Source organism: Devosia limi DSM 17137, from assembly GCF_900128975.1.
Lineage (GTDB): Bacteria > Pseudomonadota > Alphaproteobacteria > Rhizobiales > Devosiaceae > Devosia > Devosia limi.
This window is the reverse complement of record NZ_FQVC01000004.1, coordinates 1-56,705: the sequence shown is the minus strand read 5'-3', so window position 1 is coordinate 56,705 and position 56,705 is coordinate 1. Positions and strand designations below refer to the sequence as shown.

The following is a 56,705-nucleotide window of genomic DNA, read 5'->3' as shown; positions in this document are numbered from 1 at the left end:
AGCGTAAGATTTTCAGCGAGAACAACCGGCTGCGCCTCGCCGATGGCTGCCTCGTGCTCGGTCGCCAGTTCGATCAGGATGAACTGGCCCGGCTGGTGGGCGGCGATTATCCGTTCGTCGCCGTCGGCCGCCGTGATGACGCGGGTGGCCCCGTCCCCTATGTCGGCGGCGATTACGCCACCGCCACCGCCGCGCTGGTGCAGCGCGCGCGCGAACTCGGCCATCACCGCATTGCCTATGTGGGCCCCGCGCAGGGCGCTGAATCCACCGTCGACCGCTGGGTCGGCTTCAGCAGCGCCATTGCCGGCATGGACTTCGTTGCCCATGTGCCCGCGGCGGCCCAACCGGCGGCGCAGACCCTCGATACGCTCATCGCCAGCAAGGCCAGCGTCGTATTCTTCATCGAACTCGCCGACGCCATCCAGGTCGAGCAACTGGCGCTGCAGCGCGGCATCTCCATCCCCGGCGACCTGTCGATCGTGGTGCTGGGCAATCACATCCGGGCTGAACAGACCATCACCCGTTTCACCTCCTTCTCCATCCCCCGCGAAGCCATGGGGCACAGCGCTGCCCGCATGCTGGTGCGGCGCGTGGAGAGCCAGGAACCCACCCAGCAAGTGCTGCTCCCCTGTGAACCCGTCGAAGGGGAAACCCTCGGCGCCATGACCCATCGGACCAAATGAAAACTAAAGAACTCAGCGCAGACATCCTGATCATTGGCGGCGGCCTCGGTGGCGTTGCCGCGGCTCTGGGGGCCTTGCGCAATGGCCGCTCGGTCATCATGACCGAGGAATTTGACTGGATCGGCGGCCAGCTGACCAGCCAGGCCGTGCCGCCCGATGAGCATTCATGGGTCGAGCAGTTCGGCATCACCCGCTCCTATCGCAAGCTGCGCAATGGCATCCGCCAGTATTACCGCGACAATTATCCGCTGACCGAGGCCAGCCGTGCCTGGGGCGATCTCAATCCCGGTGCTGGCTGGGTCAGCCGACTTTGCGCCGAGCCGCGGGCCGGCGTTGCCGTGCTCGAAGCCATGCTGGCGCCCTACCGTGGTGGCGGCAAGCTGACGGTCCTGCAGCCCTATCGCCCCGTTGCCGCCGATGTGCAGGGCGATATCGTCCGCTCGATCACCGTCCGTCATCGCGATACCGGCGCCGAAATCACCTGCTGGGCCCCCTATGTGATCGACGCCACCGAGCTCGGCGACCTGCTGCCGATGACCGGGACCGAATATGTCACCGGCTTCGAGAGCCGCCACGACACCGGCGAGCCCAGCGCCCCCGATGTGGCGCAGCCCGATAACGTCCAGGCCGTGTCGGTCTGCTTTGCCATCGACCATGTCGACGGCGACCAGACCATCGACAAGCCGGACAATTACGACTTCTGGAAAGCCTACCAGCCCAGCTTCTGGGGTGGCCCGCTGCTCGGCTTCAAGGCGCCGCATCCACGCACGCTGGAAATCGTCGAACGCTCGTTCACGCCCAATCCCGATGATGATCCGCTGCTGGTCGACGCCGACCAGCGCCGCAATCCCGGCGATGGCAATCTGTGGACCTTCCGCCGCATCGCCGCCCGCCGCAACTTCGTGCCTGGCGCCTACAATTCGGACATCTGCCTCGTGAACTGGCCGATGATCGATTACATGGAAGGCTCGATCATCGACGTATCCGAAGAGGAAAAGGCCCGCCATCTCAAGGCCGCCGCCGACCTCTCCTATTCGGTATTCTATTGGCTGCAGACCGAGGCACCGCGCGTCGATGGCGGCCAGGGGTTTCCGGGCCTGCGCCTGCGCGGCGACGCCACCGGCACCGATCATGGCCTGGCCATGGCGCCCTATATCCGCGAGAGCCGCCGCATCAAGGCGGTGACCACCATTGTCGAGCAGGACGTCTCGATGGCCATTCACGGCAATGCCCTGTCACGCCAGTATCGCGACAGCGTCGGTATCGGCATGTACCGCATCGATCTGCACCCTTCCACGGGCGGCGACAATTACGTCGACGTCGACTCCTCGCCGTTTGAAATTCCGCTGGGCGCGCTCTTGCCCCAGCGCGTGCGCAACCTGCTGCCAGCCGGCAAGAATATCGGCACCACGCACATCACCAATGGCTGCTACCGGCTGCATCCGGTCGAGTGGAATGTCGGCGAAGTCGCCGGTCTGCTCGCCGCTCACTGCCTCGAAACCGGGCTCACACCGCATGCGGTGCAGGAAAACGACGCCCAGCTCGAGGCCTTCCAGACCCGGCTCTATGGCGAGGGGATCGAAATCCGCTGGCCGGACGTGCGCGGCTACTAAACGTTCAACAGGAGGAACCCGAAATGTCCAAGATCACGCATCTCAAGTCAGCAGCGGCTGCGGCCGGCATCCTGCTGCCACTCGCCTGGAGCGGCGTCGCCTGGGCCCAGGACGCCGTCAACCTGCGCATGACCATCTGGAGCGCCAACGAGGCGCATCTGGCCATGTTCAACGAGATCGCCGAGGGCTTCAAGGCAACCCATCCCAATGTCTCTATCACCTTTGAGCCGCTGCCCTTCGACAGTTACACCACGACCCTGACCACCCAGATTGCCGGCGGCAACCCGCCGGACCTGGCCTGGATCCTGGAGACCACCGCCGCCGACTTCGTCAATTCGGGCGCCCTCGCCCCGCTGACCGACGCATTCGCCGCCACCGCGGGCTATGAGCTGGACGACGTGAACCCGAGCGCCACCGCGCTCTGGACCAAGGACGGCCAGCTCTTCGCCTACCCGTTCTCGACCTCCCCTTTCGCTATTTTCGCCAACAATGACGTGATCAAGGCCACTGGTGCAAAGACCCCGGCCGAGTTGATCGCAGCGGGCGAATGGAACTGGGACAATGCCTTCGCCACCGCCGCCACCGTCGGCCAGTCGGGCAAGGCGGGCCTGGTCGTGCGCGACTTCAAGTACCAGAGCTGGCAGAATCTCGCCTCGATCTGGAGGGGCTGGGGCGCGGCCCCGTGGAGCGCCGATGGCAAGACCTGCGGCTTCACCGAACCGGCCATGGTCGGGGCCATGACGGCCATCCACAAGGCCATCTTCACCGACAAGGCCATGCCTGGACCGGGCGAAGACATCGACTTCTTCGCTGGCGAGACCGGCATGACCATCACCCAGATCAGCCGCGCTTCGCTGCTGCCCAAGGAAAACCCATTCGACTGGGACCTGGTGCCGCTGCCTGCCGGCCCTGCCGGTGAATATGCCGTGGTCGGCCAGGCCGGCGTCGGCGCTTTCGCCGCCGGTGCCAACGCCCCCGTGGCGGTGGAATTCCTTGCCTATATGACCAACCCGGAAAACAGCCAGAAGCTGGCCCAGTTCTTCCCGCCGGCGCGTGCGAGCCTCTTGAACGCCCAGACCTTGGCCTCGACCAATCCGCTGCTCTCCGCCGAGCAGATCGAGAACGTCGTGATCGCCGGTATTTCGTCGGGCACCGTGCTGCCGGGCCACACCAACTTCGCCCAGATCCAGCAGACCGTCCGCGCCAGCCTCGACAGCCTCTGGGTTGCCGATGCCGACGTCCCGGCCGTGCTGCAGTCGGTCTGCGACAGCGTCGCGCCGCTGCTCGCCCGCTAAAGTCGATTTCGCTGTCGACACCCTCCCCCTTGCGGGGACTGCTTTTTCGCCGCGAGCGAAAAAGCTGGGATCAAGGGTGGGGGATGGTTGGCCCCGACACCGGGGCTCTCAACACCCCCACCCAACCTCCCCCGTCACGGGGGAGGTGCCGTCCGGTGGTTGTGACATGAGCCTGCCACGCCCCGCCCGAATGACAGATGCAATGTCCCTCCCAAATCGGGGGGAGAAGGACCAAGCATGACTGCCGCGGCAGACTCTCCTCCAAGAAAACGTCCGTTCTGGACCATCGAACGCCGCGATGCTGCTGCCGGCTATGTTTTCATCGCGCCGCAGCTGATCGGCATCGTTACCTTCGTGCTGATCCCGCTTGGCCTGGTGTTCTGGTACTCGCTGCACGAGTGGAACGTGCTGGCCAATACCTTCAATTTCGTCGGCAGCGCCAATTACCAGATGCTGCTCAACGACAAGGCCCTACCCCAGGTGCTGCTGTCATCTGCCATCTTCTCGGCTGGGCTCGTCGTGCTCAACATGTCGCTGGCGCTGCTGCTGGCCGTGCTGCTCGACCAGAAGCTCAAGGGCATCGTGGTCTTCCGCACCCTGTTTTTCTCGCCGGTGGTCGTCTCGCTGGTGGCCTGGACCATCGTCTGGAGCTTCCTGTTGCAGAACAATGGCGGCATCAATGGCATGCTGCAGATGATCGGCGTCGAAGGCCCCAACTGGCTGCGCCATCCCTCTACCGCGATGCTTTCGGTCGTGGTCGTGCAGGTGTTCAAGAATGTCGGGCTGAACATGATCCTGTTCCTTGCCGCCCTGCAGGGCGTGCCCAAGGAGCTCTATGAGGCGGCGCGCGTCGATGGCGCCGGGCGCTTCAAGCAGTTCCGCCGCATCACCCTGCCGCTGATCTCGCCAACGATCCTTTTGACCTCGATCATCACCATTGTCGGCTCGCTCCAGGTCTTCGCCCAGATCGCCGTGCTGACCCAGGGTGGTCCGGGCATGAGCACCACCGTGCTGGTCTATTATCTCTACCAGCAGGCCTTCCAGTTCCATTTCTTCGGCTATGGCTCGACCCTGTCGATCCTGCTGTTCGTCATCGTTGCAGTGCTCACATTCGCCCAGTGGCAGTTGCGCAAGCGGATCGTCTTCTATGAAAACTGATCTCTCACCCCGCATGAAGATCGGCCTTTATGGCCTGATGTGCGTGCTGCTCATCCCCTTCGTCTTTCCGACCTGGTGGATGGTCACCTCATCGGTCAAGCCGATCAGCGATATCTTCGCCTTCCCGCCGGACCTGTGGCCGCGCCGCTTCGATTTCACCACCTATCAGAAGGTGTTCGAGCTGCAGCCCTTTGCCCGGCAATACTGGAATTCGGCCTATATCGCCGCGCTCGTCACCATTGGCACCATGATCATCTCATCGATGGCGGGCTATGCCTTTGCGCGCATCAAGTTTCCCTTCGCCAACACCATCTTCATGATCGTGCTGCTGGGGCTGCTGATCCCGTCCGAAGTCACCATCGTGCCGCTGTTCCAGATGTTCCTCAAATGGGGGATGATCAACACGCACTGGCCGCTGATCCTGGTGCCGATCTTTGGTGCGCCATCGGTCTTCGCTACCTTCGTCATGCGCCAGTTCTTCATCGCCCTGCCGGGCGAGCTGGAAGAAGCCGCGCGGGTCGATGGCCTTGGCCGGTTCAAGATCTTCTGGATCATCGCCCTGCCGCTGGCCAAGCCGGCGCTGGGTGCGGTCGCGATTTTCACGTTCCTCCACAGCTGGAACCTCTATCTCGAACCCATCGTCTTCCTGTCCTCGACCAATATGTTCACCCTGCCCCAGGCACTGACCCAGTTTACCGACGCCTATGGTGGCGCCATGTGGAACATCCAGCTTGCCGCCGCGACCATGACCGCGATCCCGGTGCTGCTGGTGTTCATCTTCGCGCAGAAGCAGTTCGTCGAGGGCCTCGCCCATTCTGGCCTCAAGGGCTGACAAGGATATCCAAATGGCTCCCGTAACCCTGAAATCCGTCAAGAAGTCCTATGGCGAAGTCGCCACCATCCACGGCATCGATGTCGATATCGCCGATGGTGAATTCGTCGTGCTGGTCGGCCCCTCCGGCTGCGGCAAGTCCACCCTGCTGCGCATGATCGCAGGCCTGGAAACCGTGACCGGCGGCGAAATCTCGATCGGCCCCCGCGTGGTCAATGATCTGGAGCCCAAGGACCGCGACATCGCCATGGTGTTCCAGAATTATGCGCTCTATCCGCATATGAGCGTGGCGCAGAATATGGGCTTTTCGCTGGAGCACCGCGGCGCCAGCAAGGCCGAGATCGCCGAACGCGTGAACTGGGCCGCCGATATTCTGGGCCTCAAGCCCTATCTCGACCGCTTCCCGCGCCAGCTCTCGGGCGGCCAGCGCCAGCGCGTCGCCATGGGGCGCGCCATCGTGCGCAATCCGCAGGTTTTCCTGTTCGATGAACCGCTCAGCAATCTCGATGCCAAGCTGCGTGTCGTCATGCGCGGCGAGATCAAGAGCCTGCACCAGCGGCTGGGCGTCACCACCGTCTACGTCACCCACGATCAGGTCGAGGCCATGACCATGGCCGACAAGATCGTGGTGATGAATGCCGGCCGGGTCGAGCAGATCGGCGCGCCGCTCGATCTCTACGATCGTCCGGCCAACCAGTTCGTCGCCGGCTTCATCGGCTCCCCCGCGATGAACTTTATCGCCGGCACCATCACTGCCGAGGGCTTTGCCGCCGCCGGGGCAACTCTGCCGCTGCCCCCCGGCACCGGCAATACCGGCGCCCAGGCGGTCTATGGCATCCGCCCCGAACACCTGGCGCTGGACGATTCCGGCATTGCAGCCAGGGTCTCGCTGGTCGAGCCGATGGGCTCGGAAACCCAGGTTACCATGGCGATTGGCGAGCACACCATTATCGGCGTGTTCCGCGAGCGCGTGCAGGCCCGCCCCGGCGAAACCATCCATGTCCGCCCCGACCTCGCCCAATTGCATCTGTTCGACGCCGCCACGGGCGCGCGGTTGAACTGACAACGTCCTACGAAGCCACCGGCTTGTGTCTCCCCTCCCCCTTGAGGGGAGGGGTTGGGGGGGGGGGTCCCTTCGGTGGATCACCGCACCACCCCTCCCTCGATCCCTCCCCTCAAGGGGGAGGGAAGCCAGACCCCGGCGCTTGCCCGCCAAAGGATCACCATGACCAAGACCTATCCCGAAACCCCACTGCACCGCGCCATTACATCAGGCGAATTCCCCGTCATCGTCTCGCTGGCCCGCCACGATATCGATCTGGCCAAGGCGGCGCTCGATGCCGGTGCCACCGCGCTCAAGACCCACCTCAATGCCTATCACCGCGCCACCGGCACCACCTTCGGCAGCTTCGCCGAGGAGCGCCCTTTCTATGAAGCGCTGAGCAAGCTCGGCGCGCCCCTATTGCTGATGGCCGGGCAGGAAACCGTGCCATCCGCCGAGGAAATGGAGGCGCTGGCCGATCTCGGCTTTGAAGGCTTCAACGTCTACTTCGCCCACCTGCAGCCGCACTTGCTGCAGTCGCGGCTGCGGCCGATGCCGGCGCTGTCCTCGGACAGCACGCCGGAAGATCTCGAACGCATTATCGCCCTGCCCGGCGCCATGGTCGAAGCCTCGATCATCGAATTTTCCGGCTACGGCCAGCCGATGACCGATGCTGACGTGACCCGCTATGGCGAAATCGTCAAAGCGGCGGCGGGCATTCCGGTGATCGCCCCCAGCCAGCGCAAGTTCACGCCTGCCGACATGCCCCGCCTGCGCGCCGCCGGCATTGCCGCGCCCCTGCTCGGCGCCATTGTCACCGGCGACACAACTGCCTCGATGCAGGCGGCAGTCGCACCCATCGCCGCCGCGATTGCAGCCGACCGCTGAACCGAAAATGGACCCGCTCGGTCGCCACCTTTCCTTTGCCATCAATCTGCAGAACAATGCTTCCATTGCCGCCCGCTATCGTTCGTGGAGTTCTGCCGATGTGCCGCAACATTCGCACGCTGTTCAATTTCGAACCGCCCGCCACCAATGACGAAATCCGCGCCTCGGCGCTGCAGTTTGTCCGCAAGCTCAGTGGCTTCACCCATCCCTCGCAGAAGAACCAGGCGGCCTTCGACCATGCGGTCGATGACATCACCGCCATCGCCCGGCAATTGCTGAAAGACCTCGAAACCAGTGCCCCGCCGCGCGACCGCGACGTGGAAGCTGCCAAGGCGCGCGAACGCTCCCGCCAGCGCTACGCTTAGGTGGGGATCACCGATGCCGTTGCCTCGGGTGCCGATAGCAGCCGGCTCTCGCTGAGTTCACCCGAGGTTTCCAGCACCGCATAGGCCACCGAGGCCAGGTGGCCATTGATGCGCTTGAGATCGGCGAGGATATCGAGATGCAGTGAGCTGGTCTCGACCGCCTCGACATTGCGCTGACGCACGCGGGCCAGATGCGTGGCCGTCGACCCCGCCTCCAGCCGCCGCACCGTCGCCTTGGCGGCCACCAATTGCCGCGCCAGACTGGGATCGCGCGTCAGGAACACCGACTGCGCCAACTGCATATTGGCGATGGTGGTCTCGTAGAGCTTGGTGATCTCCGCCAACCCTTCGGGCGAGAATTTGACCTGTCGCTTGGCCTGTTTGGAGGCGCACTCGGAGAGACCCCCATCGATGATGTCCCCCACATGCTCGAGATTGATCGCATAGCCCATGATTTCGGCAGAGCGGCCGGCATCGTCGGCGTCCAGATCAGTGCAATCGAGGCGCGACAGGTAGAACTTGATCGAGCGCTGGATGGTGTCGACATCGTCATCGAGCTGCGACACCAATCCCTTCGAACTGACAGTCGGCTGGCGGAGCGCATCGAGACTGCTCTGCAGCATCTTGAGCACCAGATCACCCACCCGCAGCGTTTCGCGCGCTGCGCCCGCCAGCGCGACCACCGGCGTATCAAGCGCTGACTCGTCGAGATAGCTGGCAGCGGCTTCCGCCTGTGGCGGCGGCGGCAGGATGATGCGCGCGATTTTCGCAATCGGCCCCAGAAGCGGCAGGAACACGATCAGCAGCGCCAGATTGAAGGCGATATGCGCTGCGATGGTCAGGCTATTGGCATTGGGCAAGATGGCGAGCAGCAGATTGGCCGCCGGCATCGCAAAGATCATCAAGGCCAGCGCGCCCAGCGCCCGCACGATCAGATTGGCCAGCGTCAGCCGCCGCGCCTCGACACCTTCGCTCGATACCGCGACCAGGGGCGGAATGGCGCCCCCGAGATTGGCCCCGGCAACGAGAATGATAGCCAGGCTCGGCGCCACGATCCCAGCCTGTGCCAGCAAGGCGACGAACAGCACCACCGCCAGACTTGACGACGCGACAAAGGCCAGCCCCGCCGAGAACATCAGCGCAAACACCGGTGCATCGCCGAGCCCTTTGAGAATGGCGATCACCACGCTGGATTCGCGCAGCGGCCCGGTGACAGTCCCGACCAATTGCAGCGCCAGCAGCATCAGGCCCAGCCCGAGAATGGCCCGGCCAATACCCTTGCCGCGCGCATATTTGCTCATCTGGAAAGTGGCCACGCCGATCAGCATGAAGGCCGAGGCGAACCAGTGCACATCCATCGACAGGATGACTGCCGCGATCGAGGTGCCGACATTGGCCCCCAGCATAACCGCCTGCCCCATCTTGGGATCAACGACACCGCGCCCGGCAAACGAGGCGGTGATGACGGCCGTGGCCGTGCTCGACTGCAGCGCCAGCGTGGCGAAGAAGCCCGACAGCGCCGCCATGAAGCGATTTCCGGTGCCTTTGGCAATCCACTGCCGCAGCGAGGCGCCAAATGCGCGCATCACCCCCGACTTGATCAGCCGCAGCCCCCAGAGCAGCAAAGCTCCGGCCCCCAATAGATTGATCAGCTGAATAGTTGAGTTCAATGCATTTGCCGCCTTCCTCGATGCGTCCGGCAGCCCCTCAGCTCGACGACGCACTTGCACAGCTGTGCAAAAGATACATCTGCGCGCAGCCCCGTCAACGAAAATCCGCTATACTGGTTGCCATCGATCCCGGGAGGGCACAATTGCATTGTGCTGCCCGGCACACTATCTCAAAGGCAGGCAGCACGCGGACTTTGCACCCGCCTGCGGGGCCGGCAAATGGACTGTCCATGACCGAACCGATGCGAGAAAGCCGTACATTCGTCAGCGCCCAGAAGGTCGCGCAACGGGCTGGCGTATCGCGGTCTGCGGTATCGCGCACCTTTACCGACGGCGCCAGCGTTTCCGAGGAAACCCGCCGCAAGGTCATGCAGGCGGCCGAGGAACTCGGCTATCACGTCAACCACCTGGCCCGTGGCCTGATCAATGACCGCAGCAATATCGTCTGCCTTGTCGCCGCCGACATGGCCTCCCCGTTCCAGGCGCGCATGCTCGAGGTGCTGTCGCGACGCCTGCAGGAGGTCAACAAGGTCACCATGGTAATCAATACCTCGGGTGATAATGACAGCGTGGCGCAGGCACTGCGCCAGACCATCAATTATCGCGCCGATGCCACCGTGGTGCTTTCGGGCACCCCCGCCGCGTCGCTGATCGATACCTGCATTGCCAATGGCCAGCATGTCATCCTGATCAACCGCGATGACCATCCAGACGGCCCCGACAATCTGATGCTCGACAGCGTCGCCGCCGTGCATGAAGCCTTTTTCCTGCTGCAGCGGGCCGGCTGTCGCAAGATCGCCGTCATCTCGTCTCAGGCGGGCACCCCCAGCATTCGGGGTCGCGAAGTCGCCTTCACCGCTGCGGCCAAGGCTGCCGGCATGGACGTGACCATCACCCGCGCCGGCCCCACCGCCTATCAGTCCGGCGTGGAAGCCGCCCGTCAATTGTTTGCCCGCCAGGACCAGCCGGACGGCGCCTTCTGCGTCACCGACCTGCTGGCCTGCGGCTTCATGGATGCGGCGCGCTACGAATTCGGCATGCGCATTCCCGAGGATCTTTGCGTCGTGGGCCATGACGATATCGAGCAGGCCGGCTGGGAATCGTTCAACCTGACGACATTCCGCCAGCCCATAGATCAGATGGCCGAGCAGATCAGCGCCCTGCTGCTGCGCGAAACGATCCCGCTGCGCCCGCAGCCGATTACATTTCAGCCAGTTCCCGTCTGGCGGAAATCGGTACGGCCGCGCTGAGTGAGACAGCTCCACCGGGCTGCGCAATGTGGAAGGCCAGCGACGGTTCACGCTGCAAATAGCGTTCCATGATCGACAGCAGCAGCCCCAATTGCCGCTGCAGGCTGCCCTCGGGCCATTGCCGTCGGCCATATGACCCGATCAGGCTGCGATAGTGTGCCATCCGCTCTGCAGGGATGGCGGACTTGGCGATATCGGCACCCTTGCGCAGCGCGTACCAATCGACCACGAGATCGAAAAGGCTCGGTGCACCGGCCAAAGGCAGGGGATTGAGCGCGGTGCTGCTGATAGGCTCGGCATCGGCCAGCTGCGCCACTGCGTCGAGGCTGAGCAAGGGCACCAGCCGCGCCAGATCGGCGGGCCATTCCTTGGGCAGGTAGCGGTGCTGCACCAACGCGTGCAGATGCGCGTCGATGAAGGCGCCATGTGAGGCAGCTTGGAACAGCGCCTCAGCAGCAAGCCCGTCGCGCTGGGCTTCGGCCGCATAGCCGTCAAAGGCCACGTCATATCCCGGCGCCTCCCGGACCGACACGGTCTCGATCTGCAAGCCGTTGGGGTCGATATCGACCAGTTTGTAGCCGGGCGGATAGGCCACCAGCGACGGCACCGCCACATTGACGATGCTGCCTGTTGCGCCACGATAGCTGGCAGTATTGTTGATGTGCCAATGCCCGCTGAAATGCACCCCGATGCCAGCAGCGGCCAGCGCCGCAGCCACTGCAGGTTCGGGCATGCGGCGGACAAAGCCGGTATCGCCCAGAAGGCTGCGCTCATCCTCAGCACTGCCATTGAGCGGATCGACGACTGGATAATGCGAAAAGGCGACCAGCCGCTTGCCCTGCTGACGGGCCCGCTGCGCGACATCGGCAGCCCAGGTGAGCAGATGCGGCTTGTCGGTGAGAACAGCATTCCAGCCCACATCGGTGCAATCGCGGAAGGCCGGCGCACCGGCCTCCACCGCGCTCCTGTCATTGGGACGGTAGACATTGGCGTCGAGCGAAAGCAGCCATAGCCCCTCGATCGGCTCGACCAGATAGGATGCGTCGAGCATTGTCTCGATCGTGCCGCCATCGGGCGAGCGCACCTGATAACTGCGGGCATCCCAGTCGGATTTGGTCCCGAACGGGCTTTCCCAGTGGAGATCGCCCGGCCCCGGCACATAGCCGAGATCGGCCATCATCGGCATGACGTCTGGATAGCCGGGGCAATACATCTCTGCCGCGATCACCTCGGCGCCGCTTGACGCATTGCTGGACACCAGGCGGTTCGACCCATCGGGCAGCAGAAAGCGCTTGTCGTGGTTGCGGCCGGCCATGGCGAAGAGATCGTGATTACCCGGCGTTGCGTAAAAGCGCAGGCCCCTGGCGCGGTATTCGTCCAGCAGCGCATTGACGGTGCGCCAGTTGAACACCTGCCCGTCATCGGTCAGATCGCCGGCGATGACCACCAGCGAAATGCCACGGGCAACGACATCATCGAGAGCGGCGCGGAAGGCGGGGCCGCTCTCGTTGAAAATACGAGTCGATTCAGTGGTGTCCACCAAGGTGCGCAGCCCATTGGGCCCGCCCCCCTCGCCAGCCGGATCGAAATCGACATCGTGAAAATGCGGATCGGCGAGGATGGCGATGCGAACCATGATGCGTACCGATCAGCCGTTCGAGGCCAGACGCTTGGCAGGCGCCTGGGCCCCGCCGATCTGATCGATCCAGTCCGAGGCCTTGCGGGCAGCAGCAACCAGCATCGGCTTGGGTGCTTCATGCCATTCATCCGGGCGCAGCTCACGGCGAGTGCGCACATGGTCGAGCGCCGCATCGAGCGTCGGGAATTCGTCGGGAACCAGTTCATGCAGCAGCAGCCCGGTCAGCACCACCGACCGGCTGCGGCCGCCGCGGCAATTGATCAGCACATTGCCGCGCTCACGCAGCGGATAGGATGCCCGTTCCGGCAACACCTGTTCCAATGCGCCGCGCAGCAGGTAATAGCCCGCCAGCATCATGGTCTCGGGATTGCCGTCGCCATCGACAAGGCCGATCTTGTAATAGCGGATCGCTGCCGGACCGTAGGCGGCCTTGCCGTCTTCCGCCGGCATGGTCGGGGCCACGACGTAGTTGAGATCGAGATTGACCGCGCAATTGACCACGGTGGTAATACCCAGCTCGCGCAGCAGCGTCAGGTCGCGCGCGCCTTCCATGCCGCCGATGAAGATATTGACCCCATAGGGCTGCAGGTTCTCATAGATCGGGCTGATCTTGGGCCGCTCATAATGCGGGGTCGGCTTTTCCATTGGTCTACCTTCCGTAAGTCATAAGGACCGGGACAACCACCCCGGCAAATTCAGTCAGACAGCCTGCGCCCAGGCCTTGGCCGGAGCCGCAAGCTCTATCCCGGTTGCCCGGCTCATCAGCCCGCCAATGCCCGGCGCTGCGGCAAGCACGCCGCCCCCCGATGCCAGGCCATCCTTGTCGAGGAACGGCCCGACGACACCACCGGCCTCCTCCACCAGCAGCAGGCCGGCCAGGCAATCCCAGGCATGCATGTGCAGTTCGGCATAGGCATCCGAACGCCCTTCGGCCACATAGGCCAGGCCCAGCGCGCCCGATGCACCCCGGCGCACATTGGCGCCCTGCTCCAGCAACTCGGTTAGCGCCGCCAGATACTGCGCCATTGGCACGCGGTTGGACCAGCCGAGTTCGACGCAGGCAGCGCTGTAATCCCTGGTGTCGGCGACCCGAATGGGCTGGCCGTTTTTCTCGGCACCCCGGCCACGGCGGGCGAAATAGAATTCATTGATGCTGGGATTGTAGATGGCGCCCAGCTCGACCCGACCATTGGAAACGAAGGCGATCGAAATGCAGTAATGTGGAATCTGGCGGGCAAAGTTGGCGGTGCCATCGATGGGATCGACCACCCAGATATCGGTACCGATAGCCCCGCCCGACTCTTCCCCCAGAAAGGCATCGTCCGGAAATGCTGCGGCGATGCGCGACTTCAGATGCTGTTCGACAGCGCCGTCGGTCTCGGTCAGGAAATCCTGCGGCCCCTTCATCCCGATCTGCGCGCCCTCTCGCCTGGTATAACCAGCAAGGGCAACCCTGCCCGCACTGATAGCCATATCGCGGCAGAGCGCCTCACGCGCATCGAGACCGGCCTGGTCGATAGTCTGTGCCAGCCGAGTTGTCATAGTCACGCTCCAAAAATCGCAAGCAGGGTTTTGCACAGCTGTGCATTTTATTCAAGGAATCTGATTGCATGCCTGCCATCAGCGTCTGTGATTGTTTGTTTTTTTGTGGCTGCGCAGCCGTGCAGTCATGGCCGCTTCAATGTGCGGTTGCGATGGCCATCGATCGAGTTGGCTACGCTGTCCAGTGTCGGATAGTCGGCACCCTCCCCGGTGGCGACATAGCCGGGGCAGAAGAAGTCCGGGGTGTCTGGCGCCACCTTTCCCAGGGTCAGCGCCCGATAACTGCCGCCGGCCTGCCGCAAGATCAGGACGCCGGCGGTGACGTCCCACGGATTGACCCCGAAGCCAGCCGCCGCGTCGGTCCAGCCGGCCGCCACATGCGCCAGACTCAGCGCAGCGCTGCCGGGGCGGCGAAGGGTGGAAAATGTTTCAGCCAGGACGCCGAAATGCTCCAGCGCTTCCGCCTTGCCGTCGAGCCGGAAATCGCGCGCCACCGGATAACCGGTAATCAGCGTCGCCCTGGTTTCCTCGGCAATGGCGCGAGAGCGCAGCGGAGCGCCATTCAGCCAGACGCCCGTTATATCGGCGGCAAACATGTTGTCGGCAACCGGGTCATAGATGACGCCGGCGACGATCTCGCCGTCGATGACCGCGGCGATAGAAACGCACCAGAAGGCAATGCCCCGGGCGAAATTGGAGGTGCCGTCGATCGGATCGACATACCAGCACACTGGCCCATCGCCGACACTGCCGCCCTCTTCCCCCATGAAGGTGGAGTCCGGCACACGCGCGAAGATCAGGTCGCGGATCGTCTGCTCGCTCTGCTTGTCATGGACGGTAACGAGATCATGCAGGTCGACCTTGTAGTCGATGTCCATAGCCGAGCGGAACGCAGCCAGCAGCGGCGCTTGCACCTTGCGGGCGGCCTCCTCGGCGACGGCACGCAGGGCAGCGGAGCGGGCGGGATCAACGTTTTCGGCGTGACGAAGTGCGGATGCCATGGGAGGTCCAATACCGTGTGGGAAGGGGTGCCCCTGCGCGACTGCTGTGGAGTACCAGCGCGCAGGGGACGATCGGCCGGCTCGCACCGGCGCGAATGCTAACGCTTGTAGTGGATGCGCCAGAAGTCCTGCCAATCCTGCCGCGAATCCCAGTCATCGAGGCCGGTCGAGGCGTCATAGGCGAACAGCTTGTCAACCACGTTGGCCAGCCCCGATGGTTCGTCGCCGGGCAGCTCGATTTCGGTGTTGGTCGGCATCTTGCCGTCGCGCATCTGGGGCATGATGCCCTCTTCGCTGAGCACGTAATGGATGAACAGGCGCGCCGCGCTCGGGCTGTCCGACTTGGTGGCGATCAGGCCGAGCTTGGTATAGGTCCAGCCTGGCCACGGTCCCAGATCGGCGCAAAGGCCCAGCTTGTAGCCCTTGTCGGCGTTGTCGCGGAACTTGGCCGAACTCATCAGTCCGAAAAACGGCTCGGTCTGGCCGGGTGCACCGACAGCTTCGGAAATCGGATCGTCGCCATCGGTTATCAGCGGGCCATTGGCCGCAAACGCCTTGACCCACGCCGCGGCGGCGCTGGCCTCGTCGGTCACCAGATCGGTGCCGAAGTGATCCTTGTAGGCGGCTGCGAGCGCGTCTTCGCCATGGGTCGCCATCTGGCTGAACCAGTCGGTATAAGTGCCCTTGGTCAGCGGATCGACAAAGGCCACCTTGCCCTTCCATGCCGGCTCGGTCAGCTCCCAGATGTTGGAAACCGGGCAGCTGTCATGGACCTCGGTATTGTAGGTCCACACATTGGCATTGGTGGAGATCGCCAGCGGATTCTGGAACCCGGTGGGGATTTTATCCGCCATATCGGGCGGCAGCCAGCTTTCCACAAAGCCCTGGGGCAGCAATTGCGCCAGGCCAGCCGGTGTATCGGTGATCAACGCCACGTCGCCCTGCACATTGCCGGCCTGCGATTCACGGATGATCATTTCCAGCTGGCTATTGGCCGAAACCTTCTGGCCGGTGGCCTGAACGCCGTATTTTGCCGAGAAGTTCTCGGCCATTTCGACGATCTTGCCGGTGCTGTCATAGATGGTGATCGGCGGCTCGGCCTTGGCGGCCGTGATCAACGCCTCCAGATCGAAATTCTGGGCGGCCGCGGGAGCTACCAGCGCGGCCAGGACCGCCATGGAGACCGGGGCCCGTTTCATCCACGTCATGAGGTCAGTCGACAACATATTGCTTCCTTCCGGAAATGATGATGGGCGGTGCGCCGCGGGAGCCCCGGCGCACCATTGGCGTCACTTGCTATAGTTGAGGCGCCACAGATCCTGCCAATCCTGGCGGGCATCCCAGTCGTCCATGCCGGTGGCGGTGTTGTACGGCAGCAGGTTGGCGAGTTCGGCGCCCACGCCTGACGGCTCATCCGCCGGCAAGGCAACGTCCGAATTGGTCGACATCTTGCCATCGGCCGATTGCGGCGCGATGCCTTCCTCGGTCATCAGGTAGTGCACGAACAGCTTGGCGGCGTTCGGGCTGGTGGTGCCGGTGGCAATCAGGCCAATGCCCGGATAGAGCCAGCCAACGGTTGGTGCCATGCCCGAGCAGAGGCCAAGCTTGTAGCCGCTATCGGTATTGTCGCGGTACTTGGCCGAGCTAAGCAGACCCATGAAGCCTTCCTTCTGGCCGGGCGCGCCGACAGCGTCGGATGCGCCCTGGTCAGCATCGGTCAGCAAGGGCGCATTGGCGGCCAGTGCCTTGACCCAGGCGGCGGTTGCCGTTTCGGTTGAGGTATCGAGGTCCTTGCCGTATTGCGCCTTATAGGCTGCGGCCATGCCCTCATCGCCATGCAGGGCCATCTGGTTGAACCAGTCGGTATAGGACGACTTGCCCAGCGGATCCTGCATCGCCACCTTGCCGCGCCATTCCGGCTCGGTCAGCTGCCAGATATTGGTGATCGGGCAGGCGTCGTACAGCTCGGTATTATAGGTCCAGACGCTGGCGCTGGTGATGATCTGCAGCGGGTCCTGCACTGCCGGGTCGATCTTGTCCGCCATGTCGGGCGGCACCCAGCTGGCGGCAAAGCCCTGCGGAATGATCTGGGCAATCGCAGCTGGCGCGTCGTGGACGACGAACACGTCCCCCTGAACATTATTGGCCTGCGCTTCGCGGATCAGCATTTCAAGCTGCGCCGCCGCCTTGACCTTGGTGCCGGTCGCCGTCACGCCATATTTGGCGGTGAAGGCATCAGCCATCTCAACGATCTTGCCGGTGGTGTCATAGACATTGATCGGCTCTTCGGCCTTGGCCGCTTCGATCAGCGCGTCGAGGTCGAACGCCTCCTGGCCAATCGCCGGAGCTGCCAGTGCCAGCACGGTGGTGCCGGTGAGCAGCATCTTGGTCCAGGTTCCGATATAGTCTCGCATTACCTTCTCCTCCCAGTATTTGTTGCCGTACGCCCTCCCCGAGCGCCGGTAGTGCAGCCGGCCACCTCCATGGCCGGTAGACGGGTGCCAGGCAGAGCCTGCCACCGAAATCGCTTCTAGCGGCTGTAGTGGATGCGCCAGAAGTCCTGCCAGTCCTGCCGCATATCGAAATCGGCTGCGGCCGAAGCGGTGCGATAGGTCATCAATTGGTCGAGCATGGCGGTGACGCCCGACGCTTCTTCGGCGTACGGTGGAATGGCGCTGTTGGATGAAATCTTGCCATCGACCGCCTGTGGGGCGATGCCCTCCTCGGTTAGCAGGTAGCGGATGAACAGCCGCGCTGCGTTAGGGCTCTTGGTGCCTGCCGCGATCATCCCGTAGCCGGGAAACAGCACGCCACTGAACGGCGCCATGTCCTGGCAGATGCCAAGCTTGAAGCCCTTGGCCGCATTGTCGCGGAACTTGGCGGTCGAGGTGATGCCGAAATAGGGTTCAGCCTGGCCCGGCGCGCCGATGGCCTCGGCCACCGCCGAGGAGTCCCCCAGCAGCGGCTGGTTGGCGGCATAGGCTTTCACCCAGGCAGCCGTGGCGCTCTGCTCATCGCTCACCAGCGGCTTGCCAAAAAGCGCTTCGTAGGCCGCAGCCATTTCAGCGTCGTGATGGGTCTCCATCTGGTTGAACCAGTCGGCATAGGCAGGCTTGGCCAGCGGGTCGAGCATCGCCACCTTGCGGCTCCATTCCGGCTGCGTCAGCTGCCAGATATTGCTCACCGGGCAGGTATCGTAGACCTCGCTATTGTAGGTCCACACATGCGGATCGTTGACCAGCACCAGCGGATCGCGCGCGCCTTCGGCAATGCCGACTGCGATATCGGGCGGCACCCAGTTTTCGACCATGCCCGCCGGGATCAACTGACCGGCGATCGCAGCGGTGTCGGCCGCAACGGTGACGTCCCCCAGGACATTCCCGGCCTGGCTCTCGCGGACCAGCAGTTCGACCTGCTCGCTCTCATTGACCTTCTTGCCGGTGGCGGCAACGCCGTATTTGGCGGTGAAGGCATCGGCAGTTTCGACGATCTTGCCGGTCACCGCATAGACGGTGATCGGGGCCTCGGCCCGGGCGGCGACAATCAGTGCATCGAGATCGAACGCCTCCTGTGCGCCGGCCGGAGCGATGCTCAGGACGGCCAGGGCAACGGCCCCCATCAGCGACGAATATCGGTTCATGCTTGCTCCTCTCAAACTTTGCGTGGCGCAGCAGTCGCGTCAGGCTTTGCAGGTGCGCAGCAGCGCGTCGGCGCCGTCGAGGCGCTTGCCCGAGGTGTCGAACACATGCAGTGCCTTGGGCTTGACCCAGATATTGACCTTGGCGCCAACACCGATTTCCGGCAGCTCGTCAGTGGTCAGGAACACCTTGTCGCCGGCGCTGCGCAGCTCGAGGATCCAGTTGCCGCCGGTCGGCAGGATGCCGGTCACGTCCAGCGGCGCGCTGAAGGCCGTCGCGGGCACTTCGCTCAGCTCGGTGGTCCAGCGCATTGCCTCGGGCCGGATGCCGACCGAACCGGGAACGCCCAGCGCCGGGAATCTCTCGGCGAGGAACTGGCCCATACGGTCAGCCAGTGCGGAGCGACCCTTGCCTTCCATAGTCAGGATATTGATCGGCGGGTTGCCGACGAACTCGGCGACGAAGCGGTTCGCCGGACGCTCATAGATCTCGTCGGGCGTGCCCATCTGCTGCAGCGTGCCTTCGCTCATCACCCCGATCGTGGTGGCCAGGGTCATGGCCTCCCACTGGTCATGGGTCACGAAAACGATGGTGGTCTTGAACTCGGCATGAATACGCTTGAGCTCCGCCCGCATTTCCAGGCGCAAACGCGCATCGAGATTGGAGAGCGGCTCATCGAGCAGCAGCACGCCCGGATTGACCGCCAGCATGCGGGCCAGGGCGACACGTTGCTGCTGGCCACCGGACAACTGGCTGGGGAACCGGTCGCGGTATTTCTCGATATCGAGCGCCTTCATCACCTTGCTGACGCGCTCTTCGCGCTCGGCCTTGGGCACCTTGCGCAAGCGCAGGCCGAAATCGGTATTGCGCTCGATGGTCAGGTGCGGCCAGAGCGCGTAGCTCTGGAACACGAGGCCCATTTCCCGCTTTTCAGGCGGTACGAACACGCCATTGATCACCGAGTCCACCACGCGGTCGCCAACGCGGATTTCGCCATCAGACAGGTTCTCCAGCCCGGCGATCATGCGCAGCGTCGTGGTCTTGCCGCAGCCCGAAGGCCCCAGCAGGCACATGAACTCGCCATCGCCGATTTCCAGATCCAGGTCGCTGACCGCATTGGCGGAATTGCCGCCGTAGTTTTTCTGCACATTGCGAAGATTGATTGTGGGCATCCTAGCCACCGAGTCCTTCTGCAAGATTGGTCTTGGTCAGCTTCTGGGCTGCCAGGGTTCCGAAATAGGCCAGTCCGGCCACGATCAGCACCACCGCATTGGCGGCCTGGGTGTAGTGATAGTCGACAAGACGCAACGAGTAAGTGGTGAGCACGTCGGTGCTGGGCACTGCCAGGATGACGAAGAGGCTCAGCCCCTTGATCCCCGAGATGAAGGGCAGCAGCACCCCGGTCACCAGCGATCCCTTCTGGATCGGGATGACGACGGTCATCATGCGGCGCAGCCAGCCGGCACCGGCGATCTGAGCCGCTTCTTCCGGCTCCTTGCCCAGCTGCATCATCGCCGAGATACCGGCCCGCGAGGCATAGGGCATCTGGTCGGCAATCAGCGCCAGGATCAGGATGAACACCGTGCCATAGAGCGCCGGGATCGGCCCGCGCTGCACCGCGAACAGCGACAGATAGGCTGCAGCGAAGGCAATGCCAGGCACCAGATAAGGCAGGAAGGTGATCTGGCGAAGGAAGATCGACAGCGGCCGCACGGGGGTCCGCACGACGACATAGCCCACCAGCAGCCCCAGAACGCCCGACGTCAGCGAGGCGAGACCGACGATCCACAGCGTGTTCCACGCCGCATTCCACAGGTCCGGCGTCAGCAGGATGCCGGTGCGCAAGGCCACGGTGTCCAGATTGGTGCCGATCCAGTAGTCCAGCGTGAAGTTGGAGAAGTTGAACTGGCCGGGCACCTTCATCAGGGTCGACAGCGCCAGCGTCAGGATGGGCATGCCGACGCTGAGCAGAAAGATCAGGCCGGCAAAGCCGGAGGCCAGCAGCTTGTACTTGCCCAGGTCGGTCAGCCGGTTCATCGAGCCCTTCGAGCCGATGGTGACAAAGCGGCGCGCTTCCTTGACCAGATACGCGTCGATCAGCAGCGAAATCATGCCGATCAGCATGATCGAGCCGGCGACCACCGCCGCCACGCCGGTCTGGCGCGAGGCAATATTGCGGTAGAGCGAGGTGGCCAACACGTCGAACTTGACCGGCAGGCCCAGCACATAGGCCACGCCGAATTCACCGAGGCACTTAGCGAAGATCAGCACGATGGCCGAGATCAGCGCCGGACGCATCAGCGGCAGGATGATCTGCCAGGCCACCTGGCGCGGCTTGGCACCGAGAATGCGCGCCGAGTCTTCCAGCTGGGAGTCAAAGCGGCGGAGCGCGCTGCCGAACAGGAGAATGATGAAGGGCGTATAGTGCAGCGCCAGAATGATGGTGATCGGCACCTGGCCGTAAGCCAGCCAGTCCGGCGGCGTGAAACCCATGCCCTCCAGCCATCCCGGCTGCCCGCCAACGGTGCGGTTCTTGAACAGCGTGGTCCAGGCCAGAGCGAAGGTCCAGGCCGGCAGCATGTAAGGCACGATCAGCGCCGTGGCGAACCAACGACGGCCCAACAGATTGGTGCGGCTGACCAGCCAGGCCAGAATGCTGCCGATGAACACCGAGACGGTGATCGCCCCGGCCGAAACCGACAGCGTATTGAACAGCGGCTGCCAGAACAGGTCGGACGAAATCGGGGAAAGGAAGGTGCGGTTGAGATAATAGAGCGTCAACTGCCCCATATCCATGCCGATGCGGCGCTCATCGCCGAACTGCACCCTGCCGGCATCCATCAGCATGGAAATGATCGGCACGAGGATGAGATAGGTGAACAGCAGTGCCGTCAGGATGCCGACCAGAGTAGTCGGCTCGCGCAGCGAAATCTTGAAGCTGTAGCGCATCCGCTGCGTGGCGGTCGGCGCGGGCAGATCGCCGCGCGCCTCATCACCAGCCAACTGCCCGACATTGGTTGAATCAGACACGCTCATGCGCGCCATCCATGCATCAATGTCGGCCGAGCGCGGCAGACAGAATTGGGACGTCCCACCAGGGACGGACAGGAATTAGCCATGCAGTCTCCTCCACCACGATCACCTACCCTGTTGCCGGGCTTTGGCGCTCGCTGCCGTGTCTTCCAGTTGCCAGAACTGCAACTGGGCGCGGAATACGATGACCAATTATTGGTCGCCGTGGAATGCATGCTCCATTTTCAGAACGCGGAAGTCAATCACCTCGATCAAAAAATTGCACAGCTGTGCAAAATGCATTCTTCGGCGCCTATCCAGCAAACCTTGCCAATGGAGGTGAACCCAAGTGAGCCATTGAGAAACAAAGGCAATTCGGTGCACTGCTGTGCAGCGTTCAAATGCAGGGGCTAGATGACGACCTGCTCATCGCTGCTCAACAGGCCCGCCAGCACGCCCAGGCCCCGTTCCAGAATCGGCCGGCTTGGCGGCGTCATGATGCAGATTCGCACGCCCCCGATTGCGGGTTCGCCCACCTGCATGGCACCGGGCGGCGTGATCCGCACCCCGGCTTCGCTCGAGCGCCGCGCCAGCTGCTCGGCCTTGAGCGGACTTAGGTCCAGCCAGATATGCGGCGCGCCATTGGGCATCGGCGTCGCTGCCAGACCCAGTATGGCGCGGGCCAGATCCAGACGCGCCTTCGCCTCCACCCTTAGCAAAGCTGCGGTATCGGCCGCGGCACCGGTTTCGATCAGCGCCGCCGCCAGTTCGACCACGTAGGGCGGCAGGCCCCAGCTCTCCGCCCGCAACCGCCGGACAATGGCGGTGCGATGCGCACGCGGCGGCACCAGCACGCCCAAACGCACCAGCGGCGTCACGCTTTTGGACAGGCTGGTGATGAAGAATGTCGTCTCTGGCGCCAACTGCTTGTAGGTGAGCCCACCCTTGGCGGCGTAAAGCCCGTAAATGTCGTCCTCGACTATGGCGGCCCCATGTTTTGCCGCCACCGTCGCCAGGACCCGCCGGCGCTCCGGCCCGGTTTCAAAGCCCAGCGGATTCTGGCAGACGGGCGTCGTATAGATGATCCGGCAACCGCTCTCCGTGAGCACTTTGTCCAGAGCATCGGGCAGCATGCCCTCGTCGTCATAGGCCACCGGCAGCATGGTCAAGCCCAGATTGGCCGCGGCAGCGATGGCACCGGGAAAACTGACCCCTTCGCTGGCAATGCTGGTCGATTGACTGCGCAGCGCCGCGAAGGCCAGGTGCAACCCCTGCTGGGCACCGCTGCACAGCACAATGTCATCCGCACTGCTATTGAGCCGCGTCTCGCTCAGCCATTGCGCCACCACAGTGCGCTGTCGTTCGGTGCCGCTATGATCGACATAGCCCCCCTGGGGCAGCGCCAGAGCCTGCCGCGTCGCAATCGAGGCCGCCGCGCTCAGCCGTTCATGCCCCAGCAAGGGCGGCGGCGCGTTGATGGTGAGGTCGATGAACTCAGATTCGGCGCCAGTATTGGCCCCGACAAAGGTTCCGCGGCCGATCTCGCCCCTCACCACGCCGCGCGCACTCAGCGCGTCGATAGCGCGCGTCACCGTGCCGATGGATACGGAAAACTGTCGCGCCAGATGCCGATGCGTCGGCAAGCGCGCGCCGGGCGGATAGAGGCCGTTGGCAATGGCGCCCTCGATAGCCAAAGCCAGCCGCTCATGCAGCGCTTTGTCGGAATCGGGCAGGAACAGATCAGATGACTGAGACATTCCGCACCATATAGCAGCGATTGTATCATTCGCATCAGAAAAATACGATCCCGGCGCGGTTTCCGGCGCGAATGGGGCAAACGGCTGGCAAGCACTGGAAATCCAGTCAAATAGGCAGCAACCTCTCAAAGCTTTGAATTTATTGAACAATGCTTCAATGGTCAGCATTGTTGACATAACAATAATTTTGGGATTGTATCGTTCGTATCGAACTAAGGTGATACAAAATGCCGCCACTCCCCTTGCCCCGTCTATCCTCGCGCGCCCAGGCCATGAAGGCCTCGGAAATTCGCGAACTGCTCAAGCTGGTGTCGCGTCCCTCGATGATTTCGTTCGCGGGTGGCATTCCCGATCCGGCGCTGTTCAATGTCGGCATGTTCCAGGACGCCTATCGCGACGCCTTTGCCGGGCCCTCGATTGCCCGCGAGGCGCTGCAATATTCGACCACCGAGGGCTATCTGCCACTGCGCCAATGGATTGCCGACCGTATGGGGCAGTCGGGGATCAAGGCCGGAGCCGACAATATCCTGATCACCTCAGGCTCCCAGCAGGCGCTCGACCTGATCGGCAAGCTGCTGCTCGATGCCGGCGACACCGTGGTCACCGCCCGGCCGACCTATCTGGGCGCGCTGCAATCGCTGTCGGCATTCGAGCCCACTTTTGCTCCGCTCGATGCCGAGCACCGCACCGGCAGCGAGGCGCCGAAAATGCTCTATCTGGTGCCCGACTTCGCCAACCCCGACGGCCGCACCATGAGCGTCGCCGCCCGTCACGATGCGCTGGCGTTGGCTGACCGGCTGGGAGCTATCATTGTCGAGGACGGCGCCTATTCGGCGCTGCGGTATGAGGGGGAGGACCTGCCCTCGATTGCCGCGCTCGACCAGCAGCGCGCCAGCAGCATCGAGGCGACCCGCACGCTCTATTGCGGCACCTTCTCCAAGACCCTGTCCCCCGGCCTCCGCATCGGTTGGATCTGTGGCCCGGCCACGCTGATCCGGCGGCTGACCCTGATGAAGCAGGGCGCCGACCTGCATACGGCCACGATCAACCAGATCGTCATGCACCACGCTGCCGTCGCCTGTTTCGACGTGCAGGTCGAACGCTCGCGTGCCATCTACCGGGTCCGCCGCGACGCCATGCTGGCCGCCCTCGGCCGCTATGCGCCTGCCGGCACCACCTGGTCACGCCCGCAGGGCGGCATGTTCATCTGGCTGCAAATGCCAGCCCATATCGACGCCGCGTGCCTGCTCGAACAGGCCATCCGTAGCGATATCGCCTTCGTTCCCGGCGGCGCCTTCTTCCCCGATGGCACCGGCCGCAACACCATGCGCCTGAGCTTCTCGCTCTGCGACGAGGCCCAGATCGAAATCGGTATCTTCAAGCTGTGCGGGTTGATCAATGCCCACGCATCGGCGCGCCCTCTGGTGGTGAACGCCTAGCGCGGCACCCTACTCTGCCCCACTGCACCACCGCGCCATCCAACCCACCGCGCTGTCCCCGGACTTGATCCGGGGACAGCTCCCCGCTCATACCGGGTTGAGAGTGGCCCACGGATCAAGTCCGTGGGCAGCCCGGTTGATGTTGCCGAAATGAGTGAAACCGGGATCTCAGCAAACAAAAAGCCAGTGCAAACAAAAGGCCCCGGAGCATCTCCGGGGCCTTTGCATTAGTGGCAGCTGAACCTAGCCGGCAGCGGTATAGGCCGTCTTCACCACCGTGAAGAACTCGGCTGCATACTTGCCCTGCTCGCGCGAGCCGTAGCTGGAGCCCTTGCGGCCACCGAACGGCACGTGGAAGTCGACGCCGGCGGTCGGCACATTCACCATCACCATGCCCGCTTCGGCATTGCGCTTGAAGTGGGTCGCGTATTTCAGCGAGGTGGTGACGATGCCGGCACTGAGGCCGAATGCGGTGTCATTGGCCGTGGCCAGGGCTTCGTCATAATCCTTGACCCGGATGACCGAAGCCACCGGCCCGAAGATTTCCTCGCGGCTGATGCGCATGGAATTGGTCGCCTCGGTGAACAGCGTCGGTGCCAGGAAATAGCCCTCGGTCGCCCCCTTCACCATTTCGCCGCCAGCGACGAGCTTGGCGCCTTCGGCCTTGCCAATGGCGATATAGTCGGTGTCCTGCTTGAGCTGGTTGGGATCAACCACCGGGCCGATTTCGGTGTTCTTGTCGAGTGCATCGCCAACCCGCAGATTGCGGGTGCGCTCGGCCAGGGCCTCGACAAATGCGTCGTGGATGCCCGCAGTGACGATGACGCGCGACGAAGCTGTGCAACGCTGACCGGTCGAGAAGAAGGCCGACTGCGCCACGCTTTCCACGGCGACCTTGAGGTCGGCGTCGTCGAGCACCACGGTCGGGTTCTTGCCGCCCATTTCCAGCTGGAACTTGCGGTTATGTTCGATCGAGGCCGCAGCAACACGCTTGCCGGTGCCAACCGAGCCGGTGAAGCTGATGGCGTTGACGTCCTTGCTGTCGAGCATGGTCTGGCCAACAACGGAGCCCTTGCCCATCACCAGGTTCAGCACGCCATTCGGCAGGCCGGCGCGCTTGAGGATATCGACAATGGCCCAGGTGGAGCCCGGCACCAGGTCGGCCGGCTTGATCACCACGGTATTGCCATAGGCCAGCGCCGGCGCAATCTTCCAGCTCGGAATGGCGATGGGGAAATTCCACGGCGTGATGATGCCGATGACGCCGATCGGCTCGCGGGTGATCTCGACCCCGACGCCCGGGCGCACGCTGGGCAGCACTTCGCCGGCCAGTCGCAGCACTTCACCGGCAAAGAAATCAAAGATCTGCGCGGCGCGGGTCACCTCGCCAATGCCCTCGGGAAGGGTTTTGCCTTCTTCGCGGCTCAGCAGTTCGCCCAGCTCGGCCTTGCGCGCCAGGATTTCCTGGCTGGTCTTTGAGAGGATGGCATGGCGCTCGAGGATGCCCGAGCGCGACCAGGCGGGGAAAGCAGCCTTGGCGGCGGCGATGGCCTGCTTGGTCTCTTCGGCCGAGGCGCGGGCATAAACACCCACGACTTCGGCGGTGTTGGACGGATTGATATTGTCCACCCCGTCAGTGCCGACCCACTCGCCATTGATCAGGTTCTGGTGCAATTGCGTCATTCGGTATGCCTTCCTCGAAAATATCAGAGCAGCTCGGCGCGAGCCAGGTCACGCAGCAGATGGCTGGCACCATAGGTCCATGGCGGACACAGGGTGGAGAGATTTACGCGATTGGTAAGCTTACCCAGGGACGGTGTCGAGATCGAGACGACATCGCCAAGCTTGTGGGTGAACCCCTTGCCGACGCCACCGCGATCCTGCACCGGCGCGAACATGGTGCCGAGATAGAGCACCAGCCCATCGGGATATTGGTGATGCGCGCCAATCGTGGCTGCGACCAGCGATTCCGGCGTGCGCGAAATCTGGCTCATCGAGGAATGACCATCGAGCACGAAGCCGTCCTCGCCCTCGACGCGCAAGCCGATTTCTGCCTGCTTGATGGTCTCGATGCTGAACTCGCCATCGAACAACCGGATGAACGGCCCCAGAGAAGCGGAGGCATTGTTGTCCTTGGCCTTGCCGAGTAGCAACGCCGAGCGACCTTCGACGTCGCGCAGATTGACGTCATTGCCCAGCGTCGCGCCGATGATCTTGCCGACGCTCGTGACCAGCAGGGCCACTTCCGGCTCCGGATTGTTCCAGCTCGAAACCGGATGCAGCCCGACATCGGCGCCATAGCCCACCGAACTCATCGGCTGGCCCTTGGTGAAGATCTCGGCATCGGGGCCAATGCCGACTTCCAGATACTGGCTCCAGACGCCGCGCTCGATCAGCGCCGCCTTGACCTTGGCCGCAGTCTCGGAGCCCGGCACCAGCTCGCTGAGATCTGTGCCGATCAGCTCGAGGATTTCGCCGCGAAGGGATTCGGCACGCGCCTTGTCGCCGCGCGCCTGCTCCTCGATCACCCGCTCCAGCAACGACACCACGAAGGTTACGCCGGAGGCCTTGATCGACTGCAGATCGATTGGTGACAGCAAGACTGGCACATCGGCATCTGCCCCGCCGGCCATGCTGTTTTCAAGCACCGCATCGATTGGGCCCAGATTTTTTCCCACGGCAGAAGCGACATAGCCGGCGGGATCTTTGCCTTCGGCAATATCGCGCACCGTGGCATTCCCGGCGGCGGTGATATCAACCAAGGCGCCGTCACGAACGGTCACAATGCGCGGATGGGCGAAGCCGGGAACGCGGGCGCGGCCCAGTAGAATGCCGGTTTTCGGGATGATGGTATCAGCCATGGCGCGCCCCAACTAAAATGTTAGTGCCTGACTACCCCACCGCAGCCGGGCCGCGCAAGCGCTACCTCCGTAGCGAGGCTGAACCGATGTCCACAGCTCCGTTCAAGTCCCATTCATCTGCGCCGCAATACTGACGCAATGGCTGGCGAAACCTCCCAGCATAATTTTAAGGAGCTCTTTCATGCGTCCATTGGTCGGCCTCATTCCTTTTGCCCTGCTCGCTTCGCTATCCATTCCTGCCCTGGCCGGCACGATCGCCATCGAAGGGCGCGGCGAAGTTACCGCCACGCCGGACACAGCTTTTGTCAATTCGGGCGTGACCACGCAGGGTGCTACCGCGCGCGAAGCGCTTGATGCCAACACCGCCGCCATGGCCGAGCTCCTTGCCGCCCTCAAGGCTGCCGGCATCGAGCCACGCGATATCCAGACCTCGGGCTTTTCGGTCAATCCGAACTATGTCTATTCCGACGCCCGCGACGCCAATGGCTATTCGCTGCCGCCCAAGATCAACGGCTACCAGGTGGCCAACAGCGTGACCGTCACCGTGCGCGCGCTCGACCAGCTCGGCGCCATTCTCGACAAGTCGGTGACCGTTGGTGCCAACACCATCAATGGCGTGAGCTTCGCCGTGGCCGATCCGTCCGGCCTCTACAACGATGCCCGCAAGGCCGCGTTTGCCGATGCCCGCACCAAGGCAGAACTCTACGCGACCCTGGCCGGCGGCAAGCTCGACGAGCTTGTCTCGATCAGCGAAAACCAGAACATCAGCAGCCCGCAGCCTTACATGGTCAAGGCCATGGCTGATGGCGCCGCCCGGGCCGACGTTCCCGTCGAAGCCGGCGAGATGACCTTCGGCATCAGCGTTTCGGTTCAGTGGGAACTCGACGACACCGCGAAGTAATTCCCGCCACCAAACAAACCCTTTCCCCTCTCCCAAAAGGGGGGCTTGGGCGGTGGGGACGGCCGTCGTAGTCAACCGTCCCCACCTACCCCTCTTCAGGCCCGCTCTATCCGGCCACAACCTTCCACAGCATGTTCAGCCCAACCGCGACCAGGAAGGCGGCGAAGACGTATTTGAGCGTCTTCTGATCCAGCTTGTGGGCCAGCGTCGCGCCCAACGGCGCAAACACCGCGGCCAGCACCGCCACCAGCACCAGCGCCACCAGGTTGATATAGCCCAGGCTCAGCGGCGGCAGTCCCTCGACGCCCCAGCCGGAAATGAGGAAGCCAATGGTGCCCGAAATGGCGATGGCGACGCCAATGCCTGCCGAGGTGCCGACCGCGCCATGCATGCTCGCGCCAAACGCCACCAGCGTCGGCACGGTCAGCGAGCCGCCGCCAATGCCCATCAGGGACGAAATATACCCGACCACGAAGGCCGAGATCCGGTGCACCGGATTGGAACCCTTGAGGTGCCCCATCAATCTGGTCTGGAACCCGAAGATGATATTGGCGGCGATGACAAAGGCCATGACCGCAAAGACGATACGCAGCGTATCGCCCGAGAACATCCCGGCCATCAGCCCGCCGATCAGCGTGCCGGCGACGATGAACGGCACCCAGAGCCGCAGGATCTTCATATCCAGCGCGCCGCGCCTGAAATGCGCCCGCGCGCTCATGATCCCGGTGGGAATGATGATCGCCAGTGAGGTGCCGACGGCAATATGCTGCACCACGTCGGCATCATAGCCGAGCAGCAGCAGGGCCGTGGACAGGGCCGGTACGATGATCGCGCCGCCGCCAATGCCGAGCAGGCCGGCCGCAATGCCCGAAACCACCCCGGTCACCATCAGCCCGGCCACAAACGGCCAATAGGATACAATCGCGCCCCAATCCATCAGGTCTCTCCAAGAATATGCAGCACCACATCCCGCTGATGCGGGCGCTGGCGGTGCTCAAACAGATAAATGCCCTGCCAGGTCCCGAATACGGGCCGGCCTTCCGCAATGGGAATGGCAAGCGAAGTCTGGGTCAGTGCGGCCTTGATATGGGCCGGCATGTCGTCGGGACCTTCGGTGGTATGGACGATCCAGTCCATGCCTTGCGGCACCAGCCGGGCAAAGAACGTGTCGAGGTCGGTTTTGACGTCGTCGTCCGCATTTTCCTGGATCAGCAGCGAACAGGAGGTGTGCCGACAATAAATCGTCAGCAGCCCGGTGCCGATATTGGCAGCGGCAGCAAAGCGCCTGACGTCACGGGTAAACTCATAGAGCCCGGGCCCCTGGGTCGAAATCGTCAGCATATCGAGGGCTTGATGCATTTTTGCGTCCGGCAGGCTGTGCTTGCCGACTAGCACGCCCCCGGCGCCGACGCCACCCTGCGGGGCCGTGGACACACGGCCCGCCATCGCAAGCCGCAATGGCGCCATCATCTGCCCGCTTAGCTGGCGATGGCAATTCCGGAACCCTGCAGAACTCCAGGCGTTCTGGCCATGCTTGAAGATTCTCAGCAATTTTTAGCATTCAGCTGCCGTTCAGGATGGCACAGCGATGCTGCACCCAGACTCGGACACCCTGTGTCGAACCGACAAAAGGAAAAGAAACAATGCGGATACGAAACTGGCTACTGACCGGCACCAGCCTGGGGCTGCTGGCCTTCGCTCCTCTGAGCGTTCGCGCTCAGGACGGCGGCCTTATCGCTGCCTACCAGGCTTATGCCGCAGCCCAGTCGTCGGGCGATGCCGCAGCGCTGGAAACAGCGCAGGCCGCCTTCACCGAGCAGTGCATCGTTGCTGGCTATGCGAGCATTGACGAATGTATCGCCGCGCTGAATGCGCCTGCCGCCGAACCAGCCCCGCCGCCGGTTGAAGAACCTGTCGCTGAACCCGCGCCTGAGCCGGAAGCGGCCCCCGAAGTGATCGAAGAGCCGGCGCCCGAGCCAGAGCCCACGCTCGAGGCACCGGCCCCTGAAGTTGAAATTGCGCCCGAGCCGGAGCCAGAAGCTTCGCCTGAACCCGAGCCTGCTCCAGAGCTGACAGCAGAACCCGAGCCCGCTCCAGCGGCGGAGCCGGCCGCAGCAGTTGAGGCACCCGCCGAACAACCCGCTCCTGCCATTGAGGCGCCTGTCGCCGAACAGCCTGCTCCTGAAGTGGAACAGCCAGCCGCTGAACCCGCTCCGGCGGTCGAGCAGCCTGCCGAGGAAGCTCCAGTTGCCCCTGTCGAAGCACCGTCCGCCGATATCACTGCCGGCCTGCAGGCCCAGGTCGATCTCTACAACTCGGCTGTTGCCGATATGATGGCGGGCGGCGATGCCGCGACGGCCCAGGCACAATTGGCTGCCGCACAGGCCGAAATCACCGCTCTATGCAGCAGCGCCGGCTATGCCGACATTCAGCAGTGCCTGGCCGAACGCGGCCTTGAACTGCCGAGCGTACCGAACATGCCGGCCCCCACTCCAGCCGAGCCCGCCGTGACGCCGGCCGAGCAGCCTGCTGCCGAAGCCCCGGTGGAAGCTGCGCCGGCCGAGATCATCGAAGACATGCCGCAGGGCATTACCGAGGAGCAGATCGCTCCGGTCCTCGACAGCGCCAAGGATCTCGACATTGCGCCGGTTGATGGTCAGACGGCTCCGGCTACCCCGCCAGTTGCCGAAACTCCGATCGCCGCGCCGCCGGTTGATGATGCCGCGGCGCAGTCCGCCTTCACCGCCACCGAAGCACCGATGCCGGTTGCCGAGGAACGCGGCGAAGCCGTGACATTGCAGGCCCTGGAGCCCCAGCAACTGCCCCAGAACGTTACCGTTATCAACCAGACCAATGTGGTCAACAACGTTACCAACAACACGACCACGACGAATAACACCGTCAATAATACGACGAACAATACGCAGAACAACATCGTCGACAACTCCACCAATGTTGCTGTGCAGAACAATCTCGCCGATCTCACCCAGATCATTCTGCAGGTGGGCACCCAGCTGATCGTCAATACGCCCGGTCAGGATACTGACCGCTTCTTCGACAATCAGCAGGACGAGGTGTTCTACGAGCGCCTGAGCAATGGTCGCGTCCGCGAGACTATCCAGCGTGCCGATGGCTCGCAGATCGTCACGGTGCGCAACCGCAATGGCGATATCCTGCGCCGTTCGCGCATTACTCCCGAAGGGCGTGAATACGTGCTCGCCTATTTCGACGAGCGCTATGACAACGACCTGCTCGAATGGCGTGACCCGGGGCTCGATTTGCCGCCGCTGCGCCTGAACATCCCGGTGCGTGACTATGTGCTTGATGCCCGCGACGCCGATCAGCGTCAGGTGGAAACCTTCTTCCGCCAGCCACCGGTGGAACAGGTTGCCCGTCTCTACTCGATCGACGAGGTCAAGCGCTCGGCCCGCGTGCGCGACAGCGTGCGCAAGCTCGAAGTCGGCGGCTTGACCTTCGACACAGGCGCGGCGACGATCAGCCGTGACCAGGTGAGCTCGCTCTCCAAGGTCGCCAATGCCATGCTCGACCTGCTGGACACCAATCCGGCGGAAACCTTTCTGATCGAGGGCCATACCGACGCCGTCGGCTCGGATATCTCCAATCTGCAGCTGTCCGATCTCCGGGCCGCCACGGTGGCGCGCATCCTGACGGACTTCTATGGCGTCCCGCCGGAAAACCTGGCCACCCAGGGCTATGGCGAGCGCTACCTCAAAATCCGCACGGAAGCCGGCGAACGAGAAAACCGCCGCGTCACCATCCGCCGCATCACGCCGCTGATCACCATGGCCAGCAACTAGCGGCAAGCCGATCCTGAAGCTGGAGGCCGGGCAATTTGCCCGGCCTTTCTTGTGCCTGTGGCAATGGGCGTCTTGCGCGCGGCCACAAACTTGCTAATTCCTGCGCCACCCGAGCGGAGTTCAGAATGAAGCGGCTGGAAATCTTTGTCGAAACCGTCATCCTGGCATCGCGCTGGCTGCTCGTGGCCTTCTATATCGGGCTGGGCGTCGCCCTGGCGCTGTATGCGATCACCTTCGGCATCAAGCTGGTCGACTTCGCCTCGCATCTGTTCGATCTCGACGAGACCGAAACCATCCTCAAGATCCTGGGGCTGATCGACGCCGCCCTGATCGCCAGCCTTGTGGTGATGGTGATCATCTCGGGCTACGAGAATTTCGTCTCGCGCTTCGACAATGAGGACGATGTCCACTGGCTCGGCCAGATCGACGCCGGTTCGCTCAAGATCAAGGTCGCCTCCACCATCGTGGCGATCTCCTCGATCCATCTGCTGCAGATATTCCTCAACGTGCCGCAATACACCGACAACCAGATCATGTGGTATACGGTGCTGCACCTGACGTTCATCCTGTCGGCGCTGTTCCTGGCCCTGATCGACAAGATTTCAAAAAAGCCTGGCAAGGACCGGGGTCCCGACCTCTAGATATCCGCGTCTGGACACCGGAAGGCGAATTTCCGCCCCGGCCCAAACCGTTGGTACAGAACCCGAAATTCTGCCTGCGATAAACCGTTGACAGCGTGATCACGAACTCGGGAACGAAATCAAAAAGCCCGCGTTTCTTTGCCATACGGTGAAACAAAGGAGCGACATCATGGCAAACCCTGACCGCGATACCGTTTATACCAACGATGCAAACCGGACCGTCTATACCCGCGAAAGCAGTGGCACAGCCTGGTTCGTCGGCATCATCGTTGTGCTGGCCCTTCTGGCCATCGGCTACCTTGTCTTCTCGGCCAATTCGGGCCCGGCGACCTCCGTTGACGTCAACACCACGCCAGCGATCGAAGCACCGGCGGCCACGGCGCCCGCGCCGATGACTGAAGCCCCGGCCGCCCCCGCAGCCGAAGCGGCCCCGATGACCCCGGCCGCCCCGGCGACTGAAATGGCGCCCGCCGCTCCGGCAGTTGAACCGGCTCCGGCCGCTGATGCTCCGGCCGCTGTGGAACCGACTCCGGCCGCCCCGGCTAACTAAGCCTTCGATCTCCCCTGATGCCCCGTCCCTCCCCTTGAGGCATCCCCCTGGACCCCGGCCGCCCCGCCGGGGTCTTTCCATATTTGCCGGCAAGCGAGTTGAAATGTAGCGCGCACGGCTCTTGCCAATGCCCGCCTGACGCACCAAATGCGTGCGAGCGCTACAAAAGAACAAATGCGAAGGACTGCCATGTTCAACATCGACCAGATCGTCAAAGCCCTGCAGACCGATCCGAATACCCAGCGCACCGCCATGACCGGTGCTGCGGGCCTCGCCGCCGGCATGCTGCTGAGTGGTGGCGGCCTGGGCAAGTTGACCGGCAACGCGGTCAAGATCGGCGCCGTGGCTGCGGTTGGCGGCCTCGCCTACAAGGCCTGGCAGAGCTACCAGCAGAACCAGAGCGGCGCGCCGGCACCCGTCCCCGCCCAGGATGCCTTCATCCCCGCCCCAGGCGACGCGCAGGGCCAGGAAGAATTGGGCAAGACCCTGGTCCGCGCCATGATCGCGGCGGCCAAGGCCGACGGCAAGATCGATGGCGACGAGAAGGAAGCCATCTTCGCCAAGCTTGAGTCGATGACACTGAGTTCAGCCGAAAAGGCCTGGGTGTTTGACGAACTGTCCAGCCCGCTCGATATCAACGCCGTCGTCGCCCGCGCCGATACCCCGGCCCATGCCGCCGAAATCTATGCTGCCTCGCTGGTGGCCATCACCGCCGATACTGCGTCCGAGCGGGCCTATCTCGATGTGCTCGCCAGCAAGTTGAAGCTCGATCCGGCGCTGGTCGCCGAAATCCACAAGGCGGCCGGCGAAAAGCCGCTTGAGCCCAGCCCGGTCGCCGCCTCGCCCTTCGCCTATACCCCATCGGGCAGCAATCTTTAGCCACCCAATGCAATGCCCTCCCCACCGGGAGGGCATTTTCGTTTCGGGTTAAGCGGTTACACCCATGTGCGTTCTTGATCGCCTCCGGCGCAGCGGCCATCTCTGGGACAACCAAGAGGTCAATCCATGGAACTCGGACTTTATTCCTTCGCCGAAAACACCCCCGATCCGCTGAACGGCGGCGCGCTGCAAAGCCCCGCTGAGCGCCTGCGCGATCTGCTGGAGGAGATCGAACTCGCCGATCAGCTCGGCCTCGATTTCTACGGGCTCGGCGAACACCATCGCCCCGATTTTGTCGCCACCGCCCCGGTGACCATCCTGGCCGCTGCCGCGGCGCGCACCAAATCCATCCGCCTCTCGACTGCCGTTACGGTGCTCAGCTCGGAAGATCCGATCCGCACCTGGCAGCAATTCGCCACGCTGGACCTGCTCTCCAATGGCCGCGCCGAAATCATGGCCGGCCGTGGCTCGTTCATCGAGAGCTTCCCGCTCTTCGGTTACGACCTCAACGACTACGACACCCTGTTCGAGGAAAAGCTGGAATTGCTGCTGCAGATCCGCGAGGGCGGCAAGATCAATTGGCCGGGCAGCGCCCATACCAAGCCGATCCCCGGCATCGCCATCTATCCCGAGCCGGAGCAGAAGCCGCTGCCGATCTGGATCGCCGTCGGAGGTACACCCAATTCGGTGGCCCGCGCCGCCTATTATGGCCTGCCCCTGATGATCGCTATTATTGGCGGCCAGCCCAGGCAGTTCGAGCCGCTGGTGAAGTTCTACCGCGAAACCGCCGAAAAGGTCGGCCGCGATCCCGCCACGCTGCCGGTCGGCATCAGCTCGCATGGCTTCATCGCCGCCGACAGCCAGGATGCGCGCGACACTGCCTATCCGGCCCATAGCGCCGCCATGAACCGCATCGGCAAGGAACGCGGCTGGCCACCCTCAGGCCGGGCGCAGTTCGACGCCAGCACCACCCCCAATGGCGCCTACTTCATGGGTTCGCCGCAGGAGATCATCGACAAGATCCTGATGCAGCACGAATGGTTCAAGCACGACCGCTTCGGCCTGCAGCTGAGCGTCGGCACCCTGCCCCATGACAAGGTCATGAAGGCCATCGAACTCTACGGGACTGTGGTGAAGCCGGCGATCGACAAGGCGCTGGGCAAGTAAGCTCACCCAAAACAAAATCGGCGCACCCGAGATGCGCCGATCCAAAACTCTTACTTGCCTGAGCGCTTGATCGATTTGATCGCCAGCGGCGGCAGGCCGGACTTTTCCGAGATGGCCCGGTCCTGGTCCATGATGGCGGTCCGTGCCGGCTCGTCGCCATCGAGGCCGCCCAACAGGCTGCCGTCGACCTTCCGGTTAGAGCGCTGGCTGCCATCCTCGTAAATCACGTCGAACATCACGAATTCACTGCGGGCAGTTGGCTTCTTGGCCATGGGAATAACTCCTGTGCGGCAAGCTGCGCCCACGCGGACCATAGATCCGGCGGGCACAGCAATTGCAGATTAATGTCTGGCGCAGAACTGCGCCGGTTTAGTCGCAGGCGCGGCTAGCTGAAAATGCGCTCGCCCTGCTCGTCGATGATCTGCCGGCCCTTGGCCAGCGCCAGGGCGATCAGATCGTCCTTGGAGCTCATCCGGTCCGCGCGAACGAAACGATAGGTTTTCGGTTCGCCCGCGATGGTCTTCTCGATAATGCCCGCCAGCTGCAATTCGCTGCCGGCCCGCATCTCAATCGCCTTGATCAGGAAGTCCTTGTACTGCTCTTCACCGAGCACCTTGTCGCCGGCTGGCGCAGTTTCGCCGCCGCCACCACCAAAGAGCTTCTTGAAAAAAGACATCGTCCAGTCTCCCTATCCAGCCGGTCAGCGGCGACGCCGTACCGGCAGCGGCAATTGCAGTTCGCCGCGTTTTTCCATTTCCTCACGCAGCCAGTCCGGCGAAACGTGAAAATAGTTTGGCCAGGTCGGCACGCCATTGGCGAGCTCTACCTTGCCGAAATAGGCCCGGTCGCGCAGCGCTTCCGTGCCTTCTCCCCGCTCGCCGATCATCGGGGCCGCATCGAACGTGCCGCCCGATCCATCGGAAAACGTGAGCACCAGCTTGAACGGGACAATCGCCCTGATGCTGGTAACCTTGAGACGAACGGACGGCATGTCGATTGGCACTCCGCCCATTTGGTCATGCTCACCGGCCCCCGATCTTTCGGGAGCCGGCCTGCAATATTAGTTGTCGAGGAAGCTGCGCAGCTTGCGGCTGCGGCTCGGATGCTTGAGCTTGCGCAGCGCCTTGGCTTCGATCTGGCGGATACGTTCGCGGGTCACCGAGAACTGCTGGCCGACTTCTTCGAGCGTGTGATCGGTGTTCATGCCGATACCGAAGCGCATGCGCAGCACGCGTTCCTCGCGCGGCGTCAGCGACGCCAGCACGCGGGTCGTGGTCTCGCGCAGATTGCTCTGGATCGCGGCGTCGATCGGCTGGATCGCGTTCACGTCCTGGATGAAATCGCCCAGATTGCTGTCTTCCTCGTCGCCAATCGGGGTTTCGAGCGAGATCGGCTCCTTGGCGATCTTGAGCACCTTGCGGACCTTGTCCAAAGGCATCTGCAGCTTTTCGCTGAGCTCCTCGGGGGTCGGTTCGCGGCCGATTTCGTGCAGCATCTGGCGGCTGGTCCGAACGATCTTGTTGATCGTTTCGATCATGTGCACCGGAATACGGATGGTGCGCGCCTGATCGGCAATCGACCGGGTGATCGCCTGGCGGATCCACCAGGTCGCATAGGTCGAGAACTTGTAGCCGCGACGATATTCGAACTTATCGACGGCCTTCATCAGGCCGATATTGCCTTCCTGGATCAGATCCAGGAACTGCAGGCCACGGTTCGTGTACTTCTTGGCGATGGAAATCACGAGACGCAGGTTTGCCTCGACCATTTCCTTCTTGGCAATCGCTGCTTCGCGCTCGCCCTTCTGCACCTTGTGCACGATACGGCGATATTCGGCGATGTTGAGGCCGGTCTCGGTCGCCAGCGTGGCGATCTCGCCGCGGATTTCGCGGATGGTGTCGGCTTCGCGGCGGGCGAATTCGCCCCAGCCCTTGCCTTCAAAGCTTTCCAGCGATGCTTCCCAGGCCGGGTTCACTTCCTGGCCGTAATAGCTCTCGAGGAACTTCTCGCGCTTGACGCCATAGCTTTCGGCCAGGCGCAGCAGGCGCCCTTCCAGCTTCACCAGACGCTTGTTGATGTCGTAGAGCTGCTCGACCAGGCTTTCGATACGGCTGGCATTGAGCGACAGCGACTTCACGTCGGCAATCACTTCGGCGCGCAGCGCTTCGAGCTTCTTGACGTCGGAGTCCGAGACGCTGGCACTGCGATCGATCGCGTGCTTGTCCTGCATGACGCGCATCTTGCCATAGGCTTCGGCGATACGGTCGAAGGTCTCCACGACCTGCGGCTTCAGCTCGGCTTCCATCGCCGACAGCGACAGGGCGTTTTCGAATTCGTCGTCATCATCGTCGGCAACCGGGTCCTGCGGCGCCTGCGGCTCCTCGGGGACGTAATCGTCGTCGCCACCGGCGGCGCGGCGCGGTGCGGGCGCTGCCTTGGGCTTCTCGGCAACGACATCCTGGCGCGGCGCAGTGTGGATGGCCGACATATCCGGTGCCGCCTGCTTGGCGTCGGGGCCGGCATAGGTAGCTTCCAGATCGATAATGTCGCGCAAAAGGATTTCACCCTGCGCCAACTGATCGCGCCAGATGATAATGGCCTGGAACGTCAGCGGGCTCTCGCAGAGCCCTTCGATCATGGTTTCGCGGCCAGCTTCGATGCGCTTGGCGATGGCGATTTCGCCCTCGCGGCTCAACAGTTCGACCGAGCCCATCTCGCGCAGATACATGCGCACGGGATCGTCCGTACGATCGGCACCGGCCTTGGTGTTGGATGTGGTGGCAACAGCGCTGCCCGTCGACGGCGCGACTTCGGTGCCGGTTTCTTCCTCGTCCTTCTCGACTTCGGTCTCTTCGACCTCGTCTTCGTCGACGACATTGATGCCCATGTCCGAGAACATCGACATGATATCTTCGATCTGCTCGGAAGAAACTTCTTCCGAAGGCATGACCGCGTTCAATTCCTCATACGTCACATAGCCGCGCTTCTTGGCGACCTTGATGAGTTTTTTGACGGCGGCATCAGACAAGTCGAGTAGCGGACTGTCATTTGGCGCCTCGGCGGCGCCGGTTTCCGGCTTCTCGGTGTCCTTGGTATTCTTACTTGCTGCCTTGGTGGCCATCGTGTGCTCCGTCGGGACCCGTCAGCGGCCGGGTGCCGGTAAGGTCATAAGTGGTGACAACTCAAGGCAAGGTAAAGGTTCGGTAAACCAAGAGTTAACGTGCGGCGGTTCTACCGGGCTCGCATCGGAGGATCTTACATACTTCGCCATATGCAAAACCGCGCGTACTCGCAGGTTTTCAGGCTCTCAACCCTAAAAACTGCGTGTCGCGCGTCCCGATAACGAACCAAATCCTTCGATCAATGCCTCTGTGCCATCGACAGTGGTAATCTGGTTCTTGATGTCCCGCAGCCTTTCAAAGGTTTCTTCGCTCGGGTCTTCGCCCAGCGCCGCTTCGGCTGCCTTGAGTTCCTTATTTAGCTGAACTTTCTTGTTATGCAAGGCCAGCGCGTGACTCAAACCGGTCTCGGCATCGATTTGGGCGATCTCGGCCGATATTTGCCACACACCCTGCCGACTCAGTACCTGCGACATTCTGTCCAGCGCTTCGCCATGTCCGCGCACGCCGAGCGCCGAGCGCAGGTCGGCCGGAGAAATATCGTGATGCCGCACCACCAGCGCCAGAATTTCGCTCAAAACCTTGTGAGCCGCAGGTGTCTCAAAATCGATCGCCGCCAGCGTTTCGAATTTTTCTTCCACCAGAGCCGGGTGATTGACCAGACTCAGGATGATCGCCGCCTCGCGTGGCGAGGCATCGGCCCCGGCACTGGGCTTGAGCAGGCGCGAATTGCGCAGTGTATCGGACACCACCAGCCGCGGCGTTCCACGAGACGGGAAACCATAGGCGCCGCTTTGCCCATAGGATTTGCCCTGTCCATAGGCCGGCCTGCCACCGCGCGGCTCGAACCGCCCCTGCCGGCTCGGGGCAAAGAACGCCTTGAGCTTTTCGTCAAAGGCCTGCCCGTAATGAAAGCGCACAGAGCTGTCCTGGATGGAATTGGCGCGCTCGCGCAGCCGTGCCTGAAGCGCGGCGCGTTCTTCAGGCGCTTCGGGCACCAGCCCGCCGGTCTCCAGGCTCCAGATCACATCCGAGAGGCTGCGCGCCCGGTCGAGCACGTCGGCAAAGGCCTGCCGCCCCTGCGCCTTGATCAGATCGTCTGGGTCGAGCCCCTCCGGCAGCGTGGCGATCTTGACGGTCTGGCCGGGCTTGAGATGGGGCAGGACGATATCGGCGGCGCGCTCGGCCGCCTTCAGCCCCGCCTTGTCACCATCAAAGCACAGGATCGGCGTATCGCTCATCCGCCACAGCAATTGCACATGCTCTTCAGTCAGCGCGGTGCCCAGCGGCGCCACCGTGCCCTCGAACCCGGCCGAAACCGCTGCAATCACGTCGAGATAGCCTTCGACCACCACCACGCTCTTGCCATCGCGCGCCGCCTGCCGGGCCATCTGCCCGTTATACAGCGTCTGCCGCTTGTGAAAGAGTTCGGTCTCGGGCGAGTTGAGATATTTCGCCGGCACATCGGCCGACAGCGCCCGCCCGCCAAAAGCGATGACCCGACCGCGGAAATCCATGATCGGGAACATCACGCGATTGCGGAACCGATCATAGGTCAGCGGGTCATCCTCCCGGCTCGCCACCAGCCCGGTGGCGACCATGTCCTGCGCTGATACCCCGTTCTGCGCCAGATGTTCCTTGAGCCCGTTGCGGCTGTCTGGAGCAAAGCCGACCCGGAAACGGGTCTGGCTCTGCGCGGAAACGCCGCGATCGAACAGATAACCGCGCGCCCGCGCCCCGATATTGTGCTGCAGCGCCGCTTCGAAATATTTGGTCGCCAGTTCCATCACGTCGATCAGCGAGCGCTGCGCCGCCTCGCGCTTTTCCACCCGCTCGTCGCGCGCCGGCATCGGCACGCCAGCCATGCCGGCCAGCTTCTCCACTGCCTCGGGGAAGCTCATGCCCGCCTTTTCGGTGAGGAAGCGAAAGTGGTCGCCGCTCACGCCACAACCAAAGCAGTGATAGATGCCGCGTCTGTCATCGGCGTGAAAGCTTGGGCTCTTTTCCCCATGGAATGGGCAACAGGCCCACATATCGCCGCGCCCCGGCTGGCTTTTTTTCTTGTCCCAAAGCACGTGTTCGCCCACCACCTGCGTTATCGGCAGGCGCTGACGGATCTCGTCGAGGAACTGATCGGAAAAGCGCATTTGGTGTAAGTAAGCACTCGGAGCGCGCAAGTCACCTGTCGCGCGTTTTTCCACAGGCTCAAATCGCGAGATCGATCCCTATGCGCAAATCCAGGCAGTTTAGCCTTCTCGCCCTGGCCCTGGTGCCCGGCCTTCTGGTCGGCGCCCTATTGTGGTTTCTGGTCGGCCTCGTGCCCGAATGCGGCAATAACGTCACCCAGACTGTGGCAGCGCCCGATGGTAGCAGGCAATTGGTGGTGTTTTCAGGCGCATGCGGCGCCAATACCGAGGCTGCGATCCTGCCTGTCGGCCAGGCGCTCGCCAATGATGCCACCGGTTTCCTGTCGGTCGAAGGCAATCATGACCTCGATCCGCGCTGGGATGGTTTTGGCAATCTCGAGCTGACACTGCCGCCCGATGCACAAATCCACCGGCAGGATCAACCTGCCGGTGTCACGATCATCTATCGCTAGACTGACTCAACTGCCTTGCCGATCTTGTGCAGGCGCCAGGCCCAGCCGAACAGGCCGAACGAGAAGAAGATCAGCAGGATGCCGGAGAACACCACCAGCAGCACGGCGCTGAACAGCGGCGCCAGGAACAGCGCGATACCGAACAGCACATAGATCGCGCCCGACAGCAGCACCGGCCAGATGCGCGCATAGCTGTCACGCTCCTTGATGATGATGTAAATCTGCATGCCGCCGACGATCAGCGCCGACAGGGCCACCAGATAAACCAGGAATGTCGCGGTCAGCACCGTGGCAATCCAGGGACTGATCAGGATCAGCACGCCCAGGATCAGCGACAGCACGTTGGCCACCACGTCGAACCAGTAATTGCCGCTCTTGCCGCCGCCAAAAGTCAGGCTCCACAGGCCCAGCAGCCCGTCGATAACCAGCAGGATACCACCGGCCAGGACCAGCACGGTTAGGGCCTGCGCTGGCCAGAACACGGCATAGATACCAGCCAGCAACATCAGCAGACCGCGCAAGGCTGTCGCGAATGCAAACCGGTTGGCCATATTGGACGAAACCGCCATAGTCGAACCCTCCGTTGTGACGGACCCCCGTCGAGTCCCCATGCGAGCTTAGCCCAGCCTTGCGACGGTCCAAACACCAAAAAGCAAGTCATTACCGTGCGGTGACAGAAACTATCACGCGTTGGAGAACTTGTTCATTGCCTGCCGGCGGCTGGTGTGGTTTGACCCCTCTTCCATCGAGGCCCGCCCGTGGCGGATTGATTCATGTCCCTGCCCCTTATCGCCCTGTTCCTTGCCGCACTTGCATTCGGCACGGCCGAGTTCGTCATTGCCGGCATTCTGCCTGATGTCGCCAGCGGCCTTGGCATCAGCATTCCCGTCGCTGGCTTCCTGATTTCGGGCTACGCCATCGGCATCGCCATTGGCGGCCCGGTCCTGGCGGTGCTGACCAAGAAGCTGAGCCGCAAGACCCTGATCCTGCTGCTGGGCGCCAGCTTCACCTTCGGTCAGGTCCTCTGCGCCATCGCCCCGACATTCGAGCTACTGATGGCCGCGCGCGTCATCGTCTCGGTGGTCCACGGCACCTATTTCGGCATTGCTGCCATCGTCGCCGTCAGCCTTGTCCCCGAGGATCGTCGCGGCTTTGCCGTGGCACTGATCCTGTCCGGCCTCACCGTCTCCAATATTCTGGGCGTTCCCGCCGGCACCGCCATCGGCAATGCCCTGGGCTGGCGCGCCACCTTCTGGGCCGTTGGCGTCCTCGGCCTGCTCGCCACCATCGCCACTGCGCTGTTCCTGCCGGCCTCTGCCGGCCAGGGCGCCACGACCGGCAGCTTCATGCGCGAATTCAAGGCGCTGGGCCGCCAGCAGATCGTCACCTCGCTGGCCATCGTCGTGCTGGTGATGATCGGGCAATACAGCCTGTTCACCTATATCGCCCCGCTGCTCATCGAAATAACCATGCTCGACAAGGACACCGTGCCCTGGATCCTGCTGCTGTTCGGCGTCGGCTCCACAATTGGCGTGTTCATCGGCGGGCGCCTCGCCGACTGGAAATTGATGCCGTCGCTGATCGTCATCATGCTGCTGCAGGCTGCCATCTACATGGCGATCTACTTTGCCAGCCCCTATGCGATTGTCATGGCCGTCACCGTCATCGCCTGGGGCGGCGTCAACTTCGCCTTCGGCTCGCCGGTGCAGTCCCGCGTGCTGGCCTGGGCGGCTGATGCGCCCAATCTGGCCTCGGCCCTGATCCCGACCGGCTTCAATATCGGCATCGCCATTGGCGCTGTACTGGGCGCGGCGCTGCTGGAAAACGGCTTTGGCTATCGCAACCTGCCCTGGATCGGGGCTGGCGCTCTGCTACTTGCAGTTGCCATCGCCGTCCTCTCCTATGTCTGGGAAAAGCGCAGTGGCGCCACCCCGCCGCCGGCGCTCAGCGGGGTTCCTGCCGAATAGCAAAGCGAAAACGGCGGGCTCCGGTCCGCCTTTTTCGCTTTGCGCGACCCACCGACTCGGATGAGCTTCGCGCCTTCGACGGAGCCAATAATGTCCGCTATCGCCTTCGCCCCCTACCAGCACCTTGCCGACCAATTGCTGCCGCACGCCGTCTCGGGTGACGACGGCTCCCATGACGTCGCGCACCTGCAGCGGGTCTGGAAAAATGCCCGCGCCATTCACGCCGCCGAGGGCGGCAAAGGCGAGATCCTCGCCGCCGCCACCCTGCTGCACGATTGCGTCGCGGTTGAAAAGAACTCCCCCCTGCGCGCCCAGGCCTCGGCCCTCGCCGCTGATAAGGCCAGCGGTCTGTTGCGCGAACTGGGCTGGGCCGAAGATGCAATTGCCGCAGTCGCCCATGCCATCCTGACCCATAGCTTTTCCGCGGGCATTGCGCCGGAAACCCTGGAGGCCAAGATCCTGCAGGATGCCGACCGGTTGGACGCCATCGGCATGGTGGGGGCAGCGCGCTGCTTCTACATCGCCGGACGCATGGGCAGCGGCCTCTATGATCCCGCCGACCCCACGGCCGCGCATCGCGACTATGACGACCGGCGCTTCGCCATCGATCATTTCCAGACCAAGCTGTTCAAGCTGGTCGACGGCTTCAACACCGCCGCAGGCCGCAAGCTGGCAACCATTCGGCAACAACGGTTGCACCGTGTTCTCGAAGAATTCCTCGACGAGATCTGAATACAAAAAGGAGGCACCGAATGGCGCCTCCCAATTCAATCTAGCCGGCGGCCAGCAGAGCCCGGACCTTGCCGCTGGCCTTGCCGAAATCGATCCGGCCGGGATAGTCGACCTTCAACTGGGCGATCACCTTGCCCATGTCCTTGGCGCCCTCGGCGCCCGTGGTGGCGATGGCAGCACGAATGGCCGCCTCGACTTCCTCATCGGTCAGCCCCTTGGGCAGGAACTCGTTGAGGATGTCGATTTCTTCCTTCTCGACAGTCGCCAGGTCCGTGCGCCCGGCCTGCGCATAAATGGCAAAACTCTCTTCGCGCTGCTTGACCATCTTCTGAATGATCGAGAGGATTTCCTCATTTGTCGTCGGACCCCGCTGCTCGGTGCGGATGGCGATGTCCTTGTCCTGGATGGCGGAATTGATCGCCCGCAGCGTCGCCGTCCGACGCTGGTCACGAGCCTTGAGTGCCACTTTCAGGCTTTCACTGATCTCTTCACGCATGTGTTTTACCTCTTCGAACAAAACAGCCCCCGGCTGGCGTCAATCGCCGGCCGGGGGCCCAAATCTAGCCTATGCCACCCATATGGTATGGCGCGGCCAATTTCTCAATCACGCAGTATGCGTGACGTTCCAGACGCTGTAGATCAGAAACACGCCATAAGCGAGCATCAGGCCACCGGCGATCTTGATCAGCGTCATTGCCCCGGCAATCGGGAAAAACAGCAGCAGCAGGCCGAATGCGGCATAGAGCGCCGCGCCCATCAGCGATGGCCAGAAGCTGCCCTTGGGGGCAGTGTCGCGGCTGGCGATTGCCAGATAGAGATCCAGCGCCGCCACCAGCAGGGCAAGCACGGCAATGGTAGTGACAAGGCCCGACTCACCCAGCGCCGAGGAACTGAGTTGATAGCCCACGATCATCAGGCCGGCGATTACCGCCACAGCGCCACGCGCCACCGTAGCCCAGAACTGCGAGGACCGCTCCAGCGCAAATGCCAGGCGCCATAGGCCGAGCCCGCCATCCAGGATCATCAGCACGCCGCCGATGGTAACCAGCGTGGCCAGTGCGCCTGATGGCCAGAACAGGCCAAGCAACCCACCAACCACCATGATGCCGGCGCGCAGTGCCATCGGCATCGCATTTGACTTACTTGTTGCGGCCAACGCGACCATAACGATTCCCTCCATCCTCAAACCCGCACGAATACTGCACTTTCGGCTCAGACTTGCCAAGCTGGTACAATATTGGCGCCCCGGCGCGGCCCCTGCGTCGCAATGTCCGCAAGCGGTCTATGCCCTTGAACCGCCGGGTTTTGCCTCTCATATCCCGGAACAAATGGTGTTGCGCCCCTTGCGTAGCCGGTTTGCTGCTTCTATGAGGAGGCCTCAACCGAAAGCGAAACGCCAAAGTCACGGACGCGCCCTCAGCCGCCCGGTACATTTTGTGCGAGAACAATCCTGGAGACCCACCGTGACCGGCTGGCAGAAAAAACCCGCGACCGCCCTTCTGATCCTGGCCGATGGCACGCGCCTTGAGGGCCACGGCATTGGCGCCGAAGGCCATGCGGCGGGTGAGGTTTGCTTCAACACCGCCATGACCGGCTACCAGGAAGTGCTGACCGATCCGTCCTATGCGGGCCAGATTGTCACCTTCACCTTCCCCCATATCGGCAATGTCGGCGCCAATGACGAGGATATCGAGACGGTCAACATGGCCGCGCTCTCGGGCGTCCGCGGTGTCGTGCTCAAGGCCGACATCACCAACCCATCGAACTACCGCGCTGCTGAAAAGCTGGATGCCTGGCTCAAGAAGCGCAACATTATCGGCATTACCGGGATCGACACCCGCGCCCTGACCGCCCAGATCCGCGAGCATGGCATGCCCAATGGCGTCATCGCCCACGCCGAGGACGGCTATTTCCACGACGCCTCGATCATGGCCGAACTCAAGGCCTTCCCAGGCCTTGAAGGTCTCGACCTGGCCAAGGAAGTCACCACCGCCCAGACCTATCACTGGGACCAGACCGGCTGGAAGTGGGGCGAAGGCTACGGCACGCTGGACAAGCCTGAATTCCATATCGTCGCCATCGATTACGGCGCCAAGCGCAATATCCTGCGGTGCCTCGCCGATCAGGGCGCCAAGGTGACGGTGGTTCCGGCCACTGCCACGGCTGCCGACGTTCTCTCGCACAATCCCGATGGCATCTTCCTGTCCAACGGCCCCGGCGATCCGGCCGCGACCGGCAAATATGCCGTGCCCACCATCCAGAAGCTGATGGAAACCGGCAAGCCGGTCTTCGGCATCTGCCTCGGCCACCAATTGCTCGGCCGCGCGCTCGGCGCCACCACGTCCAAGATGCATCAGGGCCATCACGGCGCCAATCATCCGGTCAAGGACCTGACCACCGGCAAGGTCGAGATCACCTCGATGAACCATGGCTTCGCCGTCGACAAGGCAAGCCTGCCCGCTGGCGTCACCGAGACCCATATCTCGCTGTTCGACGGCTCCAATGCCGGGCTCTCGGTCGATGGCAAGCCGATCTTCTCGGTGCAGTACCATCCCGAAGCCAGCCCCGGCCCGCGCGACAGCCACTACCTGTTCACGCGCTTCATCAACCACGTCCGCGCCCAGAAGGGCCTCGAGACCAAGCCGGAATTCACCAAGGCTTGAGTGTCAGCCTGATCAGTGTGGCCGAACGGCCCGATCTCGTCGCCTCGGCATCTGCCATGGGCGAAGAGATCTGGCCGGCCTATCTGATCACCGCCGCGCTGACCGAGTACTGGGATGATCTCTATCTTTCCGCGCTCGCTCATTTTCAGACCCTTGCGGTTGATGATGCGAGCGGGGCTGTTGTCGGCCTCGGCAACAGCGTACCGTTCTGGCGCGACCCCGATGCGCCACTCCCCAATAAGGGCTGGGATGCCGTGCTCGAACTCGGTGTCACCGCCGCGCGCCAGGGCATGCCGGTCAATGCCCTCTCCGCCCTCTCCGTCGCCATCCGCCCGGCTTATCGTGGCACCGGCCTGGCCGAACGTCTGCTTGGCGCTATGAAGCCGCCGGCCCATGCTGCAGGGCTCACCAGCATGGTGGCGCCGGTTCGTCCGACCCTTAAGTCGCTGTATCCGTTGCAGGACTTTGCCACCTATTGCGGCTGGCGCCGCCCCGATGGCACGCCGTTCGACCCCTGGCTGCGCACCCATGAGGCGCTTGGCGCCACCGTGATCGGCCCGGCCATGGCCTCGATGACCATGACCGGCACAATTGCACAATGGCAGGACTGGAGCGGCCTGCGCTTCCCGGCCTCGGGGCTTTACGCCATTGCTGGCGCCCTCGCACCGCTCGAGGTCGATCTCGCTGCCGATCGGGCCACTTATATCGAGCCCAATCTCTGGATGCAGCACCCGCTCTAGTGGGACGTTTGGGCCGGCTGGCCAATCTCAGCCAGCCGACAAGTCACGCGCCAGTCTGCCTACACATTGCCCGCGAACGTATCGCACTGGTTCACGTCGCCCGTCCTGTAGCCGCGTTCGAACCAGGTTTTGCGCTGCGCCGACGTCCCGTGATTGAACGTCTTGGGCACGGCAAAGCCCTGCATGCGCTTCTGCAGCGTATCGTCGCCGATCTGGTCGGCGGCATTGAGCGCTTCCTCGAAGTCGCCATTCTCGACCAGGTTCTGCTGGCCGGCATAATTGGCCCATACCCCGGCATAGCAATCGGCCTGCAATTCGATGCGCACCGAATAGGCATTGGCCTCGTCCTGGCCCATCGCCTGCCGGCGCCGATTGAACTCCGGCAGCACGCCGGTCAGGTTCTGCACATGGTGTCCAACTTCATGGGCCAGCACATAGGCCTGGGCGAAATCGCCCGGCGCGCCAAACTGGCGGCGCAGCTGGTCGTAGAAGCTCAGGTCGATGTAAACTTTCTGATCGCCCGGGCAATAGAACGGTCCGGTGCTGGAATCGGCGGCCCCGCAGGCCGTGTTCACCTGGCCGCTGAACAGGACCACCGTCGGCTCGGGGTAATCCTGCCCCGATGCGGCGAAGACCTCGCCCCACATGGTCTCGGTTTCCTTGATCACCACACCGACGAAATCGGTCAGTTCATCCTGGCCCTCCGCTGGCAGCTGCGTCGAGGACGCCGAGGACGTGCTGGGTGCGCCGCCGGCCAGCATGTCGAGCGGACTCTGTCCGGTCACCATCCAGATAATGCCCAGCACCACGATGATGCCGATCATCCCGCCAACGCCGCCCGAGCGTCCGCCTGTGGGAATGCGCATGCCGCCGCTACGCCCGAACGGACTGCCGCCCAACCCGCCAAGGCCACCGCCCTGCCCGCGCCGGTCTTCGATATTGCTGCTCCGCTCGCGTCCGCGCCATTTCATCGGGCTGGTCCTCATGATTTCCGCGGGGGTCGCACCGCCCACCACTCAACAAGCATTATCGCGCGCAAAGGGTTCCGCGCCAGCGCTATCGAAGGGTCGAAACACGGCCCGTTCAACAAAATTGACCAAGCGATCAAAAATCCATACCGTCCCTCTCGCCACCGTCATCGCAGCGTCACCTGCCGGCGGCATGAGGAGAACCATGACGCCACGGAAACCGCGCTGGCTCTGCCCAGCCGTGCCCGTGTGACGGATTTTTCAACCCAGTTGATAGTCTTGGAGACATGCGATGAAATTCGATCCCACGATATCCCGACGCACATTCCTGGCCGGCTCCGTCAGCGTCGGCGCCATGGCGGTGCTGCACCCGTTTGCGGTCAGCGCCCAGTCCAATCAGGCCCATTTGCGCCTGATGGAAACCACCGACCTGCATGTCGCGGTCTTTCCCTATGACTATTATGCCGATGCACCGAACGACACGATGGGTCTGGCCCGCACCGCCGCGCTGATCGAAGCGATCCGCGCCGAAGCCGGCAATTCCATGCTGATCGACAATGGCGATATCATCCAGGGCAATCCGATGGGCGACTACGTCGCCTATGAGAAGGGTCTCGACGGCAATGTCCATCCGATGATCGCCGCGATGAACACGCTCGGCTATGACGCCGCAACCCTGGGCAATCACGAATTCAACTACGGCCTCGATTACCTCGACAAGGCCCTCGCCGGCGCGACCTTCCCCTTCGTCTCGTCCAATCTGGTCAAGGGCGAACTGGCCGCCGATCCTCTGTCCGACACCACCTATATCGAGCCCTATCGCATCGTCGAAAAGACGCTGACCGACGGCTCCGGCGCCACCAAGACCATCAAGATCGGCCTGATCGGCTTCCTGCCGCCGCAGATCATGACCTGGGACGCCACCCACCTGACCGGCAAGGTCAACACCCGCGACATCGTTGAAACCGCCCGGGCCTATGTGCCCAAGATGCGTGAAGAGGGTGCCGACATCATCGTCGCACTCTCCCATTCGGGTATTGCCGGTGGCGAGCATGTCCCCGGCGCCGAAAACGCCTCGCTGCAGCTGGCTGCCGTCGATGGTATCGACGTGGTCCTGACTGGCCACCATCACCTGGTCTTCCCGGGCACCGACTACAAGGATATCGAAGGCGTCGACAACGAAGCCGGCACCCTCAATGGCAAGCCCGCCGTCATGGCTGGTTTCTGGGGCAGCCATATGGGTCTGATCGACCTGCTGCTCGAGCAGGACGCCGCCGGCAAGTGGAGCATTGTCTCCCACACTTCCGAAGCCCGCCCGATTTTCGAGCGCGTCGAGGGCAAGGTCAATCCGCTGGTCGACAATGAAGCCGATGTCGCGGCCGCGGCGCAGACCGACCATGGCGAAACGCTCGAATATGTGCGCCGCGCCGTCGGCGAAACCTCGGCCCCGCTGCACTCCTATTTCGCCCTCGTGGCCGACGACCCGTCGGTGCAGATCGTCTCGCAGGCGCAGACCTGGTACATCCAGCAGATGATGAAGGGCACCGAATGGGAAGCCTTGCCGGTGCTATCGGCGGCTGCGCCGTTCAAGTCGGGCGGCCGTGGCGGTCCCGATTACTACACCGATGTTCCGGTCGGCCCGGTCGCCATCAAGAACGTGGCGGACCTCTACCTCTATCCCAACACCATCCAGGCCGTCGCCATCACCGGCGCCGACGTCAAGAACTGGCTGGAGCGCTCGGCAGGCATCTTCAACCAGGTCGAAAAAGGCGCCAAGGATGCCGCCCTGATCAATCCGGATTTCCCGTCCTACAATTTCGACATCATCGACGGCGTCACCTACAAGATCGACCTGACCCAGCCCTCCAAATACTCTTCGGACGGCAAGGAAACGCTCAATCCCGACGCCAACCGCATCGCTGACCTGCAGTTCAACGGCGCCCCGATCGATCCCGCCGCCAGGTTCATCGTTGCCACCAACAATTACCGCGCGGGCGGCGGCGGCACCTTCCCGGGCATCGGCGCCGATGTCATCGTCTTCAAGGGCCCCGATACCAATCGCGACCTGATCGTCCGCTTCATCGTCGAGAACGGCACCATCAACCCGTCGGCTGACAGCAATTGGTCCCTCGCCCCCATTGGCGACACAACCGTGCTGTTCGAGACCGGTCCAAAGGCCGCCGAGCATCTCGACGACGTCACCGCGGTCAAGATCGAGGCGACCGGCGACACCAGCGACACCGGCTTCGGCATCTATCGCATCGCGCTTTGATTTCCTTGCCCTGTGGTCTCCCGTTCGCGGGGGACCACCCATGGCCCGATCCCCACATCCCGCAGAGATCAGGATTTCAGGGCGGTCGCCGGTCTTGTCCTCCATGAACTCGCCGGCCGCAGTGCCAAAATCTTAACGCTGCCGATTCACGGGCGGGAAACACAGGCCGCATAGGCTCACCCGGCTTTCCAGTCGGAGCGACGCCATGACGGTCCCTGCCCTCGCCATCTCCAATCTCGCCAAGAGCTTCGACCGCCCGGTGATCAACAATCTCGGGCTGACGGTGCGCGCCGGCGAGTTCTACGCCCTGCTCGGCCCCAATGGCGCTGGCAAGACCACCATCCTGCGCATGGTCGCGGGCCTGTTGCAGCCCGATGCCGGTGACATCGCAATCTTTGGCATCGATGTCCGCAGCCATCCCCTCGCCGCCAAGCAGATCGTCGCCTGGGTCTCCGACGAACCGATGGTCTATGACCGGCTGACCCCGCTGGAATATCTCGAATTCGTCGCCGGTCTCTGGCAGATCGACGCCCATACCGCCGAGGCCAAGTCGCACGAGCTGCTGGACTGGCTGGGGCTCGCTCCCCACGCCAATGATCTCTGCGGCAGCTTCTCCAAGGGCACGCTGCAGAAGGTCGCCCTCGCCGGCGCGCTGGTGCATGACCCCAGGCTGATCATTCTCGACGAACCCCTGACCGGCCTCGACGCCGGCTCGGCCCGCCAGGTCAAGGACGTGCTGCTGCAAAAGGTCCGCCAGGGCGTCACCGTCATCATGACCACGCATATTCTCGAAGTTGCCGAGCGCATGGCCGAACGCATCGGCGTCATCGCCCATGGCCGCCTGATTGCCGAAGGCACTCTGGCCGAACTGCGCGCCCGCGTCGGGAGAGAAACCAGCCTTGAGGAAATCTTCCTCGACCTGGTTGCTGCCGAACCGGCTGCCGCATGAGCACCGCTCCCGCCTCGATAGCCTGGTTCGCCCGCCACGAGCTCAATCTCGCCTGGCGTGAATGGCTCGCCATGATGAGCGGCGGCCGCCGGACCCGCGGCATGGTCCTCCTGGCCGTACTCGCTGTCGTCGCCGCGCTGCTGCATCTGCTCGCCTATGGACTTGTCGCGCCCTGGGTCGCCGATGGCATCACGCCCGACAAGCCAACACTGGTCCTGTTGACCGGCGGCGGCCTGTTGTTCTGGTCGGTCATGCTCTCCCAGGCACTGGAATCGGTCACCCGCGTCTATTACGCCCGCTCCGACCTCGATCTGATCCTGTCCTCGCCCGCCTCCTCCCGCCGTCTCTTTGCCGTCCGCACCGGCGCGGTCGCCCTGTCGACGGTGCTGCTGTCCTGTCTCCTGGCGAGCCCCCTGATCAACATGCTGGCGCTGCTTGATGGCCCCCACTGGCTCGCCGCCTATGGCGTGCTCACCTCGGTCGGCGCCCTGTCGGCCGCCATCGCGGTCGCCATCACCATCGTGCTGTTCCGGCTGGTTGGCCCCAAGCGCACCCGCTTGATCGCGCAGATCGTCGCCGCAATCGTTGGCGCCGGCTTTGTCATTGGCATTCAGGCCGCAGCCATCCTCTACTATGGCAGCTATTCGCGCTTTACCCTGCTGCAATCGGCCGAAATTGTCGCCGCCACGCCTGATCAGCAAAGCCTGCTCTGGCTGCCGGCCCGCGCCGCCATGGGTGCCCCCCTGGCATTGCTCGCCGTCACCATCATCGGTTTTGGCGCCCTGCTGCTGACCGTCGCCGTCACCGCCTCGAGCTATGGCCGCCACGCCATTTCCGCCACCGGCCTGTCTCATGTCCGCACCCAGCGCCGCCCCTCGAGCCGCCGCTTCCGCAGCGCCTCCCAGCGCCATGTGCTGCGCCTCAAGGAATGGCGCCTGCTGCAGCGCGATCCGTGGCTGCTGTCGCAGACGCTGATGCAGATCCTCTATCTGCTGCCGCCCGCACTGATGCTCTGGATCAATTATGGCAACAGCGCCGGCGCCTTTGTCGTCGTGGTACCGGTGCTGGTCATGGCTTCGGGACAATTGGCCGGCGGCCTCGCCTGGCTCGCCATCTCCGGTGAGGACGCGCACGATCTGGTCGTCACCGCCCCGGTATCGCCGCGCTCGGTGCTGATCGCCAAGATCGAGGCGGTGCTGGTGATCATTGCCGCCGTGCTGGCGCCCTTGCTGGTGCTGATCGCCCTGTCTTCCGTGCAGATGGCTGCGATCACCGCAATCTGCGCCGCCTTGTCGGCCGGTTCGGCAACCGCCATCCAGCTTTGGTTCCGGGTGGTCGCCAGGCGTTCGATGTTCCGCCGCCGCCAGGTCGCCTCGCGCGCCGCCACCCTCAGCGAGGCCTTTGCCTCCATCATGTGGGCCGGCACCGGCGCTCTCTGGGCCGCTGGTTCCTGGCTGGCGCTGGCGCCGGCTCTGGCCGCAGTCCTCGTCCTGCTGCTGGCCCGGCTGATCAGTCCCCGGCGTCGCTAGCCTGTCCGGACTTGCATCGCCCCGATTTCCATCGATAGTGGCAGCCACACTGCGGGGATTACCATGGCCGACCTGTTGTTTCGCGACGCGACCCACGCCGATATCGCCACCATCCTGACATTGGGGCACGCCGGGGATTCCCGTGGTGCCGCTGCACCGCCGCTTGATCAGGCAACCCTCGGCGATCCCCGCTATCGCGCAGCGCTGGATGAAATTGACGCCGATCCGGCCCATCGCCTGATCGTGGTCGAGAAAGCCGGCGAGATCATCGGCACCCTGCAGATTTCGATCATTCCCGGGCTGCCCCAGTTCGGCCTGAAACGCGGCCTGCTGGAACATGTGCATATCCGGCCCGACCAACGCGGCACCGGCTATGGCTCCGCCATGGTGCAATGGGCCATCGAGCGGTGCCGGGAGGCGGGGTGCGAGATGGTGCAGCTGACCTCCAACAACATCCGCACCGACGCCCACCGTTTCTATGCCCGCCTCGGTTTCAAGCCGACCCATGCGGGGTTCAAGCTGCAGCTCTAGAACAGGTCGTTCATCTGCTCGGGTGGCGTGAGCTTCTTGCCATCGGGCCGATCCAGTGCGGCAATCCGTCTGAGGTCCTCGGCGTCCAGCTCGAAATCGAACACCTCAAGATTGGCCTTGATCCGGTCGGCATGGGCCGACTTCGGAATAGCGATCAGCCCTTCCTGCAGGTGCCAGCGGATAATCGCCTGTGCCGGGCTCTTGCCATGCTTGAGCGCAATCTCGCCAATGGTCCTGTCGCCCAGAACCGCACCGCCGCCGAGTGGGCTATAGCTTTCCAGCGCGATCCGATGCTTGGTGTGGAAGTCCCTGATGGCGCGCTGCTGATAATAGGGATGGGTCTCAACCTGGTTGATTGCCGGCACCACGCCGGTCTTGTCGACGATCCGCTCGATATGCTCGGGCAGGAAGTTCGATACGCCGATGGAGCGAATGCGACCGTCGCGCTGCAGCTGAACGAAGGCCCGCCAGGTATCGGCATATTTGTCCTGCTCCGGCACCGGCCAATGGATGAGGAACAGGTCCAGATAGTCCATTTCCAGCCGGTCCAGCGACCCCATGAATGAGCGCAGCGTATTGTCATACCCCTGGTCCCGCGTCCGCAGCTTGGAGGTGATGAACAACTCGTCGCGATCGATGCCATTGCGGGCAATCCCCCGGCCGACACCGCTTTCATTGCCATAGCCCTGGGCCGTATCGATATGCCGGTAGCCGGCATCAATAGCGGCGCGCACCGGCTCGCCGACCTTGTCATTGTCTATCTGCCACACCCCGAGACCGATCTGGGGGATGTCATATCCGTCATTGAGCGCGATGTTGGGAATACTGGTCATGAAAGGCTCCTCTGCGGCGATTGCTGGCTCCACGCAAAACCCACCAGCCCGCCAAAGGTTCATCATGCGGTCACTTGCGCCCTCGCGGCTTGCAGTGGCATGGTCAGCCGCGATTGAGGGAAGCCAGCTAGGAACGACCACCATGCTGATCGCCACCCGTATTCTCCACATCATCACCGGCGCCAGCAGGCTTCCGTGCGAGGTCCGTATCCATGCCCCCGAACATGCCGGGCGGTCCTGGAAATGCCGCTACGAAATCGATTGGCCCGATGGGGCGCGATCCAGCGCCGGCCATGGCATGGACGCAGTCCAGGCACTGACCCTCACCCTGCACAGGATAGCCAGCGATCTCTATGCCAGCCCGTATCACCAGCAGGGTGCACTGATGTTCGACACGCCCGGCAGCGGTTACGGTTTTCCAGCCATCGGTAATCTGCGCCATCGGCTCGTCGGCCAGGATGCGACCGACGACGGCAAGTGATCGCATCGACCGCTATTGGTGCTATACTGGCCGCTCCTCATCGCAGGAGGAGCTTCCATGACCCAGACCAATACCAAGCCGCGCACCGCGACCGTGCTCAAGCCCGCCCGGCCGCCACTGCACAAGGTCATCCTCATCAATGACGATTTCACCCCGCGCGATTTCGTCGTCAGCCTGCTCAAGGCCGAGTTCCGGGTCCCCGAAGCTCAGGCGCTGGCGATCATGCTGACCGCCCATACCAGGGGCGCCTGCGTCGTTGCCGTCTTCACCAGGGAGATCGCCGAGGCCAAGGCCAATCGCGCGACCGAAATTGCCCGCAGCAAGGGTTACCCACTGCTGTTCACCACCGAGCCCGAGGAATAGTTCAGCGCGCCAGACGATGCTCGGCCAGCACAGTCTCGACAATCGCAGCGGCAGGCAATTCGGCCGGAGGGGTATTGCGGTCCTCTGCCATCACCAGCAGGGCCTTCCACAGCGCCCAGCCCCGCGCCCTGGCCCAGACCGCCTCGTCCGCAGCCACGGCGCGGCGAAATGCCGACCGGCTCTCCCCGCTGAACAACAGCCAGGCAATCACCAGGTCACACGCAGGATCGCCGACCGCCGAACTGCCGAAATCGATGACCGCGGCCAGATGCCCATCCCGGACCAGCAGGTTGCCGGCGGCGATATCGCCATGCACCCATACCGGCCTGCCGTGCCAGGTCGCTGCGAGCGCAGCCTCCCACACCGCCAATGCCGCGGCGCCATCGATCCGCTCACCCAGCGCCGCAATACAGGCCCGTGTTTCGCCGTCATAGACACTGAGCGCGCCGCCCCGATGGAAATTATGCTCGCCCGCCGGTGGTCCATCGCTGGCGTCGATAGCCTGCAGCGCCACGAGGAACTCTCCCAAGTCCGCGGCGAAACCTGCCATGTCGGCAATACGCTGGGCCGAAGCGGTCTCGCCCTCCAGCCAGTCATAGACCGACCAAATATAGGGGTAGCCCTGCCCCGGCGACCCGATGGCCAGCGGCACCGGGATCGGCAGCGGCAATTGCGCCGCCAGACCCGGCAGATAGCGATTTTCCTTTTCGACCGCAGCCACATATCGCTGCGCGCTGGGCAGCCGCACCTTCATCCGTTCGCCGAGATGGAAGGTCCTGTTGTCCCAGCCTCCCTGCAGGACCGGTCGCACCGGCAGATGCGCCCAATGCGGAAACTGTGCCGCGACCAGCGCCTGCACGTCATCAGCACTGATTTCGATGCGATCATCCGTCAATTGCTGTCCCGCCCGCAAAGAATCGAGCCGACAGCATAGCCGCGTCACTGTCTGACGCCAGCTTTGAGCTAGGTTCTGAACTCATAAACGGGATTCCCGATTAGGCGCCATCGTGATTCACTCTCCAGGCTAATCGGAGGGTGCGATGGCGCGATTTGATCTGACAGATGTCGAGTGGGAACTCATTAGGCCCCTGTTGCCGAACAAGCCGCGCGGGGTTGCGCGCGTAGACGACCGCAGGGTCCTGAACGGCATATTCTGGGTGTTGAGAACCGGTTCGCCCTGGCGCGACCTGCCCGAGCGCTATGGACCCTCGACAACGGTCTACAACCGCTTCAACCGTTGGGCCAAGGCTGGCGTGTGGGTGCGGGTGTTCCAGGTTCTTGCCGCAAAGTCCCCGGACTCCATGCAGTTCATCGACTC

55 protein-coding genes (1 of these 55 running past the window's edge) are annotated in these 56,705 nt (G+C 63.2%); 29 read left to right on the top strand and 26 right to left on the bottom strand.

The genetic code is table 11. The annotated features are described in order from the left end of the window. From BUA69_RS07795 to BUA69_RS07760, 8 genes are all read left to right on the top strand, one after another. On the top strand, positions 1-683 hold the 3' portion of the coding sequence (locus BUA69_RS07795; protein ID WP_046134165.1) for a LacI family DNA-binding transcriptional regulator. The gene continues 349 nt to the left of window position 1, outside the view; the window shows 683 of its 1,032 coding nt (coding positions 350-1,032); the start codon falls outside the window, past its left edge; its stop codon occupies positions 681-683. Next, entirely contained in the window at positions 680-2,296 is a 1,617-nt protein-coding gene (locus tag BUA69_RS07790; RefSeq protein ID WP_046134166.1) for an FAD-dependent oxidoreductase, read from the top strand. The genes BUA69_RS07795 and BUA69_RS07790 overlap by 4 nt, the downstream gene beginning before the upstream one ends. Before the next feature lie 23 nt (positions 2,297-2,319). After that, positions 2,320-3,591 (top strand): ABC transporter substrate-binding protein, encoded by a 1,272-nt coding sequence (locus BUA69_RS07785; protein WP_072866503.1) that lies wholly within the window; start codon positions 2,320-2,322, stop codon positions 3,589-3,591. A 237-nt stretch (positions 3,592-3,828) separates the two neighbouring features. Continuing rightward, positions 3,829-4,749, top strand: a complete 921-nt coding sequence (locus tag BUA69_RS07780; RefSeq protein ID WP_046134168.1) for a carbohydrate ABC transporter permease — start codon at positions 3,829-3,831, stop codon at positions 4,747-4,749. Beyond that, positions 4,739-5,581, top strand: a complete 843-nt coding sequence (locus BUA69_RS07775) for a carbohydrate ABC transporter permease (protein ID WP_046134169.1) — start codon at positions 4,739-4,741, stop codon at positions 5,579-5,581. The genes BUA69_RS07780 and BUA69_RS07775 overlap by 11 nt, the downstream gene beginning before the upstream one ends. 13 nt (positions 5,582-5,594) lie before the next feature. Next, on the top strand, positions 5,595-6,644 hold the full coding sequence (locus BUA69_RS07770) for an ABC transporter ATP-binding protein (RefSeq protein ID WP_046134170.1): 1,050 nt from the start codon (positions 5,595-5,597) through the stop codon (positions 6,642-6,644). 162 nt (positions 6,645-6,806) lie between these two features. Beyond that, positions 6,807-7,511, top strand: coding sequence for a hypothetical protein (locus BUA69_RS07765; protein WP_046134171.1), 705 nt, complete (start codon positions 6,807-6,809; stop codon positions 7,509-7,511). 98 nt (positions 7,512-7,609) lie between these two features. After that, complete coding sequence (locus tag BUA69_RS07760; RefSeq protein WP_046134172.1) at positions 7,610-7,876, top strand: DUF2277 domain-containing protein; 267 nt, start codon at positions 7,610-7,612, stop codon at positions 7,874-7,876. Here the strand turns inward: BUA69_RS07760 and BUA69_RS07755 are convergent. After that, positions 7,873-9,546 carry a Na/Pi cotransporter family protein gene (locus BUA69_RS07755; RefSeq protein ID WP_046134173.1) on the bottom strand — a complete coding sequence of 558 codons (1,674 nt, stop codon included), beginning with the start codon at positions 9,544-9,546 and terminating at the stop codon, positions 7,873-7,875. The genes BUA69_RS07760 and BUA69_RS07755 overlap by 4 nt on opposite strands. Before the next feature lie 230 nt (positions 9,547-9,776). Here BUA69_RS07755 and BUA69_RS07750 point away from each other — a divergent pair, with 230 nt between their 5' ends. After that, positions 9,777-10,796 carry a LacI family DNA-binding transcriptional regulator gene (locus tag BUA69_RS07750; protein ID WP_046134174.1) on the top strand — a complete coding sequence of 340 codons (1,020 nt, stop codon included), beginning with the start codon at positions 9,777-9,779 and terminating at the stop codon, positions 10,794-10,796. Here the strand turns inward: BUA69_RS07750 and BUA69_RS07745 are convergent. The 9 genes from BUA69_RS07745 to BUA69_RS07705 all read right to left on the bottom strand — a co-directional run bounded on the left by BUA69_RS07745 (position 10,747) and on the right by BUA69_RS07705 (position 21,565). Next, a complete protein-coding gene (locus tag BUA69_RS07745; protein ID WP_046134175.1) occupies positions 10,747-12,432 on the bottom strand; it encodes a metallophosphoesterase family protein in 1,686 nt (561 codons plus the stop codon). The two genes, BUA69_RS07750 and BUA69_RS07745, sit on opposite strands and share 50 nt — an antisense overlap. Before the next feature lie 12 nt (positions 12,433-12,444). Continuing rightward, positions 12,445-13,080, bottom strand: coding sequence for a dual specificity protein phosphatase family protein (locus tag BUA69_RS07740; protein ID WP_046134176.1), 636 nt, complete (start codon positions 13,078-13,080; stop codon positions 12,445-12,447). 54 nt (positions 13,081-13,134) lie between these two features. Further along, a complete protein-coding gene (locus BUA69_RS07735; protein ID WP_046134177.1) occupies positions 13,135-13,977 on the bottom strand; it encodes an inositol monophosphatase family protein in 843 nt (280 codons plus the stop codon). A 125-nt stretch (positions 13,978-14,102) separates the two neighbouring features. Continuing rightward, the gene (locus BUA69_RS07730) at positions 14,103-14,978 is read right to left on the bottom strand and encodes an inositol monophosphatase family protein (RefSeq protein WP_046134178.1); all 876 of its coding nucleotides are present in this window, start codon (positions 14,976-14,978) and stop codon (positions 14,103-14,105) included. A gap of 98 nt (positions 14,979-15,076) precedes the next feature. After that, on the bottom strand, positions 15,077-16,177 hold the full coding sequence (locus tag BUA69_RS07725; RefSeq protein WP_425283922.1) for an ABC transporter substrate-binding protein: 1,101 nt from the start codon (positions 16,175-16,177) through the stop codon (positions 15,077-15,079). Between the two features lie 90 nt (positions 16,178-16,267). Continuing rightward, on the bottom strand, positions 16,268-17,392 hold the full coding sequence (locus BUA69_RS07720) for an ABC transporter substrate-binding protein (protein WP_082093723.1): 1,125 nt from the start codon (positions 17,390-17,392) through the stop codon (positions 16,268-16,270). A 116-nt stretch (positions 17,393-17,508) separates the two neighbouring features. Then, positions 17,509-18,618, bottom strand: coding sequence for an ABC transporter substrate-binding protein (locus BUA69_RS07715; RefSeq protein WP_244468706.1), 1,110 nt, complete (start codon positions 18,616-18,618; stop codon positions 17,509-17,511). A gap of 39 nt (positions 18,619-18,657) precedes the next feature. Continuing rightward, positions 18,658-19,788 carry an ABC transporter ATP-binding protein gene (locus tag BUA69_RS07710; RefSeq protein WP_046134180.1) on the bottom strand — a complete coding sequence of 377 codons (1,131 nt, stop codon included), beginning with the start codon at positions 19,786-19,788 and terminating at the stop codon, positions 18,658-18,660. A 1-nt stretch (position 19,789) separates the two neighbouring features. Next, on the bottom strand, positions 19,790-21,565 hold the full coding sequence (locus tag BUA69_RS07705; RefSeq protein WP_425283924.1) for an ABC transporter permease: 1,776 nt from the start codon (positions 21,563-21,565) through the stop codon (positions 19,790-19,792). A gap of 168 nt (positions 21,566-21,733) precedes the next feature. On the opposite strand from BUA69_RS07705, the gene BUA69_RS20735 reads away from it, so the two are divergent. Then, entirely contained in the window at positions 21,734-22,042 is a 309-nt protein-coding gene (locus tag BUA69_RS20735) for a hypothetical protein (RefSeq protein WP_143154463.1), read from the top strand. Here the strand turns inward: BUA69_RS20735 and BUA69_RS07700 are convergent. Further along, the gene (locus BUA69_RS07700) at positions 22,039-23,385 is read right to left on the bottom strand and encodes an aminotransferase-like domain-containing protein (protein ID WP_046134181.1); all 1,347 of its coding nucleotides are present in this window, start codon (positions 23,383-23,385) and stop codon (positions 22,039-22,041) included. The two genes, BUA69_RS20735 and BUA69_RS07700, sit on opposite strands and share 4 nt — an antisense overlap. 227 nt (positions 23,386-23,612) lie before the next feature. Between BUA69_RS07700 and BUA69_RS07695 the strand changes: the two genes are divergently transcribed. Continuing rightward, positions 23,613-24,824, top strand: a complete 1,212-nt coding sequence (locus tag BUA69_RS07695; RefSeq protein ID WP_046134182.1) for an aminotransferase-like domain-containing protein — start codon at positions 23,613-23,615, stop codon at positions 24,822-24,824. Between the two features lie 243 nt (positions 24,825-25,067). Here the strand turns inward: BUA69_RS07695 and BUA69_RS07690 are convergent, their stop codons facing one another. Continuing rightward, a complete protein-coding gene (locus BUA69_RS07690; RefSeq protein ID WP_046134183.1) occupies positions 25,068-26,507 on the bottom strand; it encodes an aldehyde dehydrogenase family protein in 1,440 nt (479 codons plus the stop codon). Positions 26,508-26,530: 23 nt separating this feature from the next. Further along, the gene (locus tag BUA69_RS07685; protein ID WP_046134184.1) at positions 26,531-27,685 is read right to left on the bottom strand and encodes a fumarylacetoacetate hydrolase family protein; all 1,155 of its coding nucleotides are present in this window, start codon (positions 27,683-27,685) and stop codon (positions 26,531-26,533) included. A 181-nt stretch (positions 27,686-27,866) separates the two neighbouring features. Between BUA69_RS07685 and BUA69_RS07680 the strand changes: the two genes are divergently transcribed. Continuing rightward, positions 27,867-28,586, top strand: coding sequence for an SIMPL domain-containing protein (locus tag BUA69_RS07680; protein ID WP_046134185.1), 720 nt, complete (start codon positions 27,867-27,869; stop codon positions 28,584-28,586). 106 nt (positions 28,587-28,692) lie between these two features. Here the strand turns inward: BUA69_RS07680 and BUA69_RS07675 are convergent, their stop codons facing one another. Then, entirely contained in the window at positions 28,693-29,523 is an 831-nt protein-coding gene (locus BUA69_RS07675; protein WP_046134186.1) for a sulfite exporter TauE/SafE family protein, read from the bottom strand. Beyond that, positions 29,523-29,945: a secondary thiamine-phosphate synthase enzyme YjbQ gene (locus BUA69_RS07670; RefSeq protein ID WP_046134215.1), complete on the bottom strand. Its 423-nt coding sequence runs from the start codon at positions 29,943-29,945 to the stop codon at positions 29,523-29,525. Before BUA69_RS07670 ends, BUA69_RS07675 begins: the two co-directional genes overlap by 1 nt. Before the next feature lie 284 nt (positions 29,946-30,229). On the opposite strand from BUA69_RS07670, the gene BUA69_RS21150 reads away from it, so the two are divergent. The 5 genes from BUA69_RS21150 (at position 30,230) to BUA69_RS07645 (ending at position 35,641) form a co-directional block, all read left to right on the top strand. Beyond that, the gene (locus BUA69_RS21150; RefSeq protein ID WP_046134187.1) at positions 30,230-32,404 is read left to right on the top strand and encodes an OmpA family protein; all 2,175 of its coding nucleotides are present in this window, start codon (positions 30,230-30,232) and stop codon (positions 32,402-32,404) included. 125 nt (positions 32,405-32,529) lie between these two features. Then, positions 32,530-33,045 (top strand): TIGR00645 family protein, encoded by a 516-nt coding sequence (locus BUA69_RS07660; RefSeq protein WP_052950399.1) that lies wholly within the window; start codon positions 32,530-32,532, stop codon positions 33,043-33,045. A 169-nt stretch (positions 33,046-33,214) separates the two neighbouring features. Continuing rightward, complete coding sequence (locus BUA69_RS20940) at positions 33,215-33,595, top strand: hypothetical protein (protein ID WP_052950400.1); 381 nt, start codon at positions 33,215-33,217, stop codon at positions 33,593-33,595. 189 nt (positions 33,596-33,784) lie between these two features. Beyond that, entirely contained in the window at positions 33,785-34,474 is a 690-nt protein-coding gene (locus tag BUA69_RS07650) for a tellurite resistance TerB family protein (protein ID WP_046134188.1), read from the top strand. Between the two features lie 126 nt (positions 34,475-34,600). After that, positions 34,601-35,641 carry an LLM class flavin-dependent oxidoreductase gene (locus tag BUA69_RS07645; RefSeq protein ID WP_046134189.1) on the top strand — a complete coding sequence of 347 codons (1,041 nt, stop codon included), beginning with the start codon at positions 34,601-34,603 and terminating at the stop codon, positions 35,639-35,641. A 50-nt stretch (positions 35,642-35,691) separates the two neighbouring features. Here BUA69_RS07645 and BUA69_RS07640 read toward each other — a convergent pair whose 3' ends face one another. The 5 genes from BUA69_RS07640 to dnaG form a co-directional block, all read right to left on the bottom strand. Further along, complete coding sequence (locus tag BUA69_RS07640) at positions 35,692-35,913, bottom strand: hypothetical protein (protein WP_046134190.1); 222 nt, start codon at positions 35,911-35,913, stop codon at positions 35,692-35,694. A 113-nt stretch (positions 35,914-36,026) separates the two neighbouring features. Then, complete coding sequence (locus BUA69_RS07635; protein ID WP_046134191.1) at positions 36,027-36,317, bottom strand: HlyU family transcriptional regulator; 291 nt, start codon at positions 36,315-36,317, stop codon at positions 36,027-36,029. Positions 36,318-36,341: 24 nt separating this feature from the next. Then, positions 36,342-36,632 carry a DUF2442 domain-containing protein gene (locus BUA69_RS07630; protein WP_046134218.1) on the bottom strand — a complete coding sequence of 97 codons (291 nt, stop codon included), beginning with the start codon at positions 36,630-36,632 and terminating at the stop codon, positions 36,342-36,344. A 69-nt stretch (positions 36,633-36,701) separates the two neighbouring features. After that, a complete protein-coding gene (gene rpoD / locus BUA69_RS07625) occupies positions 36,702-38,762 on the bottom strand; it encodes an RNA polymerase sigma factor RpoD (RefSeq protein ID WP_046134192.1) in 2,061 nt (686 codons plus the stop codon). 192 nt (positions 38,763-38,954) lie between these two features. Continuing rightward, entirely contained in the window at positions 38,955-40,907 is a 1,953-nt protein-coding gene (dnaG, locus tag BUA69_RS07620) for a DNA primase (RefSeq protein ID WP_046134193.1), read from the bottom strand. A gap of 80 nt (positions 40,908-40,987) precedes the next feature. On the opposite strand from dnaG, the gene BUA69_RS07615 reads away from it, so the two are divergent. Next, positions 40,988-41,359, top strand: a complete 372-nt coding sequence (locus BUA69_RS07615) for a hypothetical protein (RefSeq protein WP_046134194.1) — start codon at positions 40,988-40,990, stop codon at positions 41,357-41,359. Here BUA69_RS07615 and BUA69_RS07610 read toward each other — a convergent pair. Then, on the bottom strand, positions 41,356-41,928 hold the full coding sequence (locus BUA69_RS07610) for an HdeD family acid-resistance protein (RefSeq protein ID WP_046134195.1): 573 nt from the start codon (positions 41,926-41,928) through the stop codon (positions 41,356-41,358). The genes BUA69_RS07615 and BUA69_RS07610 overlap by 4 nt on opposite strands. A 204-nt stretch (positions 41,929-42,132) precedes the next feature. On the opposite strand from BUA69_RS07610, the gene BUA69_RS07605 reads away from it, so the two are divergent. Both BUA69_RS07605 and BUA69_RS07600 read left to right on the top strand, forming a co-directional pair. Continuing rightward, positions 42,133-43,326: an MFS transporter gene (locus BUA69_RS07605; protein ID WP_046134196.1), complete on the top strand. Its 1,194-nt coding sequence runs from the start codon at positions 42,133-42,135 to the stop codon at positions 43,324-43,326. Between the two features lie 90 nt (positions 43,327-43,416). Further along, positions 43,417-44,058, top strand: coding sequence for an HD domain-containing protein (locus tag BUA69_RS07600; RefSeq protein ID WP_046134197.1), 642 nt, complete (start codon positions 43,417-43,419; stop codon positions 44,056-44,058). 40 nt (positions 44,059-44,098) lie between these two features. On the opposite strand, the gene BUA69_RS07595 is transcribed toward BUA69_RS07600, so the two are convergent. Further along, a complete protein-coding gene (locus tag BUA69_RS07595) occupies positions 44,099-44,554 on the bottom strand; it encodes a GatB/YqeY domain-containing protein (protein ID WP_046134219.1) in 456 nt (151 codons plus the stop codon). 108 nt (positions 44,555-44,662) lie between these two features. Next, a complete protein-coding gene (locus tag BUA69_RS07590; protein WP_046134198.1) occupies positions 44,663-45,181 on the bottom strand; it encodes a DUF308 domain-containing protein in 519 nt (172 codons plus the stop codon). Positions 45,182-45,521: 340 nt separating this feature from the next. Here BUA69_RS07590 and carA point away from each other — a divergent pair, with 340 nt between their 5' ends. Beyond that, entirely contained in the window at positions 45,522-46,721 is a 1,200-nt protein-coding gene (carA, locus tag BUA69_RS07585) for a glutamine-hydrolyzing carbamoyl-phosphate synthase small subunit (RefSeq protein ID WP_046134199.1), read from the top strand. Then, positions 46,718-47,461, top strand: a complete 744-nt coding sequence (locus BUA69_RS07580; protein WP_046134200.1) for a hypothetical protein — start codon at positions 46,718-46,720, stop codon at positions 47,459-47,461. Before carA ends, BUA69_RS07580 begins: the two co-directional genes overlap by 4 nt. Positions 47,462-47,520: 59 nt before the next feature. Here BUA69_RS07580 and ypfJ read toward each other — a convergent pair whose 3' ends face one another. Then, positions 47,521-48,432, bottom strand: coding sequence for a KPN_02809 family neutral zinc metallopeptidase (gene ypfJ / locus BUA69_RS07575; protein WP_046134201.1), 912 nt, complete (start codon positions 48,430-48,432; stop codon positions 47,521-47,523). A 289-nt stretch (positions 48,433-48,721) separates the two neighbouring features. Between ypfJ and BUA69_RS07570 the strand changes: the two genes are divergently transcribed. The 4 genes from BUA69_RS07570 (at position 48,722) to BUA69_RS07555 (ending at position 53,710) form a co-directional block, all read left to right on the top strand. Continuing rightward, positions 48,722-50,701 (top strand): bifunctional 2',3'-cyclic-nucleotide 2'-phosphodiesterase/3'-nucleotidase, encoded by a 1,980-nt coding sequence (locus tag BUA69_RS07570; RefSeq protein ID WP_046134202.1) that lies wholly within the window; start codon positions 48,722-48,724, stop codon positions 50,699-50,701. A 205-nt stretch (positions 50,702-50,906) separates the two neighbouring features. Next, positions 50,907-51,650, top strand: a complete 744-nt coding sequence (locus tag BUA69_RS07565; protein ID WP_046134203.1) for an ABC transporter ATP-binding protein — start codon at positions 50,907-50,909, stop codon at positions 51,648-51,650. Next, positions 51,647-53,179, top strand: a complete 1,533-nt coding sequence (locus BUA69_RS07560) for a hypothetical protein (RefSeq protein WP_046134204.1) — start codon at positions 51,647-51,649, stop codon at positions 53,177-53,179. Before BUA69_RS07565 ends, BUA69_RS07560 begins: the two co-directional genes overlap by 4 nt. A 63-nt stretch (positions 53,180-53,242) precedes the next feature. Further along, positions 53,243-53,710: a GNAT family N-acetyltransferase gene (locus BUA69_RS07555; protein ID WP_046134205.1), complete on the top strand. Its 468-nt coding sequence runs from the start codon at positions 53,243-53,245 to the stop codon at positions 53,708-53,710. Here the strand turns inward: BUA69_RS07555 and BUA69_RS07550 are convergent. Beyond that, on the bottom strand, positions 53,707-54,543 hold the full coding sequence (locus BUA69_RS07550; RefSeq protein WP_046134206.1) for an aldo/keto reductase: 837 nt from the start codon (positions 54,541-54,543) through the stop codon (positions 53,707-53,709). The two genes, BUA69_RS07555 and BUA69_RS07550, sit on opposite strands and share 4 nt — an antisense overlap. 142 nt (positions 54,544-54,685) lie before the next feature. Between BUA69_RS07550 and BUA69_RS07545 the strand changes: the two genes are divergently transcribed. Continuing rightward, positions 54,686-55,024 carry a DUF6968 family protein gene (locus BUA69_RS07545; protein WP_046134207.1) on the top strand — a complete coding sequence of 113 codons (339 nt, stop codon included), beginning with the start codon at positions 54,686-54,688 and terminating at the stop codon, positions 55,022-55,024. Between the two features lie 57 nt (positions 55,025-55,081). Next, positions 55,082-55,387: an ATP-dependent Clp protease adapter ClpS gene (gene clpS / locus BUA69_RS07540; protein ID WP_046134208.1), complete on the top strand. Its 306-nt coding sequence runs from the start codon at positions 55,082-55,084 to the stop codon at positions 55,385-55,387. 1 nt (position 55,388) lies between these two features. Here clpS and BUA69_RS07535 read toward each other — a convergent pair whose 3' ends face one another. After that, on the bottom strand, positions 55,389-56,282 hold the full coding sequence (locus BUA69_RS07535; protein WP_046134209.1) for an aminoglycoside phosphotransferase family protein: 894 nt from the start codon (positions 56,280-56,282) through the stop codon (positions 55,389-55,391). A gap of 145 nt (positions 56,283-56,427) precedes the next feature. Here BUA69_RS07535 and BUA69_RS07530 point away from each other — a divergent pair. Continuing rightward, positions 56,428-56,705, top strand: a 278-nt coding sequence (locus BUA69_RS07530) for an IS5 family transposase (RefSeq protein ID WP_143154462.1), incomplete at its 3' end; no start/stop codon positions are given.

Coding starts and splice junctions, on each gene's coding strand:
- rpoD (WP_046134192.1), bottom strand. CDS start 38,762: ATGGCCACCAAGGCAGCAAGTAAGAATACCAAGGACACCGAGAAGCCG.
- BUA69_RS07555 (WP_046134205.1), top strand. CDS start 53,243: ATGGCCGACCTGTTGTTTCGCGACGCGACCCACGCCGATATCGCCACC.
- BUA69_RS21150 (WP_046134187.1), top strand. CDS start 30,230: ATGCGGATACGAAACTGGCTACTGACCGGCACCAGCCTGGGGCTGCTG.
- BUA69_RS07605 (WP_046134196.1), top strand. CDS start 42,133: ATGTCCCTGCCCCTTATCGCCCTGTTCCTTGCCGCACTTGCATTCGGC.
- BUA69_RS07650 (WP_046134188.1), top strand. CDS start 33,785: ATGTTCAACATCGACCAGATCGTCAAAGCCCTGCAGACCGATCCGAAT.
- BUA69_RS07590 (WP_046134198.1), bottom strand. CDS start 45,181: ATGGCACTGCGCGCCGGCATCATGGTGGTTGGTGGGTTGCTTGGCCTG.
- BUA69_RS07760 (WP_046134172.1), top strand. CDS start 7,610: ATGTGCCGCAACATTCGCACGCTGTTCAATTTCGAACCGCCCGCCACC.
- BUA69_RS07740 (WP_046134176.1), bottom strand. CDS start 13,080: ATGGAAAAGCCGACCCCGCATTATGAGCGGCCCAAGATCAGCCCGATC.
- BUA69_RS07570 (WP_046134202.1), top strand. CDS start 48,722: ATGAAATTCGATCCCACGATATCCCGACGCACATTCCTGGCCGGCTCC.
- BUA69_RS07790 (WP_046134166.1), top strand. CDS start 680: ATGAAAACTAAAGAACTCAGCGCAGACATCCTGATCATTGGCGGCGGC.
- BUA69_RS07550 (WP_046134206.1), bottom strand. CDS start 54,543: ATGACCAGTATTCCCAACATCGCGCTCAATGACGGATATGACATCCCC.
- BUA69_RS07785 (WP_072866503.1), top strand. CDS start 2,320: ATGTCCAAGATCACGCATCTCAAGTCAGCAGCGGCTGCGGCCGGCATC.
- BUA69_RS07695 (WP_046134182.1), top strand. CDS start 23,613: ATGCCGCCACTCCCCTTGCCCCGTCTATCCTCGCGCGCCCAGGCCATG.
- BUA69_RS07745 (WP_046134175.1), bottom strand. CDS start 12,432: ATGGTTCGCATCGCCATCCTCGCCGATCCGCATTTTCACGATGTCGAT.
- BUA69_RS07775 (WP_046134169.1), top strand. CDS start 4,739: ATGAAAACTGATCTCTCACCCCGCATGAAGATCGGCCTTTATGGCCTG.
- BUA69_RS07750 (WP_046134174.1), top strand. CDS start 9,777: ATGACCGAACCGATGCGAGAAAGCCGTACATTCGTCAGCGCCCAGAAG.
- BUA69_RS07715 (WP_244468706.1), bottom strand. CDS start 18,618: ATGAACCGATATTCGTCGCTGATGGGGGCCGTTGCCCTGGCCGTCCTG.
- BUA69_RS20940 (WP_052950400.1), top strand. CDS start 33,215: ATGGCAAACCCTGACCGCGATACCGTTTATACCAACGATGCAAACCGG.
- BUA69_RS07735 (WP_046134177.1), bottom strand. CDS start 13,977: ATGACAACTCGGCTGGCACAGACTATCGACCAGGCCGGTCTCGATGCG.
- clpS (WP_046134208.1), top strand. CDS start 55,082: ATGACCCAGACCAATACCAAGCCGCGCACCGCGACCGTGCTCAAGCCC.
- BUA69_RS07545 (WP_046134207.1), top strand. CDS start 54,686: ATGCTGATCGCCACCCGTATTCTCCACATCATCACCGGCGCCAGCAGG.
- BUA69_RS07700 (WP_046134181.1), bottom strand. CDS start 23,385: ATGTCTCAGTCATCTGATCTGTTCCTGCCCGATTCCGACAAAGCGCTG.
- BUA69_RS07615 (WP_046134194.1), top strand. CDS start 40,988: ATGCGCAAATCCAGGCAGTTTAGCCTTCTCGCCCTGGCCCTGGTGCCC.
- BUA69_RS07560 (WP_046134204.1), top strand. CDS start 51,647: ATGAGCACCGCTCCCGCCTCGATAGCCTGGTTCGCCCGCCACGAGCTC.
- BUA69_RS07725 (WP_425283922.1), bottom strand. CDS start 16,177: ATGAAACGGGCCCCGGTCTCCATGGCGGTCCTGGCCGCGCTGGTAGCT.
- BUA69_RS07730 (WP_046134178.1), bottom strand. CDS start 14,978: ATGGCATCCGCACTTCGTCACGCCGAAAACGTTGATCCCGCCCGCTCC.
- BUA69_RS07565 (WP_046134203.1), top strand. CDS start 50,907: ATGACGGTCCCTGCCCTCGCCATCTCCAATCTCGCCAAGAGCTTCGAC.
- BUA69_RS07765 (WP_046134171.1), top strand. CDS start 6,807: ATGACCAAGACCTATCCCGAAACCCCACTGCACCGCGCCATTACATCA.
- BUA69_RS07640 (WP_046134190.1), bottom strand. CDS start 35,913: ATGGCCAAGAAGCCAACTGCCCGCAGTGAATTCGTGATGTTCGACGTG.
- BUA69_RS07660 (WP_052950399.1), top strand. CDS start 32,530: ATGAAGCGGCTGGAAATCTTTGTCGAAACCGTCATCCTGGCATCGCGC.
- BUA69_RS07595 (WP_046134219.1), bottom strand. CDS start 44,554: ATGCGTGAAGAGATCAGTGAAAGCCTGAAAGTGGCACTCAAGGCTCGT.
- BUA69_RS07770 (WP_046134170.1), top strand. CDS start 5,595: ATGGCTCCCGTAACCCTGAAATCCGTCAAGAAGTCCTATGGCGAAGTC.
- BUA69_RS07710 (WP_046134180.1), bottom strand. CDS start 19,788: ATGCCCACAATCAATCTTCGCAATGTGCAGAAAAACTACGGCGGCAAT.
- BUA69_RS07720 (WP_082093723.1), bottom strand. CDS start 17,392: ATGCGAGACTATATCGGAACCTGGACCAAGATGCTGCTCACCGGCACC.
- BUA69_RS07600 (WP_046134197.1), top strand. CDS start 43,417: ATGTCCGCTATCGCCTTCGCCCCCTACCAGCACCTTGCCGACCAATTG.
- BUA69_RS07690 (WP_046134183.1), bottom strand. CDS start 26,507: ATGACGCAATTGCACCAGAACCTGATCAATGGCGAGTGGGTCGGCACT.
- BUA69_RS20735 (WP_143154463.1), top strand. CDS start 21,734: ATGCAGTCTCCTCCACCACGATCACCTACCCTGTTGCCGGGCTTTGGC.
- BUA69_RS07630 (WP_046134218.1), bottom strand. CDS start 36,632: ATGCCGTCCGTTCGTCTCAAGGTTACCAGCATCAGGGCGATTGTCCCG.
- BUA69_RS07610 (WP_046134195.1), bottom strand. CDS start 41,928: ATGGCGGTTTCGTCCAATATGGCCAACCGGTTTGCATTCGCGACAGCC.
- BUA69_RS07675 (WP_046134186.1), bottom strand. CDS start 29,523: ATGGATTGGGGCGCGATTGTATCCTATTGGCCGTTTGTGGCCGGGCTG.
- dnaG (WP_046134193.1), bottom strand. CDS start 40,907: ATGCGCTTTTCCGATCAGTTCCTCGACGAGATCCGTCAGCGCCTGCCG.
- BUA69_RS07645 (WP_046134189.1), top strand. CDS start 34,601: ATGGAACTCGGACTTTATTCCTTCGCCGAAAACACCCCCGATCCGCTG.
- BUA69_RS07780 (WP_046134168.1), top strand. CDS start 3,829: ATGACTGCCGCGGCAGACTCTCCTCCAAGAAAACGTCCGTTCTGGACC.
- BUA69_RS07670 (WP_046134215.1), bottom strand. CDS start 29,945: ATGCATCAAGCCCTCGATATGCTGACGATTTCGACCCAGGGGCCCGGG.
- BUA69_RS07635 (WP_046134191.1), bottom strand. CDS start 36,317: ATGTCTTTTTTCAAGAAGCTCTTTGGTGGTGGCGGCGGCGAAACTGCG.
- BUA69_RS07685 (WP_046134184.1), bottom strand. CDS start 27,685: ATGGCTGATACCATCATCCCGAAAACCGGCATTCTACTGGGCCGCGCC.
- ypfJ (WP_046134201.1), bottom strand. CDS start 48,432: ATGAAATGGCGCGGACGCGAGCGGAGCAGCAATATCGAAGACCGGCGC.
- BUA69_RS07705 (WP_425283924.1), bottom strand. CDS start 21,565: ATGCGCTACAGCTTCAAGATTTCGCTGCGCGAGCCGACTACTCTGGTC.
- BUA69_RS07680 (WP_046134185.1), top strand. CDS start 27,867: ATGCGTCCATTGGTCGGCCTCATTCCTTTTGCCCTGCTCGCTTCGCTA.